We start from the raw sequence: 57,671 nt of genomic DNA, 5'->3' as shown, positions 1-57,671 counted from the left end.
CTTTATTTCGCGCAAGGCTATGAACATTGATGGACTTGGTGATGAAACCATCGAAACTTTTTACAAACATGGTCTCGTAAGGCACATCAGTGATTTATACACGCTACATGAAAAAGCAGATCAGCTTAAAACCTTAGACCGTTTTGGGGAACGATCAATCGAAAACATGCTCAAGGGCATTGAAAAATCGAAGGAAATGCCTTTTGAAAAAGTGCTTTTTGGCCTGGGCATCCGATATGTTGGCGAAACAGTTGCACGTAAAACTGCTGCCGGGGTAAAAAATATTGATAATCTATTGAAGGCTACTGTAGAGGAATTAATTGCTATTGATGAAATCGGACAGCGTATTGCGGAGAGTATTGTTGAGTATTTTGGAAAATCTGAGCATTTAAGGCAGGTAGAATTATTAAAATTAGCCGGATTGCAGTTTGAAATTGAAGAAAAAGTAATTACGCTTGATAGCGACCGACTTATTGGAAAAACATTCGTAATTTCGGGCGTTTTTGAAAACTTTAGCCGCGATGAGCTTAAAGATATGATTGAGGCCAATGGAGGCAAGATGCTGAGCAGTATTTCGGGCAAACTGAACTACCTTGTTGCAGGCGATAATATGGGCCCATCTAAATTGGAAAAAGCGAATAAACTAAACGTTCCGATCATCAGCGACGCCGAGCTTTTAGAAATGATAAAATAACTTAACCACAAAGGCACTAAGACCATAAAGTTTTAGTTTTTGTTGGCAAGTATAAATAAAACATCCCTACAATTATTAATCATTTAGGATCCTGCTTTATCAGGATTTATTATTGAAAAATAGGGATGAATGAAGAACAGATTGCAAAGGCGATTGTAAATGCGGCTTACCGCGTACATGTAGAATTAGGACCAGGTTTGTTAGAATCTGCATATGAAACGTGCTTGATTTATGAATTAAAAAGTGCAGGAATGCATGTTTTTACCACAATTAAAACTTCCTGTAATATACAAGGGCATTAAACTTAATTGTAACTGCAGAATTGACATCTTGGTAGAGCAAAATTTGTGGTAGAAATTAAATCAGTTAGTTTTTTAAATGAAGTACATCTGGCACAAACCATTACCTATTAAAATTAGCAGATTGTAAACTTGGTTTACTGATCAATTTTAATGTGGCAAAAATAAAAGACGGAATTAAGCGGGTAATAAATGGCTATTTATAACCTAAAAATAAAAGCCTTGGTGCCCTTTGTGGCTTCGTGGTAAAAACAAAAAGTAAATTATATAATGAACAAATTTCAGGGTACTGGTGTAGCGTTGGTTACGCCTTTCAACACAGATGGATCAGTTGATTATAATGGCTTAAAAAACCTGATTAATCATTTGGTAGAAGGAGGGATAGATTACCTCGTTTCTTTAGGTACAACCGGCGAAACCGCTACAATGACCAAGGACGAGAAGAAGAAGGTGTGGGCCTATACTGCTGAAATTAACAATAACAGATTACCATTGGTTGCAGGTATTGGTGGCAATAATACTTTAGCTGTAGCTGAGGATATTAAATCTTTTGATACAACCGGGTATAGCGCAATTTTATCCGTTAGCCCTTATTACAATAAACCCACCCAGGAAGGGATTTATCAGCATTATAAATATTTAGCTGAAATTTCGCCATTGGATTTGATCCTCTACAATGTTCCCGGGCGTACAATGAGCAATATGAGTCCGGAAACGACTTGCAGACTGGCGCACGATTTTAAAAACATTATTGCAACTAAAGAAGCATCGGGAAGCTTTGATCAGTTTAACCAGATTATGAGAGATAAACCTGATGATTTTCTTTTAATCTCTGGGGATGATCCGGTGACTTTACCGATGATCGCTTTAGGCGCTGCAGGTATTATTTCAGTAATTGGAAACGCCCTCCCTAAACAATTCTCCGATATGGTTAGATTTTGTTTGGCTGGCGATTACAAGGCTGCCTTACCGGCACATTTAAGTTTAATAGAATTTACGCGTCTGGCTTTTGCAGAAGGAAATCCTGCCGGGATAAAAGCGGCACTAAAACATTTAGGTATTTGTGATGATACTGTTAGGTTGCCGTTAGTAAAAGCTTCATCATCTTTAGAAAAATTAATTATTGCTGAAGTTGATAAATTACTTCAAATGGCTTAATCGCATAATTAAGTAATAAAAAGGCTTCCAGATTCAAAATTTGGAAGCCTTTTAAGTTTGGTAAAAACTATTTAAATAACATCGGCGTAAATTCTGATAAGTAATCCCGCCAATTCGACCAGGTATGCCCGCCCTCACTTTCTTTATAATCATATTTGAAGCTCATTCCATCAAGCTTCTTTCTAAACTCATTCACATTTTTATATAGGAAATCTGTTTTACCTATTGCAATCCAATATAAGTTGTAGTCATTTTTCTTTTGCGCTTCGAGTTTCAAATCCAAATCTCTGTAGATAGGGCTTGCTGCACTAGCCGGTGGCAATATCGCTGGAGAAAATAAACCGACATAACCAAAAGTTTTAGGATAATTGGCCGATATATACAGGGAATGAAATCCTCCCATTGATAATCCCGCAATGGCCCGATCATGCTGCGTTTTACCGGTACGATAGTTTTTCTCTGTAAAATCGATAATTTCTTTAAAGTAGGATTCCATATCACCATTAAAAACATCAGGCGTCATCATAATTGGTTTATAAAGTCCTTTTGAAGATTCTCCCGGTGCAGCGGTGTTACTGGTGTGGCCATTAGTCATCACCACAATCATCGGCCTGGCTTTGCCAGCAGCGATGAGGTTATCTAAAATCTGAGAAGCTCTACCGAGTTGCATCCAGGCTTCTTCATCCCCTCCCACACCATGTAAGAGATATAAAACTGGATAATTCACTTTTGAAGCTTCATAACCTGGCGGTGTATAAATAGTGAGTCTACGACTGGTTTTAAGCCCAGCGGATTGATACCAACGTTTTGCGACCGTCCCATGCGGTACATCTTTAACCATATATAAATCGGCCTTGCCATTTCCTACTAAAAATACATTGACAACAGATGATACATCTCTAATCAGGTAAACATTGTTTGGATCCCGGATCTTCAAACCATCAACAATAAAACTGTAACTGTAAAGTTCCGAGGGTAAAACTGCAGAAGTATATGACCAAACACTATCTGTTCCCAATTTCATTTCCTGCGTGGTTGGAGTGTTTGGCTTCGAAACCAAAAAATCTCCCTGTATTTCTACCTTCTTTGCATTTGGTGCTTTAAGCCTGAAAGTAAAAGTACCGTCAGGATTCGTTTGCGGCGATATAATTTCTCTCTGACGGCCAAAATTTAGATTTTCCTGGGCATACATTATTTGCGTGCAACCAAGCAGCATGAGTAAAATTAGTTTTTTCATGGTATGGAATAAGGTAATCGTAATGATTTAATTTGTCTATTAAAAAACAATGGCCTCTTCGCATAAAGAGGCCATTCGGTATCATATTTATGAAAATCGCTTAAGCTTTATTTTTGGTTTCCTGAACTTCTAAACGAATGGCCTGAGCTAAGTTTTTCAGATCTTGCATACCTTTACGTACGCGGGTTCCTGCTGCGCTATTGCCTTTGTTATAAAATTTGTCTGCATCAGCTTCTAAAGCTGCCACTAAACTTTTTACTTCTTCGAATTTTTTCATTTTGATTACTCCTTTGGTTCTTAAGGTTTTTAGTTTTAATTATCTAATTTAAAGGGTTAAAGGAAATAAAAAAACTTTTGGAACAATAAAAAATAGCTTACTAAACCGTTTTTTTCCACATATAGTGGGTTTATAAACATATAAACCATAAAAACGAAAACAAACAACTGAAACACAAGCCATTGCAAAAACACCGCCCCAAAAAAAAAGCCCTTTAAACATATTTAAAGGGCTTTGTAAAATTTCTATTGGTTTTAAGCAGTAGCGAAAAGATTCTCTTTATAGTATCCGTTTGCTAACTTTTCTGCAACTTCGCTAAAAGCATCCAAAGTACGTTGTACATCTTCAAGCGTGTGTACGGCTGTTGGGATTAAACGTAATTCGATCATTCCTTTAGGAATTACCGGATACACCACGATGGAGCAGAAGATGCCATAGTTCTCGCGCAGGTCGAATGTAAGTGCTGTGGCATCAGAGAGCTCGCCTTTTAAGAAAACCGGGGTAACTACCGAATCAGTAACACCTAGGTCGAAACCACGCTCACGTAATCCCGTCTGAAGGGTTGTAGCAATTTCCCAAAGTTTATCTTTTAACTCCGGGCGACTTTTCAATAACTCCAAACGTTTTAATAATCCAATTACCATTGGCATTGGCAAGGCTTTGGCAAAAGTTTGTGAACGCATATTGTACCTCAAGAAATTGGTGATTTCTTCAGTAGATGCCACGAAAGCACCAATGCCAGCCATTGATTTGGCAAAGGTACCAAAATACACATCAATCCCGTCAATACAGTCCTGAGCTTCGTGTGTACCGGCTCCTGTTTTACCCATGGTACCAAAACCATGTGCATCATCAACCAGGATGCGGAATTCGAATTCCTTTTTAAGATCTACAATTTCTTTTAATTTACCCTGCGCACCACTCATGCCAAAAACACCTTCGGTAATTAATAAAATACCTCCGCCAGATTCCTGTGTTAATTTTGTAGCACGCTCTAATTGTTTACGTGCGCTTTCTATATCGTTATGTTTATATACAAAACGTTTTCCCATATGCAGGCGCAAACCATCAATAATACAGGCATGCGATTCAGCATCGTAAACAATTACATCATTACGATCAACCAGGGTATCAATAATGGATACCATACCTTGATAACCATAATTCAATAAAAATGCATCTGGTTTACCAACAAAACCGGCCAATTCCTGTTCCAACTGCTCATGAAACTTAGAGTTACCACTCATCATGCGGGCACCCATAGGGTAAGCCATACCGTATTGAGCTGCAGCTTCTTCATCTGCCTTTCGTACTTCCGGATGATTGGCTAAACCTAAGTAGTTGTTTAAACTCCAAACCAAATGCTCTTTTCCTTTAAATTGCATATGCGGTGCAATTTCCCCTTCTAATTTAGGAAAGGAGAAATACCCATGAGACCATTTCTGGTGTTGACCAATTGGCCCCATGTGCTTTGCTATTTTATCAAATATATCCAATGTATTACCTGTTTTTTTATTATAAAATTTTGCGAATTTAAGCTTTATTCAGCTTAAAATCAACTTGGCGATCTTTAAGGTACCAATTAAGTTTTTTAACGTGCTAATTGTATGCCAAAAAAAGCCCCGATGTTACAACGGGGCTTTAAATTATGTTTGGTTGGTTTTAATCAACGTTATCATGCAGAAAAGAATTATTGGGTCTAATTTCCGTACCGCCATCCTGGTCGCTGCTTAAAGTAAACCTACTTACCTGCGATTCAGAAGAATGCTGAACCTGTTGTAACTGCATTTGCTTGCGTTTATAAGCAGGTTCATTTTCCAGTTCCTGTAAACCATTGGTTGTACGCAATTTCATGCTTAAATCTTTTAAACGTAAAATACGTTCTTTTGATTTTTTCAATTGCTCTTCCATTGATTCATCACTTTTGTCATCGTCCAATCCAACAACCGGCATTTCGATTTCTGGTTCAGGCTGCGGCATAGGGGCTGCTTTTGCTTGCGTTTCGAATACAAAATTAGTTTCTGCCAATTTAACTTCGAACTCAAATCCGTTTTCTTTTGCTTCTTCTACCTGAGGCTCTTCTTCAATTAAAGTATGCCGAATCACATTGCTTTCTGGATCCTGAACTTTTTGAGGTTCTGATTTACTAAACATACCACCAAAAAGATCTGCTTGCGAAACTTCTTCCTTAGTTTTTAAAACAGGTTCATAAGATGGTGCTGCTTTAGGCTGAATGAAAGAATTTACCGGTTCAACCGGACGAACAAGTGGTGCTTCTTCTGGCGTTAAAAGTGATATTTTCTTTTTATTTTTTTCTTCTTTTACGCGTTCTTCTGAAGTTTGAAAACCTGTTGCAATGATGGTTACTGAAAGTTTATCACCTAAAGATTCATCTGTACAATTACCCCAGATTAAATCTGCTGATAAACCAGCCTTTTCCTGGATATAGTCGGTAATGATTGAAACCTCATCCATCGTTACTTCGCGTAAACCAGAACTGATATTCAATAAAATATAACGTGCTCCTTCAATTTCATTATCTTTTAATAATGGAGAAGCTAAAGCGCCTTCTACTGCCTGTAATGCACGGTCATCGCCCTCTGCGGCAAAACTACCCATAATGGCTACACCACTATCTTTCATTACGGTACGCACATCCTTAAAATCGACGTTGATATAACCCGGAACCGTAATAATTTCTGCAATGCCTTTTGCAGCCGTTGTTAAAATATCATCGGCCTGGCCAAAGGCAGAACCCAGTGTTAAGTTTCCAAAGATTTCCCGCAAGCGATCGTTAGAGATAACCAGGTAAGAGTCTACATATTTTTTCAACTCCTCCATTCCCTCGTCGGCCTGCAGCCTACGTCTTTTTCCTTCGAAAGAAAATGGTGTAGTAATGATGGCTACAGTTAAAATGTCAAGTTCTTTAGCTGCTTGCGCAATAATTGGTGAAGCGCCTGTTCCGGTACCACCACCCATACCTGCTGTAATAAAAAGCATTTTGGTGGTATTACCTAACATAGCCTTAATATCATCGATATTTTCTATGGCTGAGTTTTTACCAACTTCCGGAATAGAACCAGCTCCCATTCCTTCTGTTAAGCTCGCACCTAATTGTACCTTGTTAGGTATGGGGCTAGATTCCAACGCCTGGGCATCTGTATTACAAATAATAAAATCTACACCAGTAATACCAGACAGGTACATATGGTTCACTGCGTTGCCGCCACCACCTCCAACACCAATAACCTTGATGATTGAAGATTTATCTTTTAACATTTCGAACTGCATATCTTTATGAATCAGTTGTTTAAAAATTTTTAAATTCTGTTCATTACTCCATGTAATATTAACACTTTTTCAACAGACGTTTTCCACAAGTGTTAAGAATGTGGAAAACTCTTTCTTTGTGGAAAAATAACTAGCTTTTCAGGTAATCTTCATCACTCACATTCATATCATCTTGAATGAAAGTTCTTGTTTTTGCCAATAGCTTATCGAACAAACCTGGCCCACGTTTTTCTTTCTCTTTCGCAGTTTTTGGTTTTTCTATAAAAACACCTGGTTGTTTCATTTCCTCCATCAACTCTTCAGCTTTTTGGATTCCTTTAATCAGCAAACCTACACTGGTTGCGTACATTGGGCTTTTCAGATCATCATAAATGGCTTTCGGCATATCTTCATATTTAGATAAATGCTCGTTCGGGTAACCGATACGGCAATCTAAACCCGTTACGTATTCAACCGCTTGAGATAAATGTTTTAATAAAGCGCCGCCGCCGGTAATCACGATACCACCGATCAGCTTTTTCTCATATCCGGAAGACTTAATTTCGTAATACACATGTTCAATAATTTCTTCCATACGCGCCTGAATAACATAAGCCAGGTTTTTAACCGAAATTTCTTTTGGTTCGCGGCCACGTAAACCAGGTACGCAGATAATTTCATTTTCTTTATTCTCTTCAGCCAATGCCGAACCAAAACGCGTTTTCAGCAACTCAGCCTGATTACGCATGACAGAACAGCCCTCTCTAATATCTTCAGTAACACTATTACCACCAAAAGGAATAACTGCAGTGTGACGGATAATACCTTCGTGAAAAATAGCAATATCAGTAGTACCACCACCAATATCAACCAATGCAATACCAGCTTCTTTTTCTTCCTCGCTCAACACCGATTCAGATGAAGCCAATGGCTCAAGAATTAAGTCCTGAGTTTGCAACCCTGCATTGTTTACACATTTTATAATATTTTTTACCGCCGTAACCTGACCAGAAATGATATGGAAATTCGCTTCAAGGCGAACTCCTGCCATGCCGATCGGATCTTTGATTCCCGGTTCGTTATCAATGGTAAACTCTTGCGGCAATACATGGATAATCTCCTCACCCGGAGGCATTACCAGTTTAAACATATCATCAATTAACTTATCGATATCCTTTTTACCGATTTCGTTGTTTAATTCTCTTCTTGTTAAAATCCCTCTGTGCTGTAAGCTTTTAATATGCTGACCAGCGATACCCACATTTACCACCTGTATTTCTACATTGGATTGTCCGCTTGCCACTTCAACAGCCTGAGCAATTCCCTGAACTGTTTTTTGAATATTAGAAACTACCCCACGCGTTACCCCCCGCCGATTCTGCCTTGCCTATTCCTAAGATTTCTATCTTACCGTGTTGCGTTCTACGGCCAACGATAACACAAATTTTTGTAGTACCGATATCCAATCCTACTACGATGGGCGACTGACTGGTAAATTTTGCCTTGTCCATATTTGTTAATTTTGCTGAGTTTTATACTGTTTTTCCAGGGCTCTGATTTCTCTCTCTCTTGCATCTTTTTCCTTTTTCAATTGAGCCTCAGATTTTGCCGGCTTTGGCTGTGTTGCTACCGTTTGCTTCGGTTTTTCTTTTTTATCCGCCGGTTTTGTTGCCTTTGGTTTTATGACCAACGCAACCGCCGGCTTTTTTACTTCTGTTTTTACTGGTGTTGCTTTTTTCGGTTCTACTTTTTTCGGTTCAGTTTTTTTAACTTCAACCTTTTTGGGATTAACCTTCTGAACTTCAGTTTTTTTTGGTTCTTCTTTATGTTGCTCAGGCTCAGGACGATCATCCATTGCCGCAACAATTGTACTTCTGACTAATGAGTCGGTTACACTTCGTTGTATCCTCAAACTATCTGCTGCAGAAATTGTTTTAGCTTTTTTCCCTAATTCTGTCGAATCTCTTTTTTCGCAAACAATCTGGTTGGTATACTTAATATTGATCGTTCTATAAGTATCCCATCCTACTTGTGGCATTGCTTTTTTATAGAACAATAACAGGTTATTCATTTTCTTTTCAAGAGAATCGGCGTTACCTAAAATAATGCGCTGATTACCAACTCTTGGTATCAGTTCGATATCGTTTTTTTGATCAACCACAACCTGCTCTATTTGCGAATCCCAGAGTGTGTCTTTTTTAATGAATTGTGCAGTTTTATATAAATCTCTCGCCAGTTTTGTATGTAAAGTATCTATCTTGCTGCCAAAAACTTCAGTAATGTGTCCTGTTGCCACCAATACATTAGCAGTGAAGTTCGATGAAATAGGCATTTTCAATCCATCATTATCAATATAGAAATCTTGCCCGTTCTCGTTCAATATGCGAAGGATAGGCTGGCGCTGTTTTACTTCAATATGCAGGACTCCATCCATATCTACATACACTTTAGCAAAACCGATATAGGGGTTAGACTGCAATTTTCTCTCAATATTATGAATATTGATATTTTCGAGGTTACGACCTAAAAGCACACCCTGATCTTCTTTCAAAATCGCGTCGATCTCTTCGCGCTCTATGAAATTATCTGCCCCAGGAATGAGGATCTTAACATCTTTGCATTTGACCGTCTGTTTCTTTACGTTGATAAAACTCAAAAGCACTACTACTCCTGCCAGGCTGATCAGCCAGGCAAATCCAGTAAAAATTGCGCCCCAGTTTATCCGTTTAAGCATTGTTCAAAGTGTTTTTAAGGGGTTCGATAATGGTGTCGATATCGCCCGCGCCTACTGTTAAAATTAATTCAGGTTTTGTATCTCTAACCTGTTGAATCACGAAATCTTTCTCACATATTTGTTTATTTGACAGTGTGATTTTATCCAATAAAAACTGTGCATTTATTCCTTCAATCGGCAATTCTCTTGCAGGATAAATTTCTAATAACATCAGCGCGTCCGCAGTGCTTAAAACCTTTGCAAATTCATCTGCAAAATCCCGTGTCCTGGTGAACAGGTGCGGTTGAAAAATTACTGTTAATTTCTTGTCGGGATACAGCTGCCTCACGGCATCAAAACAAGCCCTCAGCTCTTCAGGATGATGTGCATAATCATCGATGTAAATTTGATTGCCATTATTTACAATGTATTCAAAGCGGCGTTTAACGCCTTTAAAATTTGCAATAGCCTGCTTTATTTTATCCGCATCAATGCCTAATTGTAAAGCAATAGCAATAGCGACCGTTGTATTTTCAACATTGTGCCTACCGGGTAACATCAAACCGATGTCTTTAATACTATGGGAATTGTCCGTATAATCGAAAAGAAATTTTGAGCCTACTACCCTTAAATTCTCCGCCTTAGCTGTCGCGGATGAACTTGCTCCATAGCTGATGCTTTTTTCAAGCGGTAATCCTTCATGCGCATAGAGTAAACCTTCTGCTTTAAGCTGGGCTGCAAACAAACGGAAAGATTCTTCGATATGGCTTTTATCCCCGTAAATATCTAAATGATCGGCATCCATCGAAGTAACTACAGCTACATCAGGATGTAGAGTAAGGAATGAACGATCGTATTCATCAGCCTCTACCACTACCACATTGTTTCGTCCAAAAAGCACATTACTGTTATAGTTGCTGGTAATGCCGCCTAAAAAAGCTGTGCAATCGTAACCGGTATCTTTTAAAATATGTGCAACAATAGATGATGTTGTGGTTTTACCGTGTGTACCTGCTATGGCAATGCAGAACATTCCTTTACTGATAATCCCTAAAACTTCTGAACGTTTTTTTAGCGTAAAACCTTTTCCTATAAAGTAGTTTAAAATCTTCGAATCTTTTGGAACTGCTGGTGTGTAAACAACAAGGGTATCGTCCTGGTGATCCAAAAATTCATTTGGCAATGCAGCGGGTTCGTCAAGGAAAGTAATCGAAATCCCTTCCTGTGTTAAGGCTTCAGTCAGTTTGGTGTGGGTTTTATCGTAACCACAAACCACCTGTCCGCGTTTAGCAAAATAACGGGCAAGCGCACTCATGCCGATACCACCGATACCCACAAAGAAAACCCTATTTATTTTACTTAATTCCATTTTTTTTAGTTAAAAGCAGAAAGACAAAGCTTAAAGCTGCCTTTCTACTGTTCCTTTTTTGTTTTCTATCGCTTTTAAGATTACTTTGTACCTCGCAATGACGACCTTCCTTTCGTTTGGTCTTTTAGCATTAGACTGTTATCTTTAAGCTTACTTAATTAATTTCAATACCTCTCCAGCAATGATCTCATCCGCTTTTGGCAATGCCATCTTCGCCAGATTCTGGGCTAATGTTTCGCTCTGTTCTTTATTTTTTAGCAATGCCAACGATTCTTTTACAAGCGTATCTTCCGCAGCACGATCATTAATTAGGATGGCTGCTCCATTTTTGACCAGGGCCATCGCATTTTTCGTTTGATGATCTTCAGCAACATTCGGCGAAGGCACCAGAATCACCGGCTTTTTAATCAAACAAAGTTCCGCAATGGTTCCCGCCCCAGCCCGGCTGATAATGACATCGGCAGCGGCATAAGCCAGATCCATTTTGTTTAAAAACTCCAGGATCCGAACATTTGGGTGGTATTCCAGGCCCAACCTTTCTATAATCCCTTTGTAGTAATACTTACCGGTTTGCCAGATCACCTGTACATCTTGTGCAATAATTTCAGGTAAGTGCTTTTCAATTGCCTTATTCAGTGTTCCTGCACCCAAACTTCCACCGGTAACCATAATGGTTTTTTTTAATGGATCTAGTTTTAATAATTCGGCTCCTGCATGGTGTTTGCCTTTAATATCAATTACTTCCTGGCGCACAGGATTTCCTGTTTTCAAAATCCGATCAGATGGAAAAAACTGATCCATGTCATCGAAAGCGACACAGATTTTTGAAGCCTTTTTACCTAACCATTTATTGGTGATCCCTGCATAAGAATTCTGTTCCTGAATGAGGTAGGGAACTCCCTTTAAAGAAGCTGCATACAAAAGCGGTCCAGAAGCATAACCGCCAACGCCCACTACGGCATTAGGTTTAAAATCATTAATAATCTGCATGGCTTTACGCACACTACCGATTACTTTTAACGGAAGTGCCAGATTCTTAACAAGCGAGCCGCGTTGTAAGCCACTGATATTTAATCCGATAATTTTATATCCGGCTGCAGGAACTTTTTCCATTTCCATGCGGCCTACGGCGCCCACAAATAAGATTTCACAGGTTGGCACCATGCGTTTAAGCGCATTGGCTATGGCTACGGCGGGAAAAATATGCCCGCCAGTGCCACCACCTGATATGATAATTTTTGGGGAATTATTCATTTTAATTTTTTATCTATTTTCTTAACCGCAAAGTGCACTAAGTTTACTTTTACTACTGAGAACATTAAGCTTATTTTTGAATCACAAATCTTTCTTAGTGTTTCTCTGTGCCTTACTCTCTGTTTTTTCTGTAGTTAATTTATTTTAACATCTTTTAATAATGATCAACTATGCCATTGCTGGTATTTCACCAATTATTACTTTATTTTTCACTTTATCTTTATCTTCTTTTGTTGTGACACGGGCATTTTCCTCTACATCACGGCTTACGCTCAGAATAATACCAAAAGCCACACTCGTAAAAATCATGGAGGTACCCCCCATACTGACCAGTGGCAACGGAACTCCGGTTACCGGACCCAAACCAACGGCTACGGCCATATTTGCAAAGGCCTGAATGGTCAGACTGAAACTCAATCCGGCGGCCAGCAGGGCACCAAATGCTTTGGGCGCCCGCGTGACGATTTTAATACATCGGTATAAAAGCACCAGGTATAGTATCATGATAACAATTCCTCCCACAGTTCCCCATTCTTCAATAATAATGGCGAAAATAAAATCGGAATACGGGTGTGGTAGGAAATTGCGTTGTGTACTATTACCTGGTCCTTTACCAAAAACACCACCAGTAGCCAAGGCAATTTTTGCCTGATCTGCCTGGAAAGTTTTATCTGAATGCTGCATTTCGGGATGCATAAACGTATTGATCCGCGACATGTAGGTTTTTCTCCTTGGTCCCAAAAAGAAAACGAATAACAACAGGACAAAACCGCCTGCACAAACAATCGCGATCTGTTTAATACTGATCCTACCGATAATTAACAGCAATATACTTACACCAAAAAGCATTAACGCAGTAGATAAATTGGCCAGTGCGATTAAAACAAAAACCACACAAACCGACCCCATAATGGGTATAAATGATTCTTTAACGTCTTTAATATTTTCCTGCTTTTTGGTGAGCATCCGGGCCAAAAAGGTAATCAATGCCAGCTTGGCCAAATCGGAAGTTTGAAAGGTTAATCCGATAACCGGAATTTTAACCCACCTTGAAGCATCGTTTAAGTTGGTACCAAATATTAAGGTGTAGAACAGCAAAGGAATGGTTACAATCATCAGCACCTTCGAAATACCTGCATAATAGCGATAATCAAGCAGGTGGGCGATATAAATCATACCTATACCCAGCAGCACGAAAATAAGGTGTTTGGTAAGCAACAATTTTTCTACAGCCTCTCCTTTTTTATAGGCCAGGGTACCTGTTGCGCTATATACTGCCATTACAGATATAAGCGAAAGCAGGATGATGATCAGCCAGATCCATCTATCTCCTTTTGTTTTATTAAGTAGTGCCTGCAACATATATTGAGCCTCCTTCTATAATTCTCTAACTGCCGCCTTAAACTGGTTACCGCGGTCTTCGTAATTTTTAAACAAATCAAAACTTGCACATGCAGGTGATAGCAACACAGCATCGCCACGTTTGGCCAAATGGAAAGCAATCTGTGTAGCTTCTTCTGCAGAAAAAGTATTTACAATGATCTCTACATCATCCTCAAAAGCATCATGAATACGCTTATTGTCTTTACCCAGGCATACAATCGCCTTTACTTTACTTTTAACCAGATCCTTAAGCATGCCATAATCATTACCTTTATCAACACCACCCATAATCAGCACTACATCGCTCGTCATACTTTCTAAAGCGTACCAGGTGGAGTTTACATTGGTAGCTTTACTATCGTTAATGAAATCAATTCCCGAAATTTTGGCTACATGCTCTAACCTGTGCTCAATATTCTTGAAATTACCCATGCTCTCGCGGATGGACTCATTTCTTAATTCTAAAACTTTAGACACAATGCCTGAGGCCATAGAATTGTAAATGTTGTGCTTGCCCTGTAAGGCTAATTCTGAAATAGACATGGTTAGTTGGTTATTAGGTTCTGTAACGATATGTAAAGTATTCTCTTCTAAATAAGCACCTTTCTCAAGTGGTTTAACAATTGAAAAAGGATAGGTTCTGGCAAGAGGTTTAGTAATGGCCATGGCTTTCAGGCTCTCCTCATCGTCTGCACAATAAATGAAAACATCATCTGCAGTTTGGTTTTGAATGATGCGCATTTTAGATGCTGCATAATTTTCCAGTTTATAATCATAGCGATCTAAATGATCGGGCGTGATATTCAATAAAACAGCAATATCTGCCTTAAACTGAAACATATCATCAAGCATAAAGCTTGAAATTTCCAGCACATAATATTCATAGTCTTCGGCAGCCACCTGTGCGGCAAAACTCTGCCCGATGTTACCGGCTAAACCTACATTCAGGCCCGCATTTTTCAAGATATGATAGGTTAACAGGCTTGTGGTTGATTTACCATTGGAACCTGTAATGCAAATGGTTTTGGCCTTGGTATATCTTTTGGCAAACTCAATTTCCGAAATCACAGGAATACCTTGAGCTACCAGTTTTTTAACAATTGGCGCTGTTGGCGGGATACCCGGACTTTTGATCACTTCAGTTGCATTCAAAATCAATTCTTCGGTATGCTTTTCTGATTCAAAGGGTACGCCAAGCTTTTCTAACGCAGCTTTGTATTGATCATTTATAACACCAAAATCTGAAACAAATACCTCGAAGCCTTTGGCTTGCGCCAGCTTTGCTGCACCTACCCCACTTTCACCGGCACCAAGAATAACCACACGGCCTTGCCCGGTCATTGCTGACTCAGTATTGCTTGATGTGATGTTATTCGTGTTCATTGTTATTTTAGTATTAAGTAGTGAGTATCTAGTATCAAGACAGGAATATCACCACATTTTATTTATATTATTTACTATTCTTATTTTTCTTCACTATTTCAGCATCTGGCTATTAACCCTCTACCCTAAACCTTTTTACCCTCTACCTTTAACCTCACCTACCTTAATTTCAATGTTACGATGGTCATAATTGCCAGCATGATTCCGATAATCCAAAAACGGGTTACAATCTTGGCTTCGTGATATCCTTTTTTCTGGTAATGGTGATGCAAAGGCGACATCAGGAAAATCCTACGGCCTTCTCCAAATTTCTTCTTGGTATATTTGAAGTATGAAACCTGCATAATTACCGAAACCAATTCTACCAGGAATATTCCACATAAAATCGGGATCAAAAGCTCCTTACGGATCATCAGAGCAAAAGCTGCAATTATACCCCCAATGGCCAAACTTCCGGTATCGCCCATAAAAATCTGAGCGGGATAAGAGTTGTACCAAAGGAAGCCCACACATGCGCCAACAAATGCTCCTGCAAAAATCATCAGCTCTGCCGAATTTGGGATGTACATGATGTTCAGGTAATCGGCCATGATCGTATTACCCGATACATAAGCCAAAATCCCTAAGGTAATGCCAATTACGGCCGAGGTACCAGTGGCAAGCCCATCAATACCATCGGTAATATTGGCTCCATTTGAAACTGCAGTGATGATAAATACGGTAAAAATAAGGAATATGATAAATGCATATTTCTGATAATCGCCGCCTAAAAACTTTAATACCTTGGCATAATCGAACTCGTTATTCTTATAAAAAGGCATATTGGTTTTGGTTGATTTTACATCTTGCGTATAGTAAAACGTTTCGCCTTTCTGGCGCAATACCATCGGAACTGTAGAGGTACTTTTAACATTATCCTGAACGGTTTCCCTCACCACAATATTAGGATGAAAATACATGGTAGTGCCTACAATTAAGCCCAGGCCCACCTGACCAACCACTTTAAAACGCCCCGCTAATCCCTCCTTATTTTTCTTGAAAACTTTGATGTAATCATCCAAAAAGCCAATTGCGCCCATCCATATGGTGGTAATTACCATCAGAACAACATAAATATTGCCAATATTGGCGAAAAGTAATGTTGGGATCAGAATACCCAGCAAAATGATAATCCCACCCATAGTTGGTGTACCTTGTTTCTGCATCTGGCCTTCTAAACCCAAATTTCTAACTGTTTCCCCTACCTGTTTTTTATGCAAAAAATCGATGAGTCTCCGGCCATATACCGTAGTGATGACCAGCGATAAAATAATGGATATGGAAGCGCGGAAAGTGATGTACTGAAACAACCTCAACCCAGGGATATCATAATGCTTATGCAGGTATTCGAATAATAAATATAACATTAGCTGATTGGTTTTAATTGTTCAAGTAAAATTTCTTTATCATCAAAATGGTTCCTTACGCCACTAATTTCCTGGTATTTCTCATGTCCTTTACCCGCAACCAGAATAATATCTCCTGGCTGTGCTAAATGACAAGCTGTTTTGATTGCTTCTTTTCTGTCTAAAATGGATAATGTTTTACGCTTATTTGTGGGTGAAACCCCAACTTCCATGTCATTGATGATGGCCTGTGCATCTTCCGTACGTGGATTATCAGATGTGAGAATCACTTTGTCGCTCCAATCGCAGGCAACCTGGGCCATAATTGGTCTTTTGGTTTTGTCGCGATCTCCACCACAACCAATTACCGTAATTACCTGCTCGGTTCCTTTGCGTATATTGGCAATGGTACTCAATACATTCTGAACGGCATCTGGGGTATGTGCATAATCTACAATACCAATAATCTTATCGGCAGAAGTGATATAATCAAACCTTCCTTCTGCACCTGATAAACGGCTCAACATCGTCAGCACCCTTAATTTATCCTGCTCCAACAAAATCGCAGTCCCGTAAACAGCCAATAGGTTATAAGCATTAAAAGAACCCACCAATTTGAAGTAAACATCCTCGTTATCGATATCCAAATGCAAACCACTAAACTGGTTTTCAATAATTTTTGCCTTAAAATCAGCCATCTGCTTTAGCGCATAGGTCTTTTTATGGGCTTTGGTATTTTGCAGCATCACCATACCGTTTTTATCATCGATATTAGTCAATGCAAATGCCGTTTTAGGTAGCCTATCAAAAAATGCTTTTTTGGCTTTCAGATAAGCATCAAAAGTTTTATGAAAATCTAGATGATCATGCGTTAAATTCGAAAATACTCCGCCAGAGAAAGTTAACCCCTCTATCCGGTGCTGTGATACGGCATGTGAACTCACTTCCATGAAACAATAATCGCAGCCTGCGTTTACCATATCCCTTAAAAGCTGGTTTAAGTCAATTGGGTTTGGTGTAGTGTGGGTAGCAGGCACTACAGTATCATTGATGTAATTTTCTACGGTCGATAAAAGTCCTGTTTTATAACCCAGATCTTTAAATAATTTAAAAAGAATGGTCGCAATGGTAGTTTTTCCGTTTGTTCCGGTAATGCCGATCAGTTTTAAATCTGCTGATGGATTACCGAAATAATTACCGGCCATAATCCCTAAGGCAACCGACGTGTTCTCAACTTTAACATAAGTAACCGTAAAATTGTGAATTTCCGGCAAATTTTCACAGATAATTACGCCTGCGCCTTGTTGGACAGTTTGCTCAATAAACTGGTGTCCATCAACCAGGGTACCTATTACTGCAAAAAAGATATCATCTTTACCTACCTTACGCGAATCGAAATTCAGCGCATTGATCTGCCTATCGGTTTTACCAACCAATTCTTTAATCGTTACACCGTAAAGTAAATCTTGTAATTGCATTTTTTTATTCTTTTTAGTATCAAGTATCTAGAACCAAGTATTAAGAACTTAAGTTATACAACCCTACGCCTTAAACCTTTCTACCTTCCACCTCAATTCAACTCTATCTGTACGCCTAATCCTTTGCCCACTTTGGTACCTGCAGCTATCGACTGACTAACCACCTTGCCAGCCCCGAAAACTCTTGTTTTTAAACCAGCATTACCTAAAAGATACAAAGCATCTTTCAGCCCCATCCCTGTTACGTTTGGCATTACACCTTTACGCTCGCTGTTTTCCTGAAAAATTGTACCAGCACTAGTATCTATAATGTTGTAATACTCTGATTTTGAAGCAAAAAGCGGTTTAAATCCGAATGCTCTATACACTTTTTGGGTTGCTTTACTTTGCCCAGCTTTTGTAGGCGGTGTTCCGGTATTGCCAACCAGGCGGGTAGGCACATCATTATACATCTGCATGTCGCTGGCGTAAATCCGATCGGCAATTTCCCTAAACACCGGACCCGAAACCGTAGCGCCATAATAAGCGCCCTTTGGATCATTGATAACTACGATCAATGAATACTTTGGCTTATCAGCCGGAAAATACCCTACAAAGGAAGCCTGATATTGCTTATTAGCTTTATATCCCTTATTCGCATCAGCCACCTGCGCAGTACCCGTTTTACCCGCAATCGGATATAATGGGTTATAAACTACCTGTTTTCCACTACCTTCTGTTACCACCCCTTCAAGCATTTTCTTGATTTTACTCAAGGTAACATCTGAACAGATTTTGTCATTAATTACCCTTGCCTTGAACTGCTCGATCGGATTCCCTAACCTTCTGATTTCTTTTACAAAAATCGGTTGCACCATCTTACCGTTATTAGCCACCGCATTATACAGGGTCAGCATTTTTAATGGGGTCAACTGCATTTCATAACCATAAGCCATTTGAGGAAGGGTCATGTTTTTATTCCAGCTTTTGTTTGTTTTAGGATTTTTAACCACCGGCCTTGCCTCACCAGGAATCTGTAGATCCATTTTTTGATTCAGATGCCAATCATACAAGTGATCAGTAAATTTTATCGGATCGTTACCATAATGCATGTTGATCAGTTTTGCAATTGCAGCATTGGAAGAAGTTTCAAAGGCTTTTTTTGCGGTAACCGTTTCAATTTTTGGATGTGAATCTGTGATCAATTTTCCTGGAATCTGGTAATAACCGGTTCCGATCATCGTATTGGTATCAATTAGTTTATCTTCTAAAAGCGCCATGTAAGAAGCAAGTTTAAAAGTCGATCCCGGATCCTGATTACCGGCAATGGCATAATTAAACTTCTCTTTATACACCCCTTCTTCTACTTTGGAGAAGTTGGCTACAGCCCTGATTTCGCCAGTTGCCACTTCCATTAAAATCACTGTACCGTGATCGGCCTGCGACTTAATCAGCTGCTTTTCTAATGCACTTTGGGCCAGATCCTGCATATTTACGTCAATAGTCGAGATAATATCGGCTCCATCTTTTGGTGCAACCTCTGCTTCTTCATTTACCGGGATATAAACACCTCCGGCAATGCGCTGCATTAATCTTTTTCCGGTCTCGCCATTGATATATTCTTTATACGCACCTTCTAAACCTACCCCGTTTGCCACATTTTCGTTTTTATAACCGATGGTACGGGCAGCTAGCGCCTGAAAAGGAAGAATCCGTTTATTCTGCTGCACGGCAATTAAGCCACCACTGTACTTACCAATATTATAAAGTGGAAAAGTCCTGATCGTTTTAAGATCGGCATAGCCTACTTTACGGTGGATCAATAAATAGCGCGCACTATCCTGGCGGCCCTTACGCAGGTAACGGGCATATTCTTTCGCCGTTTTATCCTGAAAAATCTGCGATAATTTATATCCCAGGGAATCTACCTTTTCATTAAATACCTTATCATCCACTATTCCGCCGGCAAACATATCCATACGCAATTCATATTCAGGTACCGAAGTAGCCAACAAACTACCATCGTTAGAATAAATATTTCCACGGGTTGCTTCTACATTTACATAACGCGTAGAAAGGCTATCTGCCATAGCTTTCCATTTCTTTCCCTGTACAAACTGCACCTGACCGAGGCGTAAAAACACCGCGAAAGCAAAAAGCACAATTAAGCCAAATGCCAGATATACACGAAGCAAGATGTTTGCTCTAATATTCATCGCTTTTAACAATTATTTTTTTTGGTGGTTCAATCAGTTCTTTTATACCAAGGGTATCTACCTTTTTAGCAACCTCTGTTAATTTACTTTTAAACATCAGGTCGGCTTTAAGGGATTTATACTCCCATCTTAGTTCTTTTACTTCTTTATTTAATTTATCAATACGACGCACATTGTTTACCGCAAAATGGCTATTAGCGATATAAACCATTCCTAAAAAAGCCAAAAAGCACAAATAAGGCAAAGCATCAGTTGCCGCCTCTTTACTCACTAATCCATCATTAAAAAGCTTGCTGATAAAAGAATTGCTATCCATTTTCTCATCAGCAGTTTTTGGCTTTTTGGGCGCAGCTTTTAACTCTGGTTCAGGCCCAGCTTCCTCTTCTTCTATCTCCTCTCTAAACCTGTTCATATTTTTTCTGCAACTCTAAGTTTCGCACTGCGGGCACGATTGTTTTGCGCAATCTCCTCATCAGTGGCCACAATCGCTTTACGCGTAATCACATTAAATGGCTTTTGTTGATTTCCGAAGAAATCTTTTTCTACCTCACCCTGAAATTTTCCTTTCGCCATGAAGTTTTTAACTGGTCGGTCTTCCAATGAATGATAAGACATCACCACCAAATGACCACCAGGCTTTAACACCTCGGCCGCTTGTTGTAAAAAATCTTCAAGCACCTGGATTTCTGCATTCACCTCTATCCTAAGTGCCTGAAAAACCTGCGCCAGGTATTTATTTTCTTTTCCCTTGGGGATATAGGCAGCTATAGCCGATTTCAAACTATTGATATCAGTAAATGGTTGCTCTAAACGCGCGGTAACAATAGCACGCGCCAAAGATTTCGCATTTTTAACTTCACCATAAATGCCGAATATTTTATGCAGCTTATCTTCAGAATAGGTATTCAATATTTCAGCAGCCGTTAAATTACGGTGCTGATCCATACGCATATCCAAATCAGCGTTATGACGGATGGAAAATCCACGTTCAGGCACATCAAACTGATGAGAAGAAACTCCCAAATCAGCCAAAATACCATCAACCTGCCTAAAGCCTTTTAAACGGAGGTTATTTTTTAAAAAGCCAAAATTTTGATCGATAAAAATAAAACGATTGTCAGCCGGAATATTGGCCTGCGCATCCGGATCCTGATCAAAAGCAATCAGCCTGCCTTTCGGACCAAGATGTTTTAAAATTTCTTTCGAATGACCGCCACCACCAAAGGTCACATCAACATAAACCCCATCAGGTTTAATATTTAAACCATCAATACAAGGCTGCAACATCACAGGCACATGGTAATTATTCTCCATCGCCACCTCCTTTCTTATCCCCCATTACCTTTTGAGCAAGACTGGCGAAATTAGCCGGCACATCATCAAAAATATCTTCGTATGATTTTTTATCCCAAACCTCAATACGATCTAACTGACAAGCCAATACCAGATCACTACCGATACCTGCGTAATCAACCAGCGATTTAGGTAAAAGCACACGACCAGCTGCGTCAAGCGAAAGCTCGGTTGCCCCACGCGTAAAGGCCCTCACAAAGGCCCTGTTTTCCTGATCGTAAATATTAAGCTTAGACAGATCGGCTACAACAGCGTCCCAAACTTTCTTTGGATAGATAACCAGATTTTTTTCGAAACCACGGTTGATAATCAACCCTTCTTTCTCAGATTCAGGCAATTGTTTCTTAAGCGCAGCAGGAACCATAAGGCGGCCCTTCGCGTCAAGTTTACAATCAAATTCTCCTAAAAGTTGGGTCATAGTGGTATCTACACTTTTTATCTAGTGTAAAAGTAAAGAGTTCTACCACTTTTTACCACTTTTTACCACAAAAAAGTTTTCCACATCTTTTTTGTTACAACGATGGCTGTCCAATATAATTATAATATACCTACTCACACAATGAAAAACTCATTAGTAACTGATAATAAGCATTTTAAAAACATACAAGTGAAAAGTGTCAAGTTGGCCCATTTTTTTTAAAAATTCAAGTCATTTAATGTAAATACCTCAAAAAGCGAATTAACGACCTACATATATTCTAATTATTTTTGGTCTAAGGACCAACACGTCGTTTAATTAAAAACAGCATTTGATCAAGTAAAGCGAATAAGAAATGAGCCGGCATAGCTGACACTTTTGCCCGAAACACGGTTAATTTATCTTATTTAGACTTATTAAATATAATTTGCACAATAATAATTAAAACGATTTCTTTGTAAAATAAACTTGCAAGCACTCATGCCCGCATAACTGCGCTCAACAATGGAATCAAAACCGCAACCAAAGAAATTAAATTGGTCAAAACATCAAAAGAGATGGTTTGGCAAATGGCATCTGTATATTGGCATTATTGCTGGCGCAATTGTCGCTTTTGTAGGCCTTACCGGTAGCATTCTTGTTTTTCAGGACGAGATTGACCGGGCTTTGAATCCGGAGCTATTTAAAGTGCAGGCGCAAAAGCAAAAATTGCAAGTGGAAGAAATTGTACCACTCATCAAGAAGAACTATCCTAAGCTAAGGATTGATTACCTGATGCTCAATAACTTCAAAAATCCTAATGAAGCTTATAGCGTACTGGATTTAAAAAGTAATGAGGAAACCTTTATTAACCCCTATACCGGAAAAATTGGTGGTAAAAGAATACATACCAGTTCTTTTATTCATATTGTTACCGAGCTGCACCGAACGTTGCTGATTCCGGTAGCCGGAAGGTACATTTGCGGACTTGCCTCACTCTGCCTCTTAATCCTGACCATTTCGGGACTGCGTTTATGGATTCCGAGGAAATGGAAGCAATTAAAATCAGTACTCACCGTAAGGTTTAATGGATCTTTTAAACGCCAAAATTACGATTGGCACAATTCGCTTGGTTTTTATTCCTCTCCAGTTGTAGCAATATTGAGTCTTACCGGTTTTTCTATTACTTTTTCTACACTTGTTATTCCATTACTGTTTTTACTTAGCGGAAAATCGCCTCAAGGCGTTGCCCAGCTTTTAGGTGCTAAATCGGCATGGCATGCACAGGCCGTACCCCTTCCGCTAACACAGCTGGTTACAGCAGTTAAAGAAAAAATGCCAAATGGTTATATTGGTGGAATAGCCTTCCCAGCGAATAAAACAGGAACTTACCGTTTGGATATCCTGAGCGGAAACCTACCTAAACAAGGAAAAAGAGAAATGTTGGTTGTTGATCAATATACAGGTAAAGTATTGTTGAACAGCCGCGAGGATTTTCCGAATGTTGGCAATGCTTATCTGGGCTGGTTAACACCCATCCATTACGGCAGTTTCGGCGGCCGGCCAACACAATTCATTGCACTTATTTCCGGTTTGATGCCTTTGGCTCTTTTTATTACCGGTTTTATCATTTGGTGGCCGCGTTATCGAAAACAAAAAAGGGGTAAAAAGCATAGCAGATCTCAAACAGCTCTAAAGGAGTCAACAGATACTCCATTAGTTGAAAAAGAATTAAGATCTGCAAAAATGGAAATGCAACTTCCTAAACCAGGTAAATATTTTCTGATTAATTTCAAATCGGGATTTAAATATGCCTTGATCATTCTTCCGATCAGTTTTTTGATGGGTGCACTCTATGGGCTGCCTTCGGGAATCATTATTCAGCCAGCTATTTTTGTGGTGGCTTTTAGTTGTGTGATGGTTTGTTTAAATTTCATTTGCGCCTTGCTATCTGAAATGTTCAATATTTTATTTTTACTTCCATTTAAAAAGGGCAGCCATAAGATAACGCGATATTTTGCACTTTCAACCGCATTTTTAGTCTGTTATTTAGTTGTTTATATTGCACTATTAAACACCGGGTTGGAAGTTTTTTAAACTAAATGGAACATCCTTTTTTTTACAAAGAAAATATCATTTAAACAAAAAGGCCTTGCAAAATCGTTTGCAAGGCCTTTTAACAGGTTGTTATCTTTTATCCATTAATGGCTTTAACGCCCGGCAATTCCTTACCTTCCATATATTCTAATAAAGCACCACCACCGGTAGAAACATAACTCACTTCATCTTCCATACCGAATTTTGCAATCGCTGCAGCCGAATCGCCACCGCCAATTAGTGAGAATGCACCATTATCTTTAGTTGCAGCCACTACTGCATCGGCAACAGCTTTGGTACCTACCTGGAAGCTTTCCATTTCGAAAACACCCATTGGTCCATTCCATAATAAAGTTTTGGAGTTTTTAATTACCTCCTGAAATAGTTCGGCTGTTTTAGGACCGATATCCAATCCCATCCAATCGGCCGGAATATGACCTGCTGCAACATCTTGTTTAGCGGCATCGTTGGCAAATTTATCTGCAATAACGGTATCAATTGGTAAAATCAGGTTTACGCCTTTAGCTTTCGCTTTTTCGATCAGTTCCAAAGAAAGCGCTTGTTTATCAGCCTCTAACAATGAAGTACCGATTTCTCCACCTTGTGCTTTCGCAAATGTATAGGCCATACCGCCACCAATAATCAGGTTATCAACTTTTTCCAACAATTTCTCGATCAAAAGAATTTTATCAGATACTTTAGCACCACCCATAATTGCTGTGAAAGGTCTTTCGGCATGGTTCAGAATTTTCTCTGCATTTTCTACTTCCGAAGCCATCAAATAACCAAAGTATTTAGCATCTGGGAAAAACTGCGCGATAATTGAAGTTGAAGCATGTGCGCGGTGAGCAGTACCAAAGGCATCATTAACATATACATCACCTAGTTTTGATAACTTTTCTGCAAAAGCTACATCACCTTTTTCTTCTTCCTTGTAAAAACGGAGGTTTTCCAACAATAAAACTTCACCTGATTTTAAATCAGCAGCCTGTTTCACTGCGCCTTCACCAATACAATCGTCGGCAAACTTAACGCCAACACCAACAAGAGCGGATAAATCAGATAAGATATGTTTTAACGAGTATTTATCGGTAGGGCCGTCTTTGGGGCGACCTAAGTGAGACATCAAAATAACCGAACCGCCATCTTTTAAAATCTTGCTGATGGTAGGTAATGCAGCCCTGATTCTTTTATCGTCGGTAATTTTAAATTCATCATCCAAAGGCACATTAAAATCTACCCTGATTAATGCTTTTTTATCTTTAAAGTCAAACTGGTCAATGGTGTTCATGTTTATTATTTTTGATTTAAGTTTAATTTCATTTCGTAATGGAAACCGATGCCAGGGATATCAAATTCTGGTGATTCGGTGGTGAAGCCGATTTTTTTATAAAAATTTGCTGCTGTGGAGCGGGCATTGCACCATAAATAATCGGTTTTATATTCTTTTAAGTATTCTATAGCAAAGTTAACCAGTGCTGCGCCATAGCCCCTACCACCCTCATCGGGATGGGTAGCCATCCCACGTAACTGGTAACCTTCCCCTTCTTCTGGAAAAAAATCATTGCGCATAAATGTAGCAATAGATTTAATTTCGCCATCCTTTAAAAAACCCAGGTGAAAGGTATCGTAGGCCAGGTCGCCTTCAAAAACACAAGCATCGTGTGGTTTACCATTACGTAAAACCAGGCTTCTTAAAGGTAGAACTTCTTCTGGAAGAATAAATTTGACCATATTTTTTTTATGATTGGCTGTATCAAAAAAATTGCTGTTGAATACACGCAAACGTTTACAAAGTTAATAAAGCAATTGAAACACGCTAATGTTAATGGCTAGAAAGTGCTGCAATTTTGATTTGCCACCTTTAATCAGCTTGTACGGCTGGTGTAACCATAAAATATAAATCGCATCAAACAGACATCCGATTTACTTGTTGATTAATAAAGCCAGAGTAGAATGAGTAATTTTAACCTTGGACAGCTTAAACTGGTTTTTGTTTAAAGCGAACAATCCAGCCCGGGACATTTCAGTTTTTTATTAAAATTACCAGATTCAGGCCACCTCAAATTGAATTGAAAACTTAATATAGACAAGTGAAAGAAGAAAATATAAAAACAGTAGCCAGGGTATTACTTGGCGCAGGTTTAATAACTGCGGGAGTTGGCCATTTAACTTTTGCGCGCAAACCGTTCCAGGCTCAGGTGCCAAATTGGGTCCCTTTAAAAAAAGATGATACTGTTGTATATTCGGGCTTTGTTGAAATTGCCCTGGGTACCGCTTTGCTATTAGCGCCCAAAAAACATCAAGCTTTGATTGGCAAAATTGCCGCGGGCTTATTTGTTAGCGTTTTCCCAGGAAATATTGCCCAATATACCCACAAACGCAACGCATTTGGTCTTAATACAGATAGTAAACGTTTTTTACGTCTATTTTTTCAACCCGTGCTGGTTTATTGGGCATTAAAATCAACCCAAAAGCCACTAATTATTTTGCAGAAAGCGAATTGATTTTTTTCACCACATCAATTAAACGACTGCTATAGCCATATTCATTATCGTACCAACCCACTACTTTAACCAGATCACCAACGATTGAAGTTAATAGCGAATCGAATATGCAAGAGTGTGGATTATCAATAATATCGATAGAAACAATGGGATCTTCAGTATATTGAATAAGACCTTTCAATTCATTGTTGGCAGCATATTTAAAAGCTGAATTAATTTCCTTGATGGTGGTCTTCTTTTTCAGCAGACAGGTGAAATCAGTTAAAGATCCATTTAATACCGGAACCCTGATTCCCGCGCCTCCTAAACGGCCATCCAATTCGGGGAAAATATGGGTAATTGCTTTTGCTGCCCCCGTTGTAGTGGGAATGATGGACGATGATGCTGCCCTTGCCCTACGCAGGTCTTTATGGTTGGCATCATGCAGATTCTGATCACCTGTCATGGAATGGATCGTTGTAATATAACCTTCCTCCACGCCCCAGTTATCATTCAGAATTTTAATCATTGGGGCAATGTTATTGGTTGTACAGCTTGCATTTGATAACACAGTACCGGTTAAATCAATATGATCGTCGTTTACACCCAACACCACCATCGGAATATCATCGGCAGCCGGGGCAGAAATCAATACCTGTTTTGCACCCGATGCAATATGCTTCTCGGCCGATAACCTCGTCAGGTTCCGGCCTGTACAATCAATTACCAAATCAACACGCAATGCCGACCATGGCAGTTCATCAGCTGCTGCGATAGCGAAAACCGGAATTGAAATACCATCAATCACCAGTGCATCGGTTTTAACCGAAACATTACCTGCAAAAACACCATGAACGCTATCATACTTAAACAAATGCGCCATTGTTCTGGCGTCTGCAAGATCGTTAATGGCCACTACATCAAAGCCTTCAGCCAGTGCCAAGCGTAAAAATGTTCTTCCTATTCTACCAAAACCATTTATTGCCAGCCTCATGATTATAAAAAATTAGAGCGCAAAATTAGTATTAATTTACCATTATGAAAGTAGGGATGCCAGAAGATGGAGATGCGATGATAAAAATACAGCCAGATGCTTAAATGGCAGTTTGATTAACGAACCGTACGACAATTATTTCAGCCAAAAAAACTATAATTGCGCTATAAAGCTAAACAACATGAATGTTATCCTCGCTTCTACTTCTACCGTGTATGGCGGTAATTACCTCGAATACCTGAAAGATGAGCTGATTAAGCTCTTTGCCGGATTAAATGAAATTATATTTATACCTTTTGCTAGGCCAGGAGGCATTTCGCATGAAGAATATACGAGCAAAGCCTGCATTTTTTTCTCCACCTTAAATATTAAGGTTAAAGGCTTGCATGAATTTAATAACCCTATCAGCGCTATCCGCGCAGCCAAAGGATTTTTTACAGGCGGGGGAAATACCTTTCTGCTGGTCAAAACACTCCATGAATTGGGGTTAATGACGCATCTAAGTGAGAGCATCAAATCGGGCAAACCTTACTTAGGCTGCAGTGCCGGAAGTAATATTGGTGGTCTTAATATGAAAACCACCAACGATATGCCTATTGTATACCCTTCTTCTTTTGAATGTATGGGTTTGGTTCCTTTTAACATCAATCCACATTACCTCGACCCCATTCCGGAATTGAAGCATAATGGCGAAACAAGGGAAACCAGGATTATGGAATTTCTAACACAAAACAACATTAAGGTTATAGGCTTACGCGAGGGTAACTGGATCAGGATATCAGGTGATCATATCACAACTGAAGGCAGTGAAAACACGAGGATTTTTGAAGCAGGAAAAGCCCCATACGAATGCCCACCCGGTAGTTCGTTATTGTAATTATTAAATAACGTTACCGCCTTTTTTTATAAGACTTAAATAGCTACAAGTTTATGATCAACCCAGCATCATAAACTTATAGCTATTATCCTTACCTCAATATTAGGAAAGATAGTCTGTAAGGCAGTACTTCGTTAGGCTACCCCAGCCTTGTTTTTTTTTCGTGAACGAAGGTAGATCACCAATCCCCCAAAAGCCACAATCAATATAATAGGGATAATCAAAGTAGCACGCAGAATTTCGGGACCTGCCAGATTTTTGGCATTGGCCAGTGCCAATGCATATTCAGAATTTTCAGGTGCTTTCAGATAGGCATCAAATGAGGCACCAGCAGGTAGATGTTTAACAATCAGGCTATCGTAAAAACTACCCATAAACATGGTGTAAATAGAAACTGCAAACATCCCAGCGCCTCCCATTAAATTCAAACCAAGTGCTCCGGATTTAGGAACGTTTTCTGCAACAAAACCAATCATGGTTGGCCAGAAATAACAAACGCCTATCCCAAAAACGATTGCTGCAAAGAAAACCGAATTCCCGGTAAAGGTACTTAACAGGTAAAGCCCTGCTGCAGCAAATATTGCAGACAAAAGCAATACGCCCTGAGGAGCAAGACGGTGTACTACAGGTTCGGCAAAACCCCTCCCAATTACCATAATGCCCGTTGTGAGGGTAAGCAATAAAATGGCATTATCGGTTACGTTTTTCAACAATAAACCTATCCATTGACCCGTAAATAACTCCGTGATGGCGGTACCAAACATGCAGATGAACATGAAGATAAATAATGGAGAAAGTACTGCTTTATACATATCTGAACTGGAATAACCGGATGATACCCTTTCGGTAACCGGAAAATCTAACTTCGAAAAGAGGTAGCCATAAATTAAAGTAGGGATAATCATCATGGCCACCTGCACTTTCCAGCCTAATCCAAGCTGAACAAATAACGTAACCAACAAAGTACCGATTACAATACCCCCAGGAAACCATAAATGAAAGTGGTTTAGTTTAGTTGTTTTGTTCTCCGGGTATAAAGCGGCAACCAATGGGTTACAGGCAGCCTCTACGGTGCCATTGGCAATGCCGATGAGCAAAGTAGATAAAAACAGACTCCAATAGCCCTGTGCAAAAATGGTCAGGATGATACCAGCCAGGTGAAAAATAAAGGCCATAACCAGTAAACGCTTCATACCGATCACATCAACTACAAATCCTCCAACCACAATAGCCAAAGGAAACCCCCAAAAGGCAGCAGCTGTAATCGTACCCAATTGAGCGGTACTTAATTGAAAATCTATTCCCAACTGGTTCATGATCCCGGCACGGATACCAAAGGAAAGAGAAGTAACGAGTAATGCAAGGCAACTTGCCCAGAATAATTTTGTGGTCTTAATGTTAAGCATAAGCTCAGATTTAGTTTATAATTGGTTTTTAGTTTCAGAATAAAAAAAGATTTCAGGCATGATGAAAGTTCCTCTTCGAACTGCTAAGGTATATTTCATTCTTAATAGGAATCCAGTCAGATAAATTCTTTAAAACTTTGGCGAAAATATTTGGCCGGAGAATATGCCGAATTTTAAACCAGCGTGCTAATTTAATGAGTTGGTGCTCCTCCATTTTCATTGGAATATTTGGTTTTATAACAAGCAAAAAGCAATGTTATGAGTAGATGATGATCGTTAAAGCTATAATAATAAACAATTGAATCGATTAATGCAATGATTGATTAGAAACTTTGTTCGGATTAGCGGTCTGATAGATGAGTGCGATTGTATTACAAAGTGATAATTTGATTTTCTCCCTGTTAATCTATAACTTGAGGCGAAATCTTATTCAGACAATAATCATACTATGAAAAGATACCTTTTTATTATTCTTTTAGCCATCTCTTTTTCTGTTCAGGCGCAGTCTAATACTGTAAATTATAAATATATCATTGTACCCGAGAAATTTAGTTTTCTAAAGCAAATGAATCAGTATGGCTTAAACACCCTTACGAAAGCTTTATTTGAGGATAAAGGTTTTACCGTCTATTTTGATAATACCGAAATTCCACAAGAAATTGCTGCCGACAGATGCAAGGCGCTGGTAGTAGAGCTCCAGGAAAAAAACAGCATGTTTGTAACCAATCTTACCCTTTTACTTAAAGATTGTAAAGGCGCTGTAGTTATAAAGAGCAAGGAAGGTAAAAGCAGAGAGAAAGAATATGAGATTGCTTATAATGATGCCTTAAGAGACGCTTTTACATCCTTTAATCATTTTAATTATGTAGCAGATCAACCAACAATGACAACCAACACGGTAACCCTGCCAACCAGTACCACCACCCCGCCTAAAACTGTACCTTCCAATCAAATTGCGGCCACTAAGGCAGAACAAAAAGAAGCATTATTATATGCACAGCCCATTAGTAATGGTTACCAACTTATAGACGCGACACCCAAAATTGTAATGACCTTACTAAAAACTTCTATGGAGGATTGTTACATCTCGAATAACGGCAATGCTAACGGCATCGTTATCAAAAAAAATGGCATTTGGTTTTTTGAGTACTACAAAAACAATGTTCTTGTTTCTGAAAATTTATCAATTAAGTTTTAGTATCCACAGCAATAAATATGTATAAAATTTAGTGCTTTTAGTAAGAGCATGTTCAATCAGCCGTATTTGTCATTTGTATCACGAGTACGAATGACAGTTAATAAAAACTCACTTTAATATCTTCGTGCAAGTGCTTAAAAATTAGCTTCGCTGATCAGGATGTGGTTCACGCATGGCCGAAAGCAATCGAATCACTATGATGAATTAGTGTATTCGGAAACCTTGATACAGCGGTTCCTTCATTAAAATTCAAATTCAGGTTACCTGTTGATATCGCTCTGGAAAATTATAGCGGTAAAAACTTACCAACAGAATCATTACATAAATCCATTAAAATATAAACACTTTTTCGCCTGATTTTTAAGCCCGTTCGTCGAGAATTAAGCTGTGTTGGTATAATTGACGATTTTCTGCTGCAACGTTTTGTATATCCCTACGTCTTATCTACAAAACAACAACAAATATTAATAAATATATAAAAAACAGCATTATGAAAACCTCTATCAAAACCCTAACAAAATCAGTATTAGCAGCTATCTTTTTTAGTTCTGCAATTTTCTCAACAAGTGTAATCGCAGGCGAGAAACAGCCAATCAAAATTTCAACGCCTAAAAACATACAACAGGTTGTTGTAAGCGGCAACGTGGAAATTACTTTGGTACAGGGAGACAAAGAAAGTGTAAGCTACAACGAAGATAACGCTGGCAAAGTAAAAGTGATTCAAGATGGACATGCATTAAAAATCAGTTCAGCTGACGGAAATTTAGCTAAAGTTACCGTTTATGTAAAAAACATTTTTAGAGTACAAGCTTCTGAAAATGCAGTGGTTAAAACTGCAGGTAAATTAAATGCAAAATATCTTCAATTATTCTTGAGCGGAGAAGCTGTTGCAGCAATAGACTCAAATACCGAAGGTTTATATACAGTAATTGAAGATCTGGCAGATTTAAAATTAAGCGGCGCTACTCAAGAACACATTTTGGTAATGGGCAGTACACCAAAACTTAATTTAGATAGATTTGCTGCTTTGAAAACACAAATGAGCGCTCCGGTAAGTGCAACTCAAACGGCCTCATTATCAAAATAAGCGATAAAATTAATGTAGTTCAAGAGCGGTGAAATTTTTTCATCGCTCTTTTTGTTTACACTGCGCCTGGCAAAACCAACTTAAAAAAAACGGATACTCTCCAAAATAGAAACAAACTTTCTGCGTATTTTCTTTGATAAACTAGTCCTTTACATTAAATTTGATAAATCGTTTTACTACTTTGCACAAGCTAAAAGATATAGATGATTAATGATGCAGCCGCTCACATCAAAAACCAACATTGTTTTTAAAAAATATCGTTTTAGCTACCTCAAATTGAAAATCCTGACATGAAAAAATATACATATCCTGTACTTAGTGCAATATTTTCTCTGATTACCTGTGTCAATCTTACGCATGCACAACCAAAAAAACAGCCCATAGACTATGTTAACCCTTACATTGGCAACATCAGCCATTTACTCGTACCCACCTACCCCACCGTTCATTTACCGAACAGCTTATTAAGGGTTTATCCGGAACGCGATAATTTTACCAGTAATACGATACAAGGCCTACCGGTTGTAGTTACCAGTCACCGGGGTAGCTCGGCCTTTAATTTAAGTCCTTTTCAGGGTGATCTCAAAAATGCAGGTCATGTCATTTCTTATGGCTACGACAATGAAGTGATTAAGCCTTATTACTATGGGGTCGATCTAGATGATAATGGAATTAATGTACAGTTTGCTCCATCTCATCAATCAGGGATATATACACTTCACTTCTCGCAAACCAATGTTCCGGCTTATCTGATTTTAAACACTAAAAACGGCGAATTAAATGTAAGCCAAAATGCGGTAAGCGGTTTTCAAAAGCTAGATAACAACACTAAGGTTTACCTTTATTTAGAAACAGATCTAAAACCTGTTGAATCAGGTAGGCACAGTGGAAATAATATCAATTCGGGACAACAATCAACTTCCGGCCGAAATGCTCATCTTATTTTAAAATTCCCTGCTCAAACCCGTCAGCTTAGTACACGTTACGGTATTTCATTTATTAGCGTGGAACAGGCAAAGAACAATCTCCGTCGCGAAATCAAGGATTACAACCTGAAACAGGTGGCGCAGGCCGGAAGAAATATCTGGAATACCACGCTTGGGAAGATCCTGGTAACGGGTACGGATGAAACAGCCAAAACCGTGTTTTACACTTCCCTTTATCGTACATACGAAAGGATGATCAGTTTATCTGAAGATGGAAAATATTTTAGTGCTTTCGATGGAAAAGTGCATAATGATAACGGCGTACCATTTTTTACCGACGACTGGATTTGGGATACCTATCGGGCAACACATCCGCTCCGTGTGATTATTGAACCAAAAATGGAAAGTAACATGATTAATTCTTACCTGCGGATGGCTCAACAGATGAACGACCATTGGATGCCAACTTTTCCGGAAGTAACCGGCGATAGCCGAAGGATGAACAGCAATCATGGTGTGGCGACTATCATCGATGCCTATAACAAAGGCTTGAGAAGTTTTAATCTTGAAGAAGCCTACCAGTATTGCAAAGCAGCTATTACAGAAAAAACCCTGGCACCATGGTCGTCAAAAAAGGCAGGTGTTTTAGATCAGTTTTTTAAAGATAAGGGCTACTTTCCTGCTTTACCTGAAGGTGAAAAAGAAACTGCAGCAGAGGTTCATGGTTTCGAAAAACGCCAACCCATAGCAGTAACGCTTGGTACGGTTTATGATGAATGGTGCCTGGGCAATATCGCGCAGCAGCTGGGTAAAACCGAAGAGGCAAAACATTTTTTAGATAAAAGTACCAGCTACCATACGGTTTTCAATCCCGAAACCAGGTTTTTTCATCCTAAGGATGCGGAAGGCAAATTTATTAAACCGTTGGATTACCGTTTTTCAGGAGGACTTGGTGCCAGAGAAACTTACGATGAAAATAACGGCTGGCTCTACCGATGGGACGTATTGCATAACCTCGGCGATCTGGTGAATATGATGGGTGGCCAGCAGGCCTTTGTTGACGAACTGGAAAAAATGTATAACACCCCGCTTGGAAAAAGCAGGTTTGATTTTTATTCGCAATTACCCGACCATACCGGCAATGTTGGTCAGTTTTCTATGGGTAATGAACCTGCCATGCATATTCCCTATCTGTATAATTATGCGGGACAGCCCTGGAGAACACAAAAACGGGTAAGGAATTTACTAACCCAGTGGTTCCGTAATGATCTGATGGGGATTCCTGGCGATGAAGACGGCGGTGGGCTTACTTCTTTTGTAATATTCTCGCAGATGGGTTTTTACCCGATAACCCCTGGCTTGCCCATGTACGTGATTGGCAGTCCCACTTTTGCTAATGTTAAACTAGATTTGGGAAACAACAAAAAATTTGAATTGAACTGTATAAACTATTCTCCTGAAAATAAATACATTCAATCTGCTAAACTGAACGGTGTGGTATGGAATAAATCGTGGTTTACTCACGAGGATTTAATGAAAGGGGGCAAATTAGAATTGGTAATGGGTAAACAGCCAAACAAACTTTGGGCAGCGGATGAAACTTCGCTCCCACCTTCATTTAAAATGCCTGCGAGATAAGGTCGATCATTTAGGCATATCTTCCACAGCTTACCCAATGTCCTTTTGCCATTGGGTAAGCTAATTACCGTATGCTTATAAAAAACGCTTTATCAGCTCTTCCCATTCCTGCTCCAATGATAATTCTGGCAATTTTTCTCCAGCTTTAGCATACCAATAATTGGCATTCCAGATATCGCCTTCTTTGCGGTGCAGGTACGCGTGGATACGGGCAGAAGCCAAATCGTCTAAATGATCAACCTGATTATGGGCCCTACCCCAGTCTCCTTTTGCATCATACCATAGCGCCCGCAGCTGAACTGACAAATGGCCATCCGGACTGACTTTTTCTAATGTTTTTTTAAATTCAGCTATATTCTTCATTAAATTCTGATTTGTTTTAACATTATACAAAATAAAAGTAAAACTTGATAATCGTTAACTCAATTCTTTAATTTAATATCTTATAATTTACTCACCTGGCTTTATTAAATAAAAGCCTAAATAACAAACACTTACAACCAAACACTTGCTTTAGAATGTCCGGTTTTTGAAAGCTGCCTCAGAATTTATAAAAACCATCTGCTCATTAAACCTGTTGTAAAAATGGGCAATTCATGAACAGCCCACTTAAAAAAAGCAATTATGGATTCAGGAACTATTGTATATAGCAATTTAGAAGAGCTCTCAAAAAGTAATTATCAATTAAGTGATGGCGAAACCGACATTAAAGGATGGCCTGTAAGAAATGAAGCCGGCGATTCTGTTGGAAAGGTACGCGACCTCCTATTTGATCCCGAGCAAAATGCAATTCGTTACATCATTGTTGAACTTGTGAACGTGAGCGAAGATTTGGAAGAAAAGGCAATACTGATCCCTATTGGACTGGCGAATTTAGGTGAAGACAAAAAAGAGGTCATTTTACCTGATATTCATCTTGATCAGTTTAGGGCCATGCCAAGATATATTATCGGTGAGGTCACTCCTCAAATGGAAAATCAGATCCGCAATGTGATCGGTAGTCCGGCGGCACTGCGACTGGAAGATGAAATTGTAGAGATCGACCGGGCAAACTTTTATCGTCACCACCATTTTGATCGGAATAATTTTCCTGATCAGCATCCTCGCAATCAGGATGCTGATCCGCTAATTTAATAAACAATTAGATTGTAAATGATGCAAACGCATCACAAATAAACTTACCAAAAAGAAACGGGAACATTAGATCAGAAAGTTCCCGTTTTTATTTTACTCAAACTTTCTATTGCCTGATAAATGTTCGGATATTTTATAATAAATATGTTGGTTCATCTCCTTTATCTTATTCCGAATGTAATTCAATTTAGGCAGACAGCTAAATCTAAAATGTGTTTTTTATCTTTATGGCATGAATCAATTTTTCCTTTCCGGGCTGTACATTTACCCCATTAAATCACTGGGAGGCATCAGTTTACAACAGGCAAAGCTTGAGGAAAGCGGTTTACAATACGATAGAAGATGGATGCTTGTTGATGAGGATGGTATATTTGTAACGCAAAGAAAGTATTTCGAACTGGCACTTTTGCAGGTAAGTATCTCGAATGATCAACTAATTGTTTTCCATAAAACATTGCCTGGGTTGAGCATATCCTTTTCCACGGATGAAGATACCGGAGAGCAGATTTCAGTTGTGATCTGGAACGATACGGTTACCGCACTTGAAGTAAATAAAACGTTAAGCGATTGGTTTTCTAATTTCTTAAAGTTTAGGGTTAAATTGGTCAGGATGCCTTCAACTGGAAAGCGACTGATTGACCGGAATTATGCCCAAAATGATGAAATAGTAAGTTTTGCTGATGGATACCCTTGTTTGCTCATTGGCCAATCCTCGCTTGATGGACTGAATGAAAAACTCCGAGAACCAATTTTAATGGACCGTTTTCGTCCTAATTTTGTTTTTACCGGAGGTGAGTCTCATATTGAGGACCGTTTTAAGGACTTCTACATGGGCGAAGTTTTATTTTCGGCAGTAAAGCCATGCTCGCGGTGTGTACTTATTACGATTGATCAGCAAACTGGAGAGAAAGGACAAGAACCTTTAAGAACACTGGCCAGTTACCGCACGGTGGGCAAAAAAATCATGTTCGGGCAGAATTTACTGCATCAACAAACCGGGACTATCCGTGTAGGTGACGAACTGAAGGTGATGAGATGGAAGAAGTAAGTAAGTAAAAATGTAAAATGTAAAAATGGAAGATGGATAATGGAGTAGACGCTTAAAGAATTCGAACTACCTTAATCTAATAGTCTTAAAGTTTTTAATTATTCAATATTTTCTGATTGACCCAATCACTTTAAATCTGCGAAGTCTTGGCCATGAATCCAACTGCTTTATCTACATGCGCAAACTTTTCATCACATTCAACGTTTAAAAACTACTTTCCAACTGGGTATTGGAAACTAATGATTTAATATGGAATGAAGGAAGCAATCATTTTAGCCGCCGGTAGAAAAGATTATCGAAAACTAATTACAGTTTGGGAAAGCTCGGTTAGGGCCACACACCATTTTCTTTCTGAAAAAGACATTATCACCTATCGTACGTTGATTTTAAATGAGTATTTTGATCAGGTACAGTTATACGCAATTACGGTTGCGGAAAAGGTGATGGGTTTTATCGGTATTAACGAAGAATCAATCCAGATGCTTTTTATCCACCCTGATGCAAGGGGAAAAGGACTTGGCAAAAAACTGATTGATTTCGCGAAACAAGAACATGGCACCTACATGGTAGATGTAAATGAGCAGAATGAACAGGCAGTAGGTTTTTATGAAAAACTTGGTTTTGTAACCTTTGAACGGAGTGATGTAGATGGGGCCGGAAAACCGTTCCCTATACTTTCTATGACCTTAAAGACATAAAAATTAAATGACAGTTAGCTGATCACCCTTTATCTAATTATGCTCGAAAACATCACAGGAAAATTATTAATGGCTATAGCAGTTGGTGCTGCATTTGGACTATTTTATACACTTCTGCTGCATATGCATGGCGTTGCCAAAATCAAATACAAGCCTGTAGCACTTAGCATTGGGACACTTATTTTTCTTCTTGGGCTACATAGCTTCGAAGCCGCAGGTATAGCTTGTTTTATTATTGGTATTGGCGTTTTTGTGCTTGCCATTGCCTTAATGGCAAGAGGCGCGGCCGATTCGCTTAAAACGATTTCCGCTAAATTCTCTTCAGGTAACAAACCACAAAATACCGAAGTTCAGCGATTAAATAAACTTAGTTTAAGCAATTATGCCGGTGTAATATTTCATCTTGTAGTTATCGTTTTAATTTCGCTATCAATCTTTACCTATTCAAATGATACAATTCTTAATCAGGAAAAAATGGATCGGTTGATCGGTGACGCTATTTTTCAGTTTACGAGTACCATCGTGCTGATCCTGTTAGGTATATTTAATCCTTTTGTATCCCCATCTGCAAAGCTATTGGCAATCGCTGGACGTGTCAACAGCATTAAATACCCTAAACTATACCGCTTACTGTCAAATAAAAAGTTCTGGGTAATTTTTAAAGCCCTAATTTGCCTCGGCATTATCCTTTACTTCACTTCAGAGGGATATTTTAGCTTATTGGCATGGGATAATGCCACGCCCTACATGAATGTTTACGTGTTCCTTATTGGCTTTTTTATCACAGTTAACTTGGTACAGATGGTCAGAATGCCAGAATATTTCTATCAGAAAAACCTGTTCAGGATTACGCTATTGCTACGTTCGGCCTTTATCAGTATTTTTTTAAGTGCAATACTGGTTTTTTCAACCCTGTTTATTTCTTCAATTTTAGGCATTGATATCAATCGATTGAAAGTGAGTTCGGAAGCCATCATTTTCCTCGGGTATAATATGATTATGTGTTATAATGAGTTTAGGCTGGCAAGGGTATAATAACTTTCTTTTTTTATACAAATGGGAGTTGATTACGCCATAAATAGAAAGTCAAATATTCATCAGATGGCAACATCTGACGGCACAGAAATCAATATTTTAATTCAAAAAAAGAAAAATCTGCTTCCTGATTATCACTTCCACTAAAATGAAGACCAATACGTGGGCTCCTGTCCCATTGCGGTAAAAAATTAAGGGTAATTTTTTCCTTAACCGGAACATTTTTCCATGTTCCGTTAACTTCCCTATAAAATACCATTAGGCTCAAATCATCAGCAGCTTTCATTTTAAGCTCAACCGGAACCGTTGTGGTTATTTTTATTTTTGATAACACCGTTCTCGTTTTATTTTCCACTTTCCAATAAACGACCTCATTTCCAGCTATCCCAATACCTATTGCCGCACCTAAATCGCCATAATATACCAAACCTTTCAACGCGTTATTAGTATTGGTTACAGTTGTAGTTGCTTCAAAAATTGCCGACACAGGCCTAACGGTTAATGCTATACCAGTAAGGTTATTATTGTTAGTACTACCGGTTAAATGAAGTTGGCCATTTTTCTGATTAATTGTCGGCGATGAATTCCTGAAATCCCATTGCCATCTTTTATCAATTTTGGGTTTGGTAAATGTTATTTTTAAATCCTGGTTAAGCTTTGGGCCTAACTGTTCTTTAAGTACTGGCCAACCACCCTTCTGAGGCCAGCTTAGTCGCGCCAACATTCCCTGCCTGCCTGAGAAAACATTTGTTTTTTTATTGTAAGCATGATAGAGGTAATAATCCTTTCCATCTGCTGATTTTACGAAGGTGCCATGACCCGAACATTTCCAGTATTCATTTTCCATTAAGAGCGGATTGGCAGCATAAAGTTGGTATGGCCCGGCAAAGGAGGTTGATCTGGCCACCCTAACGTTATAATCGCATTGTGCACCACAGCAATTCCCTGCAGAATAGAAAATATAATAATAACCATCTTTTTTCAGGATGCTCTGCCCTTCCAAACCGATATTTGCATCATCTTTTAGTAACGAGAAAGGCTCTCCCTCTACTTTTAGTCCGTTTTGAGCGAGCTTGTAAGCTAAAATCTCAATCGGACGCTGATCCAAACCATAAGCTTTAAAAGTAATGTAACGAGTAGTGCCGTCAAGGTAAACAAAAGCATCAATAGCTTCTTTTCCATAATCAATAATAATACCCTGATCAACAAAGCCTCTATCGGGATATTTCGAAGTGGCTACCCCAATGCACGATACATTGTCCTTTTTTCTTCTCGCAGTGTAGTATATAAAATAGGTTTGATTATGATAATCATATTCCGGTGCCCAAAATGAACCTGAAGTCCATGCTGGTGCCTGTTCAAAAACATAACCTATTTGTTTCCAGTTCAGCAGATCTTTTGAACTATAAATAGGGAAGTGTGGTGCCCATTCTGATGAAGTACCTACTGCGTAATACTGGTTGTTAGCCCGAACAATGGAAGGATCGGCAAAATCTCCGGCAATTACTGGTTCGATTACAGTTTGTGCAGATAACAGATTCGTAATTAGGAGAAGATTAGCGATTACTGCTAAGGTGGCATACCGCGAAAACTTTACTTTTTTTCTCATTAATAGATTTATGCAAGTTAAAATCTTCATTTCGAGGTGTTATTTATTGTGTAAAATCAATAGGAGTGACAGCAGCTTTCAAGATTATAAACCTTCTCGCGAAATCGTCATTGCGAGAAGGCTTTTTCAGCCGACGAGGCAATCTTCTAGCAATAATCGCTATATGAAAGATTGCCAGCCTGTTGCCGGCAGGCTTCGTCGTTCCTCCTCGCAATGACGACCATACTAGTTAATTCTTTCAGCTATAACGAAGCGCAACAGAGCTGAGATGACAGTTATGAAAATTTTATTTCTGTACCGCCACGTTAATTTTGTATAAGTTATCGTGTAGCGCTTTCATCTGTATTTCTGAGAATTTGATGTCTTTTCTATCGTAGGTCATCAATCCGTTGGTTTCTACTTCAACATCAGTAGTTTGGGTGTATACCCCGGCAGAAAGTCCTAAAGGAATTAACTCTGTCAAACGTTTTCCAAACTCTGCGTACTTGTTAAACAGGTCTGTTTTGTTTTTAAAACTCTGATAACCCCAGTTATTCTTCTGTTGCCAAACATGGCCATCAATAGGCAGTCCGAGTCCACCAAATTCACCCAATACCAGGGCATAATCTTTTCCAAAATAATCAGGACTTGGCATAGCGGGGTGCGGATAATTGTGCAGATCGATGATATCGCCAACCGGATGGAAGTTACCACCACTGGCTGTATTGACCAACCTTGATGGATCTTTTTCTTTGGTCCATTTGGCAATTTCTACCGTTTTAAACTGGCCCCAGGCTTCGTTGAAAGGTGTCCACACTACTATTGAAGGCACATTGTATAGGGCTTCGATAATGGCATTCCATTCTTTTCTGTAATAACCTTCTGATTCGGCAGTTCTGTTTTGATCCGAGCCATGGTCTAACACACCCGGACGGTTTTCCCAGCCATTACCCAAATCGCCGCTTGGCATATCCTGCCAAACCAACATACCGGCTTTATCACAATAGTAATACCAGCGGGCTGGTTCTACCTTGATGTGTTTTCTGATCATATTAAAACCCATTTCTTTGGTTTTATCGATATCGAATTTCAAGGCGGCATCTGTTGGTGCGGTATACAAACCATCTGGCCACCAGCCCTGATCAAGCGGACCATACTGAAATACAAACTCATTGTTTAACAGCATGCGCTGGATACCATTCTGATCTTTGCCCATTGAACTCTTGCGCATGGCGAAATAACTTTTCACCTCATCTACCTTTTTATTTTTGGCCATCAGCTCTACTTTTAAATCGTATAAAAATGGACTTTTTGGACTCCATAACTTTGGATTGGCTATTTTTAAAGTGATTGCGCCATTACCATCAGCGACCTGCTCAGCCACTTTTGTTGCGCCATCCCATGCCGAAACCTTAACCTGGTCTGCCCCTGACCCAATTATAGATGGAATAACCATTACTGCTTGCTGGTCGATATCGGGTGTAATTTTTAGGTGTTGTATATGTGATTTGTTAACTGCTTCTATCCACACCGTTTGCCAGATACCCGTCACGGGTGTATACCAAATGCCTTCTGGTTTTTTCACCTGTTTTCCTCTTGGCTGAGGGCCTTCATCCGTAGGATCCCAAACTTGTACAGTTAGCGTTTGGTTACCGCCTTTATTCAAAAATGGGGTAATATTAAAGCTGAAAGGATCAAAACCACCTTCATGTTTACCTACTTCCTTGCCATTGATACTAACGGTCGATCTCCAATCAACCGCACCAAAGTGAAGTAAAATTTCTTTTCCCTTCATGTTCGCAGGAACCGTGAACACGGTTTTATACCACAAAAGGCTATCCTTACCAACGGTTTTGCCTACACCAGAAAGTGCAGACTCTACAGCAAAAGGAACCAAAATTTTCCCTTGATTAATGGCCGGACGTTGTGATTTTTCCGAAATGGCATAATTCCAAAGTCCATTTAGGTTTTTCCAGTTATCACTGCGCTCAAGCTGAGGACGTGGATATTCTGGCAATACATTTTTGGGGTTAACTTCCTGTGCCCATGGTGAAGAGATTTTCCCTTTTACCATCGACCATGATTTGTTTTGCTGCTGTGCAGATAGGGAAAGTGATAGCCCCAGCAGTGATAAGATAATTGATACTTTTTTATTCATTTGTTTACAATTTGTGTGTTTAGGTTGGGATTGCGATGTAGTTATTGTAAGCAGAAGATATTTCCCTGAGGATTTACTTATTTCGTAAAATCAATATAAATCACATCTTTGAATTAATAGGCTACGAGGAGTCGTCATTCCCAACCTGGATTGGGAATCTTAATGCAATAGGGTTTAAAATTCCCGCCTAAGCGGGAATGACGACCGGTACCGAAAACTAGCAATCGCGCATTTAAAGGGCTTTTTTTAACTAAGCGTCTTCAACTCCGCTCAGCCTAACAATAATTTATTTATTATTAAGTTTTTTAATCAGGTTAACTTCATCCTGTCGGTATGGCGTACCATCAGGCTGAAAAATTTCGTGAAACCATTCAATCGGTTCAGATCCATCGGCAAGCGGTGTATCCCAGGCATATTTGGTATTGGTTTTACCGGCAGCGAAGCCCCAATTTATGGCGCCAACATTTTCTTCTTTTAACATTGGCAAAATGTTAGCGAAACGGCTGTTCCGCGATCTCGCCATATATTCCGTACAAATTAATGGTCGGCCGCTAGCTTTTAGCAGATCAATGGTTCTTTGGTGCCATTCTGGTGCCTCGTAGTTATGGTAGGTTACAATATCCGAATTGGCCAACTGTATTTCGTTAAGCTTTTCAAAACCCCAGCTCCACAAGCCAATGGAAATCGGTTGATCTGGGTTAACAGATCTTGCCCAGCCGATGGTTTTAGTTAGCAAAGGTATCGTAGCTTCTAACTTCCCACTGTTTCCAGGTTCGTTATATAAATCCCAAAGCAAAATTCTTTTATCATGGGCAAAATGGTTCAGCACATCTTTTACATATTTTTCAAGTTCCGGAAAATTAGCTTCTTCCTTAAAAGCCGGATCGCCGGGATCCTGTAACCAACCAGAATTGTGAATGCCTGTTTTTGGTGCTGGCTGTTTGCCAATGGCTGAAGTTTTATTCCAGCAGTCATCAAAAAAAACAAACATCGGTTTAATGCCATGTTTTTGAGTAATGGTTAAAAATTGATCCATTCTCTTTTTAAAACCCGCTGGATCCTGGCTCCAGGCTTTACTGAACAGGAATACACGTAAGGTATTAAAGCCGATTCCTTCGGCCCATCCCAATTCTTTATCGATTAGATCAGGAGAAAAAGTATCAGCCTGCCACATTTCTAATTGGTTAATGGCATTGGAAGGAATATAATTTGCGCCTGTTAACCATTTATGTTCTTTGTACCAGGCATTGGCTTTTTCTACGGGCCAAACCTTAGCAGGTTCGGTACTTTTTTTTGCTTTTTGCGCAAAACCAGTGTTGAGGCTTAGGCTCAGTATGGCAAATAGTGCATAGTTTTTTAAATTCATATCGGTATTTATCTGGTTATTTTTTGTTTCAATTTGATGGTGATGTTAAGCTCAACCCTACTTTTACCGGAGTTCCAAAATTTGGTGTACCATCGCTATTCCAGGAGAACTTTTGGGCCCGGGGCGAACGGAAACCTCCGCAGCCCTGGCCCGGTTTATCATTGGCGTGATATAGGATCCAATCTTCTCTGCCATCAGGCGATTTAAAAAATGAATTATGCCCTGGTGCATAAATGCCATCTTTTGGCGACTGCTGAAAGACAGGTTCATTAAATTTTGTCCAGGAAGCCGGATCGAGCAGGTTGCTCCTTGCTGAAGCAGATAGCATACCCAAGGCATAAAAATCAGTCCAGCAACCACTTGCCGAATAAATGATGAAAACTTTGTTTCCATGCACCAAAAACTGCGGACCTTCGTTTACATCAACATGTTCTCCCCCGCCTAAATCGCCGTTTTTTTCCCAGTCGAATTTTGGAGTAGAAATTTTTACGCGTTGCCCATCTACCATCCAGGGATTTTTAAGTTTAGCAATAAAAATCTCCTGTTTCCCATTTTTGTCTCCCTCCCATCCCGACCAGATCATGTACAACTGGCCTTTAAAATCAATTACATCACCATCTATGGCCCATTTATCGGTTGAGTCGCTAATTTTGCCTTTAAATATCCACTCGCCTTTCATCGGGTCGGCAGAGGCATTTTCCAACACATACATGCGGTGGTTTTCGTTTCTTCCGTCATCTGCAGCAAAATAGGCATACCATTTTCCTCTTAAAAACATTACCTCAGGCGCCCAGATCTCTTTACTGTATAGGGTTCCGGCTGGCGCTTTCCAGATGGTTTTGCGCTCGGCATCTTTTAAACCATCCAGGGTTTTGGTTTTCCAGAGATCTATCCTATTACCAGCAGTATGGGTGTAATAGTAATAACCATCTTTATAATAACTATAAGGATCAGCACCAGATGGCAACAAGGGATTGGTAAATGTTTGTGCATTTAACCCTTCAATTACTAAAAGGCAAAACAAAAACAATAAGTTTATTTTTAATGTATTCATTTTTATAACTTTACACTAGCTGTTTTTTACCCACAGATTGCAGCATTTTTCTTAATCTATTAAAATTAATTTCTTTTATTAAAGGACCTTCTTTTGATTCAATATCTTTACAAGATCATTCTATCCCAAGACTTAAAAAGCGAAAGCTTTCAGGATCGATCTGCAGACGATAATCTCCACTTTTTTCACTTACAAAAGCAGCTTTTATAATAGCTGTAGCTCTTGGCGATACTTTTTGATTGTTATAATGCGTATGAAATACATATTGTAATACCCCATTTTTATCAGTAAAAAAATCGCCATGGCCAGTACCATTTATTTTCAATATTTTTTTACTGATGATCGGGTTGCCTGTATATTTTATCCACGGTCCTGTAGGCGAGCTTGAAGTAGCGTAACCCACCGCATAATCGGGATTCCGGAAATCGTTTGCCGAATAAAAAAGATAGTAAAGATTGTTCTTTTTAAGAACTGTTGGCCCTTCTGTTACCGGCCAATCTGCGTTCGCCGTATTCTCCCAGGGTTCAGTTCCTGCCAAACAGGCATGTGTTGTTTCCGGTATGATATCCGAAAAATCAGCTTTCATTTCTGCTACAAAAATCCGGTTACCCTGATCAAGTTTAACATGATAGAGGTAATTTTTTCCATCAGTATCCGTAAATACAAAGGGGTCAATCTGTTTCCCTAATCCTGAAATGGCTTTCAATTTTTTCTGTTTAAATGGACCCAACGGACTTTTACTCTTGGCAATGGCAATCTGCTCATCAGCGGTATAAGCCATATAATAAGTATTTCCCCTTTTAAATACCTGTGGTGCCCAAAAACCCTTGCTCCCGAAAGCATCACCCGTTTTTAATGCAAAACCATTATTTTCTGACTTTCTTTTCCAGGTTTTAAGATCTTTTGAAACATAAACCAAAAATCCCTGATCACTGCTGGTACCATATAAATAATAGCTGCCTTTATCTACGAAAACAGTTGGATCGGCAAGGTATAGGGTATCATTTAGCTGTTGGGCAACTAGTTCTTTACTGATAAAACATAGCGAGAAACAGAAAAAAATGGCGTAAATATATTTCATTTATTAAAATTAAATTACTGATAATAAATAAATTAAAAAATATCTTATCATTCTAAGGTATCGTCATTGCGAGGAGGCTTTTCAGCCTACGAAGCAATCTTTGTTGCTGAATTGTTGCCATGAAAGATTGCTTCTCCGAACTGTCGGGACCAGCTGTCGTTCTTTCTCGCAATGACGAGCATTCTAATAGAATCACTATCCTGCTCTTAAAAACTTAATTTGCTTACAGGCGTAAAAATCAAATCGTCAACACCGGCAATTTTAACCCCTATCCTTGCAAAAACATAATTTTGCGTAGGCGTAACGTCTGGGATCGTTACACTCATGTTCAGGTTATTGAGGTCGGCGATGGCTGCACCGCTGATCTGCTGGGTAGCGATGTTATTACTGCCGTCTACAAACTGTGTTTTGTTAATGTAAAGCGATACATTTTCAATATCCTTAGCATCAGCATTGGTAATGATTTTCTCGAGCTTACAAAAAGCATTTACTTTGCCTGCTGCAGCGGTGAGCGTTGCTCCTCGGATCATATAATATGGCATTACCTCGATATCCATGGTTTTGCTACCGCTGATGTTTACCGAAATGGTATCCTGTTTACCAGCAGCGTTCTTTTTCCATAAAAAAGGTCCCTGATTTGGTGAAAAAACCAGTTTATAATCTCCATTGAATAATTTGGCAGAATAGGTTCCGTCCTGGCTCACATTCACATTTATTGCAGAGTAGTTCCCAAAACCTGATTGCCAGAGTTCGAAATTCACCTGACCATATTGAACACTGATGGGTTCTCCCTTATATACGATCCGACCGTTAAAATCGGCTTCGGGTGCATCATAATTATCTTTTTTACACGAAGCAAAAAGTACGGCAATAAGTGCTCCTATCATGAAATAAAATCTAATTTTCATATCTATATCTGCTTATTGGTTAGGGTTTCTTACAATTTTAGGGTTTCCGTTAAGCACATCCTGTCCAATAGATGAGTAATAATTACCGATACGGAAACGGTGTGCAGCGGTTACGCGGCTTGGCTTAATCACTTTAAAAATATATTTCAGATGATTGGCGTTGCCGGGATTATAATATTTGTAGGGCCACAAGCCAAATACCTGCGTACTGGTACGGGTGGCGCTACCAATATTAGTCGCATTAATAAAATCGCCTGCCGACATGTTACTGCCGTTCCAAACTTTATCTGCCAGTCTCCAGCGTTTCATGTCCCACAGTTCATGTCCTTCAAAAGCGAATTCTACTTTACGCTCATGTACAATACGGTCGAAAGTAATTTGCGCAGGTGTTAAGGCTGTGGTTAAACCAGCACGGTCTCTTACCTGTTTGATGTAGTTGGCTGCTGTAGCGGCATCACCCAGTTCGAAGGCTGCTTCGGCTGCGTTTAACAACACCTCGGCATAACGGTAGCGGATCCACCAAACATCGCTACGGGTACCGATCTGACCTGATCCTGTTGCCGGATCTAAATATTTGCGGACATAAAAACCTGATTGTGCGCTGAATTCCAATCCATCAACCGGACCATCTCTTCCCACTACCTGTACCGATGCCGGATTATCTGGCAGCACATCACTTTTGCTCTGCCCGAAATTATCTCCGGTAATGATGGTACCGTTAGCCAATTGATAACCTGCCCAGATATCAACCGTTTTACCTTTAAACTGTGTTCCCGGAAGAATCACCGTTCCGGCCAAACGTGCATCACGGCCTGCAAAAATATCGGTGATATTGGTATAATATACCGGATTGCCATTGGCATCAACCGAAGCCATAGAAGCATAGGTATTATCCAGTTTTTCGAAAGACTGAACGAGATTTAATGAAGGGTTTAAACGCCCGCCCTGTGCCTCTTCGGCAGAAGAACGTGGTTGATTATCAATGGTAAAACCATGAACTTTATTTGTTTTTAATTTAAAATCTTTTGCAAAAATCACTTCCGGATTGCTGCCTTTATCAGTGAAAAGCGCGGCAAAATTTTCGGATAAATTAGGGTTCTTTTTATAAAGTGAATATTTACCACCGTCGATAATCTCTTTTGCCGCAGCTAATGCTTTGGTAAAATAACCGTTGGACTGGCTTGATGATATACCCACCTCACCACCAGGCAAGGTTAATTGCGAATTGCTGTATTTAGCAATTGAACCGGCATACAATGCTGCTCTTGATTCCATGGCCAATGCCGCAGCTTTTGTGGCTCTGCTCTGTACAGATGGATTATCTGGCAATATGTTTTTAACAGCTTCCAATTCAGCAATCACAAAATCATAGATTTCGGTTTCTTTTGCCCTTGGAAACTGAAGATAGCTTGGGTCGCCGCTGTAATCGTAATCTAAAACGGTTGTGATCAATGGCACACCACCCATCCTTTTTACCATTTCGAAATACACTCCTGCCCTGATAAAACGTGCTTCGGCCAGGAAACGATCGCGGTCTTCTGCTTTTAAAGCGGTAGATTCCTGACCACGTTTAATAAACATGTTTAAGTCGCGGATATAACCATAAGTACCCATATCCCAGTATCTCCAGGCATCGTAACCGTACTCTAAGTTCTGGTGTCGAAAATAATCACCGCTGGCAGATGCAAAACCTTCGTCAAAATCTGTAAAAGTCCACCAGGCTTCAATGGTCTGGTAATCCGGATAACGGTCGTAAAGATCGCCAACAACGGTTAATACCAGATTAGGATCTTTCCACACCGCATCGATGGGCAGCGTACTGGTGGGTTGTTTATCTAAAAATGCTGAATCTTTTTTACACGACTGCGCAAAACTTAAAAAGGCAATGGCAGCAAATGCATATATAATTTTTTTCATCTGATTAGTCGTTTTCATGTTACAGCGTTAATTTAAGTCCGATGTTAAAAAACTTGTTCTGTGGGTATTGCAATCCGTTATCATCTGCAATTTCAGGGTCTACACCATAATCGCTCAGGTTATCGATAGAAAACAGGTTGTATCCGTTTACATAGACCCGGGCATTCTGGATCTTGATTTTTTCGGCCCATCTTTTTGGTATGGTATAACCGATTTCAAGCGTACGGGCGCGTAGATACCTTACATTATGCAGCCAGAAGGTAGAGTTTTTATTATAGTTGCTGTGTCCGCCATCATTAAAACGCAATGCAGGGTATTTGCCTGGGATCCATGCGCTGTTCAGGTCGTATGGATTGCTACGGTGCCAGCTGTCATCAGCAAAATTCTGCAATAAGGCTCCTGTATTCTGGAATGCCCAACGCTGTTCCCAGTTCTGGTTCCAGGAGTACATCGCTCCGCCTGAAAAATCTGCAGTAAAATCGAAGTTTTTGTAAGAACCACCAATGGTGAAACCAAAGCCGATATTTGGCTGGCCCGTTGTGGTATATCCGATTGGCCTTTGATCCAGATCATTGATGACACCGTCGCCGTTCTGATCCTTGTAAATTAAATCGCCTGGCAATAAAGAGCGGTTTCCCTGTCCATCGATGTTTACTTTATAATTATTGATCTCGTCAATGTTCTGAAACTGTCCGGTTACTTCATATCCCCAAAAAATATCGGTATAACGCTGATTGTAGCTGTTTCTGTAATTGTCCCATGAGTTGCCATAACGAGGCTTATACTGATCTAAAAATTTTCTCCGGCTGATGGAGATATTTCCACCCACGTTGTAGTTGAATTCTCCGATCTTATCCCGGTAATTTAAAGCAAATTCGGCTCCGAACTGCGCATCACTTTCCAGGTTTTCTGCTGCCAGTGGATACCCCAGTTCGATTGGTACCAATACATCATTTTTAACCTGCTTTAAGCCGGTACGTTTTCTGTAGAAATAATCTGCAGTTCCACTAAGTTTACTGTTGAACAATGAAAAATCCAGACCAATATCTGTAATTTTGCTCTTAAACCAGGTAAGGTTATTGATTACCGGCCCTTTATCTCTCGAGGTGGTAATATTTTTTCCATCCAAAATCACAGTGCCCTGATTGTAGCGGTATCCCGGAATGTAGGCAAAAGGATCGATACCCAGATCATCATCACCTAGTACACCGTATGAGGCACGAAGTTTTAAATCATTTAAGATTGTGCTTTCACCTAATAGCGATTTCATAAATTCCTCCTGGGTAATTCTCCAACCGATGGATGCAGAAGGGAAATAACCTACACGTCTGTCGGGAGCAAACTTCCATGAGGCATCTCTACGACCAGAAAGTTCCAGGTAATATTTGTTGTCATAATTATAGTTTAACCTGGCTACGTAACCAATACGGGCCTCTTCTTCCTGAATGTCTGCAAAATCCTGACCGTCCATATCAGCGAACTGCAAAACAGGCAAAATATTGGTTTGTGGTACGGCATGCTGGAAAGTATAGGTTCTAAAACGATCTAAACGCTCCGCTACCAAAACACCTCCAATAGTGTGTTTGCCAAAAGTACGGTTATAGTTGGCCTGTACCTGATAGGTATTGGTGTATATCTTTTCGTTTCTGCGTTCCCTGTAAGGATTAGAGCTTCCTACTTTTTCTTCGTAAATACCAGTTTCCGGATGGTAAGTATAAACATTGTAGGTATACTCATGGCCATTAATTACGTTATCGGCGATATAATAAGAATACAACCCTTTAATTTCCAACCCTTTAATAGGGGTATCATAACTTGCTGATAAATTGGTCTGCAATACCCTCCAATCTGATTTCCAGTAACCGGTTAAGGCTTTACTTTGTACGGCAAATTGTTCGGTATTGTGCCCGATATCATTAGGATAATTTGGGTTGCCATTGGCATAGGCTTGCTCCGTTGGTCTGTTTCGTAATAAGGCAAAACGGGCAGCCCAGTAATCATCTCCACCTGGTACACCAGGTTGATCGCGGCTTTCTATACGGCCATTAATGAGCATACCCACTTTAAAACGGTCGGTTATTTTAGCCTCGATATTACTCTGGATATTGGTTCTTTTAAAATCGAATTCCCTTTCCTTTCCATATACCCCTTTCTGATCTAGGTGTGTGCCCGAAAAGTAATAATTTACCTTATCGCTGCCACCAGAAGCACTTAAATTAATAGAAGATTGTGGCGCATTGGGCGCTATGATGATATCTTTCCAATTCTGGCTCTGATAACCATATTCTGTTCCCGCCTTCCATTTTTCCAGTTCGGCCGGGGTAATATCAGTTTTGCCGTTTTGATTCAACTCTGCGGTAGCCTTTCCTAACATCCATTGGTAAGCATCGGTTGTTTCCGGGAAACGTACCCAGTTCTGCCATCCGGTATAAGCATCAACACTAAAGGTATTGCGTGTACTGTTTTTACCTCTTTTAGTTGTCACCAAAATTACCCCATTGGCGGCCCTGCTACCATAAATGGCGGCCGAAGCATCTTTTAGTACACTAATGGTTTCGATATCATTGGGAGAAATATTATTAAACTGACCGGCATCCTGCTGAATCCCGTCTATAACATACAACGGATTGCCCATGTTACGGATCTGGATGTTGGCACTCGATCCTGGTCTGCCATCAGGCATCCTGAAAGATACGCCGGGCAGTTTACCGGCAAGGCCTGTACTCACGGTTGAGCCTCCATGTACTTTTTCGAGGTCTTTACTGCTGATGGAGGAAATGGCCCCGGTTATGGCTTCCTTTTTCTGTGTGTTGTAACCCACTACCACCACTTCTGAAAGATCGTTATCGGAAGGTTTAAGTTTAACATTAAGCTGCGAACGGCCTGCCAGTGCAATTTCCTGATTGGCATAACCTACATAAATGAAAATCAGGGTTGCATTTTTATCGGCCACCTGAATTTTAAACTTCCCGTCAGCATCCGTTGTTGCCCCCGTGCTGGTGCCTTTAATTTTAATGCTGGCGCCCACAACTGTTTCACCCTTCTCGTCGGTCACTGTACCGGTAACCGTACTTTGTTCCTGTGCAATCAGCTGAAATGAAAATAAGAATAACGTAAGTGAGGTTAAAATAGCAGAGCGGATTTTGCTTTTCAGAAAGAACTTTTGAAGCAAGTACCGATCTGGGCTTACAAAGCCTTCATAGGAAAATAAACTTCTTTTCATATTTGGTTAGAGATTTGGTTATTACTGGAAGTAAATGGTTTTAGTTTCCATTTAATTCTTTTCAAAGATTCGGTTTTTAGCTTTTAAGAGGGATATACATTTGTATCAATCTTTCTTCATTTTGTCTCGATTTGTGTTTAAGGAGCCGGTTTAGCCACGGAGGCTCAGCAACACAGAAATGCCGCTCAGTGCGTTGTCCTGACTTCAGTTCAGGATCTTAATGGCAATGGATTAGCATGATAGATTAAGAAAAAAGTTAATGTATAATATGGAATCGTCATTCCCAACCTGATCGGGATTCGAGATGCAATAAGCTTTAAGATTCTCGCCTTCGACTATCGTGTGGACACATTTACATCAAGCATTGTTTATTTTTAGGACATATTCAAGACGATCGTCATGCTGAATTTATTTCAACATCTTTTTTATTATTAAAAACAAAGAATCCCAAAACTACATTTCGCTCTTTTTCAGGCTAACCTAAACAAAAATTAAAAACTTTCCTTTAACATCTATCAGTAGTCTTTAGATCAGACCTCACAGGTTTAATTCGGCTTTGTATATTCATTTTAATGCCTGATTTAGGGCTGTGTCGTTTAAAAACCTGTGAAGTCTTTACGCTACTCTGGGTTTTTGCGTTAGGGATTGGAAGGGTTCAGTGCCGATCCTTCATCGGTACCGTAGCAAAGCGAAGCCTTGAAAAGCCCGCCCCTTGCGCAGCATGGTGAAACGCCCAAATTAGTTGGCAGTTGGCAGTTATCAATTTGCGGGTACAAACTGATTCGTCTCAATCTTGCTACATATCTGCTCAAATTTAAATTAGCCTGAAAGCGAAACATTTCTTTAATATATTTGAAGCTACTGACCAAGATCTCTTGAAAAAACTCATCATCCTTTTACATCTGTTCTTTTCGGCCAAGCTGCTTTTGGCACAGCCTTATTATTTCAGGCATTACCAGGTTGAAAACGGTCTTTCTAATAATACGGCCTTTTGCAGCGTGCAGGACGGAAACGGCTTTATGTGGCTTGGTACGAAAGATGGCTTAAACCGTTTTGATGGCTATACTTTTAAAACCTATCGCCACGATACTGAAAAGGCAGGCAGCTTGGGCAATGACCTAATTTCGGCACTCCATTATGATCAGGGAAAAACGCTTTGGGTAGGTACTAATAATGGTGTTTACCAGTATAATCCGGACAAAGAAAACTTTACCATGATTGCCGACACTAAAGGAATGAGGATTACAGACTTAGCTAGCGATCAACAGGGAAATTTATGGATACTGTCTTCATTTAAAATATATGTATATCAAAAGCGTACCAGGAAAATACAGGCGTTTGCACATCATGCACCATTTGATGCTTCGCTTGTAACGGTTTTAAAAGATGGCAGTGTATGGATCAGTACCGGAAAGGGAACGCTGGAAAAGTATAATCCCAAAACGAATAATTTTCAGCAGTTTAATATTAATGGAAAAAATGCTAAAGCAGAATACGGATGGGTATCCAGAATTGCAGAAACTGAAGATGGGAATTTATTAGTCGGCACCACCAATCAAGGTGTTAAACTTTTCAACCCTGTTACCTTAACATCAAAAAACATACTGATGTTAAACGACGACAAAACGCCAATCTTTGTTCGCGACATTAAAAAAAGAGGCACACACGAGTTTTGGATTGCGACAGAATCGGGCATTTACATTTATAATGACGAGAGTGGAGCAATCATCCACCTCAAAAAGCAATACAATAACGATTATTCTTTAAGCGATAATGCGGTTTATAGCATTTGTATTGACCGTGAAGGTGGTGTTTGGGCAGGCACCTACTTTGGAGGCGTAAATTATTACTCGAGCCATACTTCATTGTTTACCAAATACTTTCCGCAAAATGGTACAAATTCAATCAGTGGAAGCGATGTACGGGAAATTACGAAAGATCGGGCTGGTAATTTATGGATTGGTACGGAAGATGCCGGACTAAATAAATTGAACATCAAAACAGGCGTATTTAAACACTTTTTACCAGATGGAAAACCCGGGAGCATTGCTTATTCCAATATTCATGGCTTATTGGTTGATGGCGACAGACTCTGGATTGGCACTTTTGAACATGGCTTGGATGTTTTAGACCTAAAAACAGAAAAGGTAATTAGACATTATCAGGCAGGTGCCGGAAATACCCTACGCACCAATTTTATTGTTACTTTTTGTAAAACACGATCGGGTGATATCCTGGTTGGAACCATTAATGGCATTTACCGCTACAACCGTAAAAGCGACAATTTTGATCCTATTGCAGGCCTTCCTTTTATTTTTTATGATTCGGTTATGGAAGATAGTAAGGGCAATATCTGGGCGGGCAGTTTTAACGATGGCGTATTTCAGTTTAATTTATCCAAACCTGGTTATGTAAACTACAGGAATGTCCGAAGGATCCAAAAAGTTTAAGCCATAACTCAGTAAATAGCATTTTCGAAGATAGCCAAAAGCACATCTGGATAACTACTGATGGCGGAGGACTTTGCAGGTTCAATCAGCAAACACATCAATTCAAACGCTATGGAATAAAAAATGGTTTTCCCAGCAATTACCTGTTCCGCATTGAAGAAGATGCCCTAAATAAATTCTGGATTAGCAGTACCAGGGGGCTTATCCATTTTGATCCTGCTACGGGTTTGAGCAAAACCTACTCAAAGGCTAACGGGTTACTCACCGATCAGTTCAACTACAGTTCTGCCTATCAGAATGAAAATGGCCAAATCTTTTTTGGGAGTGTTAAAGGGTTGATCAGCTTTAATCCGGCTAGTTTAAAGGCCACAACCTATGCGCCGCCGGTATTTCTGACCGGGTTTCAAATCAATGGTTCAGAAACTGGTTCAAACCGAAAAGATCCGCTTGCAAATAAATCCATCGTTTATGCTGATACCATCGAACTTAACCATAATCAATCCTCTTTCAGTATCGATTTTGCAGCCTTAAGCTACTTATCGCCCGAAATGACAGAATATGCTTATAAAATGACGGGGCTTTATAAAAACTGGGAATATTTAAAAACCAACCGTAAGGTTTATTTTACCAAACTTGCGCCAGGCAATTACATTTTTGAGGTGAAAGCATTGGTTGAAGGGAGTAAAAACTGGAGCACAAAAAATGCTAAACTGCTAATTAAAATATACCCTCCTTTTTACCTTAGTCCCCTGGCCTATTTGCTTTATCTGATCGCGATTGGCGGAATTATTTTCCTGCTGGTGCGAAGTTATCACCAAAAAAATCGCGGTAAAAAACAGCAGGCGGATGGAAGTTTTTGAGCATGAAAAACAGAAGGAAGTTTATCAGGCCAAGATCGAATTTTTCACCAATGTTGCCCACGAGATCAGAACACCGCTCACGTTAATTATCGGACCGATGGAAAAACTGATTAAACAGGCTGATGCTATACCCGCAATAGAAAAAAACTTGCGGATTATGGGTCGAAACACTGATCGTTTGCTCAAATTAACCAACCAATTGTTGGATTTCAGAAAAACCGAAACCAGCGAATTCTCATTAAATTTTGTAAAAGCCGATATTTCTGAAATTTTAAAAGATATATTTATACAGTTCCAGCCGGCTGCAGAACAGCAAAACATCCTATATAACCTTCATTTATCCGAGAAAAATCTACATGCTTATATCGATATTGAGGCTTTTTATAAAATCATCAGCAATCTGGTTAGCAATGCGCTTAAATATGGAAAAACCACGGTTGAGATCAACTTATCGCTGCAGTATGATGATACCTTTATGGTGAAGGTTAAAAATGATGGAATAGGATTCCTATGGAAATAAAGGAAAAGATATTTGAACCTTTTTTTAGGGGCAAAGAAACAGCAATAAAGGCAGGAACAGGGATAGGTCTATCGATTTCTAAATCGCTTGCGCAGCTGCATCGAGGGGAGCTTTATTTAGATTTAATGAAGATGATTTTAATACATTTGTATTGGAACTGCCGATCCATCAACGGATAGAATTTAACCTGAATGGAAAATGGAAGAAATTGTAGATACGTTTGCCACAAAAAATACTGATATGGAAAGGGCTGTAGTATTATTGGTTGATGACAATGAAGATATTCTGGATTTCATTTCGGATGATCTGGAAGAAAAATATCATGTGTTGCAGGCCAAAGACGGCAAAGAAGCCTTTTCAACACTACAACGTGAAGCCGTTCAGCTCATTATTAGCGATGTAATGATGCCCGAAATGGACGGCTTTGAGTTTTGTGCCAAAGTAAAATCTACCCTTGAGTTTAGCCATATCCCTGTGATCTTACTTACGGCAAAAATTCGCTGCAGTCTAAAATTGACAGGTTTAGAATTAGGAGCTGATGCCTATGTAGAAAAGCCCTTTTCGCCAGAGTTTTTACAGGTGCAGATTTCCAGTCTGCTTAAGAACAGAAACAAGATTAAAGAATATTTTTCAAGTTCACCCCCTCCTTCACCTGAAAAGCATGGCCTATTCGAAAGCCGATGAGTTATTTTTAGAAAAATTACAAGATACCATTAATCAAAACATCAGCAATCAGGATCTTGATGTAGAACACCTGGCAGAGAAGATGAACATGAGCCGGCCAACCCTTTACCGGAAAATTAAATCCATTTCCAACCTAAGCCCGAATGAACTGATTAATTTAGCGAGGTTGAAAAAGGCTGCTGAACTCTTAAATGAAGGATTGTTAAAAATTTATGAAATCTCTGAAATGGTCGGTTATAGCTCGCAATCACATTTCGGACGGAATTTTGCCAAGCAGTTCGGTATGTCACCTACTGATTATCTAAACAGCAGGAATACAGAAAAAAAATAAGCCTTAAAATCAGACAGTTAACTATTGTGATTTTCCTTTATTTTTTTGTAAATTGTTATAACTAAATATAGATGTTATGAACATGCTTAAGAAATCGAAAACTGGGGCGATCAACACCACCCAAAATGGCTTGATTTTTTCAGAATCTTGTTAGGTCTCGTATTAATGTGGAAAGGCATTGATTTTTATATCAATATGCAAGCTTTTAGTAACTTAATGAGAGGTGCCTTTTTGGGTACGGCAATCAGCATCAGCTTGCTGGCACACTTTATTATCGTTATACATATTATTGGTTGGTTTAGCCATAACATTGGGTACGTATACCCGCACATTTTGCCTGATTAATCTGCCGATACTGATCGGTGCCGTATTCTTCATCAATACTTCCGCAGGGATTTTAAGCCCTATTCCGAATTCTGGATTTCGATTTCAGTACTGGCCGGATTAATCTGTTTTGCCGTTGAAGGAAATGGGTATTTATCGGTGGAAAGACAGAAAATTCACCCTAAGGAAGCAATTTAGTTTGAATTGCAACACCTATTTTGACTATTAACAGCGTAAAATGCCCGTATTTATAAGCTATCTCATTTTTTTTACTCACCCTAACTAAATGATTAGCAAGGCTTAAAATATTAATTAAAATATTTGACTGGAAAAGGTTTGCAGATTAGCGCCAAATTCCTACTTTTGCAGCGGAGAGCTGGCAGAGTGGTCGAATGCGGCAGTCTTGAAAACTGTTGACTGTAACAGGTCCGGGGGTTCGAATCCCTCGCTCTCCGCGGAAATGGAAAAATGGGTCTTATTAAGACCCATTTTTTTTATGTCTAAGAAACATGGCTAATTTTCTATCGAAAGGTATAAAAAAAAGATATACGGCTCAATGGAAGAATAGGTTCAAATCCCTTCCTCTCTGCACAAATACTTAAAAGAGATTTCTTCAATTTGCGCTAAATGCTTGATATCCTGCAATTTTAGAAGAATTACAGGTTTTCTCTTTTTATTCGATATGCCGAAATTTTTAAAATTGTCACAATTTATATGGCGAATTCATGGCTACGCTTT

Annotated in this window: 47 protein-coding genes, 1 tRNA gene and 2 pseudogenes (1 of these 50 running past the window's edge); 20 read left to right on the top strand and 30 right to left on the bottom strand. The window is 39.4% G+C overall.

What is annotated here, in order from left to right:
• The 4 genes from ligA to dapA form a co-directional block, all read left to right on the top strand.
• On the top strand, positions 1-694 hold the 3' portion of the coding sequence (gene ligA, locus PGN18_RS19250) for an NAD-dependent DNA ligase LigA (protein ID WP_335321208.1). The gene continues 1,319 nt to the left of window position 1, outside the view; the window shows 694 of its 2,013 coding nt (coding positions 1,320-2,013); its start codon lies off the left edge, out of view; its stop codon occupies positions 692-694.
• Between the two features lie 125 nt (positions 695-819).
• Positions 820-996, top strand: a complete 177-nt coding sequence (locus PGN18_RS19245; protein WP_335321207.1) for a GxxExxY protein — start codon at positions 820-822, stop codon at positions 994-996.
• Positions 997-1,133: 137 nt separating this feature from the next.
• Positions 1,134-1,199: a hypothetical protein gene (locus PGN18_RS19240; protein ID WP_335321236.1), complete on the top strand. Its 66-nt coding sequence runs from the start codon at positions 1,134-1,136 to the stop codon at positions 1,197-1,199.
• Between the two features lie 64 nt (positions 1,200-1,263).
• Positions 1,264-2,151, top strand: a complete 888-nt coding sequence (gene dapA, locus PGN18_RS19235) for a 4-hydroxy-tetrahydrodipicolinate synthase (protein WP_335321206.1) — start codon at positions 1,264-1,266, stop codon at positions 2,149-2,151.
• 67 nt (positions 2,152-2,218) lie between these two features.
• Here dapA and PGN18_RS19230 read toward each other — a convergent pair whose 3' ends face one another.
• The 16 genes and pseudogenes from PGN18_RS19230 to mraZ all read right to left on the bottom strand — a co-directional run bounded on the left by PGN18_RS19230 (position 2,219) and on the right by mraZ (position 21,866).
• Entirely contained in the window at positions 2,219-3,388 is a 1,170-nt protein-coding gene (locus PGN18_RS19230; RefSeq protein WP_335321205.1) for an alpha/beta hydrolase-fold protein, read from the bottom strand.
• Between the two features lie 100 nt (positions 3,389-3,488).
• Positions 3,489-3,665 carry a histone H1 gene (locus tag PGN18_RS19225; protein WP_090982499.1) on the bottom strand — a complete coding sequence of 59 codons (177 nt, stop codon included), beginning with the start codon at positions 3,663-3,665 and terminating at the stop codon, positions 3,489-3,491.
• A gap of 254 nt (positions 3,666-3,919) precedes the next feature.
• The gene (locus tag PGN18_RS19220; protein WP_335321204.1) at positions 3,920-5,161 is read right to left on the bottom strand and encodes an aminotransferase class I/II-fold pyridoxal phosphate-dependent enzyme; all 1,242 of its coding nucleotides are present in this window, start codon (positions 5,159-5,161) and stop codon (positions 3,920-3,922) included.
• A 166-nt stretch (positions 5,162-5,327) separates the two neighbouring features.
• On the bottom strand, positions 5,328-6,956 hold the full coding sequence (gene ftsZ, locus PGN18_RS19215; RefSeq protein ID WP_335321203.1) for a cell division protein FtsZ: 1,629 nt from the start codon (positions 6,954-6,956) through the stop codon (positions 5,328-5,330).
• A 130-nt stretch (positions 6,957-7,086) separates the two neighbouring features.
• A pseudogene (gene ftsA / locus PGN18_RS19210) lies at positions 7,087-8,446 on the bottom strand (cell division protein FtsA).
• 5 nt (positions 8,447-8,451) lie between these two features.
• Positions 8,452-9,669 carry a cell division protein FtsQ gene (locus PGN18_RS19205; protein WP_335321202.1) on the bottom strand — a complete coding sequence of 406 codons (1,218 nt, stop codon included), beginning with the start codon at positions 9,667-9,669 and terminating at the stop codon, positions 8,452-8,454.
• Complete coding sequence (murC, locus tag PGN18_RS19200; protein ID WP_335321201.1) at positions 9,662-11,017, bottom strand: UDP-N-acetylmuramate--L-alanine ligase; 1,356 nt, start codon at positions 11,015-11,017, stop codon at positions 9,662-9,664. The genes PGN18_RS19205 and murC overlap by 8 nt, the downstream gene beginning before the upstream one ends.
• Before the next feature lie 150 nt (positions 11,018-11,167).
• Positions 11,168-12,271, bottom strand: coding sequence for an undecaprenyldiphospho-muramoylpentapeptide beta-N-acetylglucosaminyltransferase (gene murG, locus PGN18_RS19195; protein ID WP_335321200.1), 1,104 nt, complete (start codon positions 12,269-12,271; stop codon positions 11,168-11,170).
• A gap of 168 nt (positions 12,272-12,439) precedes the next feature.
• Positions 12,440-13,633 carry an FtsW/RodA/SpoVE family cell cycle protein gene (locus PGN18_RS19190; RefSeq protein ID WP_335321199.1) on the bottom strand — a complete coding sequence of 398 codons (1,194 nt, stop codon included), beginning with the start codon at positions 13,631-13,633 and terminating at the stop codon, positions 12,440-12,442.
• Positions 13,634-13,648: 15 nt separating this feature from the next.
• Complete coding sequence (gene murD / locus PGN18_RS19185; protein ID WP_335321198.1) at positions 13,649-15,037, bottom strand: UDP-N-acetylmuramoyl-L-alanine--D-glutamate ligase; 1,389 nt, start codon at positions 15,035-15,037, stop codon at positions 13,649-13,651.
• Positions 15,038-15,195: 158 nt separating this feature from the next.
• A complete protein-coding gene (mraY, locus tag PGN18_RS19180; protein WP_335321197.1) occupies positions 15,196-16,443 on the bottom strand; it encodes a phospho-N-acetylmuramoyl-pentapeptide-transferase in 1,248 nt (415 codons plus the stop codon).
• Positions 16,443-17,900 carry a UDP-N-acetylmuramoyl-L-alanyl-D-glutamate--2,6-diaminopimelate ligase gene (locus tag PGN18_RS19175; protein WP_335321196.1) on the bottom strand — a complete coding sequence of 486 codons (1,458 nt, stop codon included), beginning with the start codon at positions 17,898-17,900 and terminating at the stop codon, positions 16,443-16,445. The genes mraY and PGN18_RS19175 overlap by 1 nt, the downstream gene beginning before the upstream one ends.
• Positions 17,901-17,992: 92 nt before the next feature.
• Positions 17,993-20,095, bottom strand: coding sequence for a penicillin-binding protein (locus PGN18_RS19170; RefSeq protein WP_335321195.1), 2,103 nt, complete (start codon positions 20,093-20,095; stop codon positions 17,993-17,995).
• Positions 20,085-20,507 (bottom strand): FtsL-like putative cell division protein, encoded by a 423-nt coding sequence (locus PGN18_RS19165; RefSeq protein ID WP_335321194.1) that lies wholly within the window; start codon positions 20,505-20,507, stop codon positions 20,085-20,087. The genes PGN18_RS19170 and PGN18_RS19165 overlap by 11 nt, the downstream gene beginning before the upstream one ends.
• Positions 20,504-21,409 carry a 16S rRNA (cytosine(1402)-N(4))-methyltransferase RsmH gene (rsmH, locus tag PGN18_RS19160; RefSeq protein WP_335321193.1) on the bottom strand — a complete coding sequence of 302 codons (906 nt, stop codon included), beginning with the start codon at positions 21,407-21,409 and terminating at the stop codon, positions 20,504-20,506. Before rsmH ends, PGN18_RS19165 begins: the two co-directional genes overlap by 4 nt.
• Positions 21,399-21,866 (bottom strand): division/cell wall cluster transcriptional repressor MraZ, encoded by a 468-nt coding sequence (mraZ, locus tag PGN18_RS19155; protein ID WP_265849525.1) that lies wholly within the window; start codon positions 21,864-21,866, stop codon positions 21,399-21,401. Before mraZ ends, rsmH begins: the two co-directional genes overlap by 11 nt.
• Before the next feature lie 504 nt (positions 21,867-22,370).
• On the opposite strand from mraZ, the gene PGN18_RS19150 reads away from it, so the two are divergent.
• On the top strand, positions 22,371-23,942 hold the full coding sequence (locus PGN18_RS19150) for a PepSY-associated TM helix domain-containing protein (protein ID WP_335321192.1): 1,572 nt from the start codon (positions 22,371-22,373) through the stop codon (positions 23,940-23,942).
• A 97-nt stretch (positions 23,943-24,039) separates the two neighbouring features.
• On the opposite strand, the gene PGN18_RS19145 is transcribed toward PGN18_RS19150, so the two are convergent.
• Positions 24,040-25,233 carry a phosphoglycerate kinase gene (locus PGN18_RS19145; RefSeq protein ID WP_335321191.1) on the bottom strand — a complete coding sequence of 398 codons (1,194 nt, stop codon included), beginning with the start codon at positions 25,231-25,233 and terminating at the stop codon, positions 24,040-24,042.
• A 5-nt stretch (positions 25,234-25,238) separates the two neighbouring features.
• Positions 25,239-25,676, bottom strand: coding sequence for a GNAT family N-acetyltransferase (locus tag PGN18_RS19140; RefSeq protein ID WP_335321190.1), 438 nt, complete (start codon positions 25,674-25,676; stop codon positions 25,239-25,241).
• Between the two features lie 359 nt (positions 25,677-26,035).
• On the opposite strand from PGN18_RS19140, the gene PGN18_RS19135 reads away from it, so the two are divergent.
• Entirely contained in the window at positions 26,036-26,449 is a 414-nt protein-coding gene (locus PGN18_RS19135) for a DoxX family protein (protein WP_335321189.1), read from the top strand.
• Here the strand turns inward: PGN18_RS19135 and gap are convergent.
• The gene (gene gap, locus PGN18_RS19130; protein ID WP_335321188.1) at positions 26,427-27,422 is read right to left on the bottom strand and encodes a type I glyceraldehyde-3-phosphate dehydrogenase; all 996 of its coding nucleotides are present in this window, start codon (positions 27,420-27,422) and stop codon (positions 26,427-26,429) included. The genes PGN18_RS19135 and gap overlap by 23 nt on opposite strands.
• Positions 27,423-27,603: 181 nt before the next feature.
• Here gap and pepE point away from each other — a divergent pair, with 181 nt between their 5' ends.
• Complete coding sequence (gene pepE / locus PGN18_RS19125) at positions 27,604-28,299, top strand: dipeptidase PepE (protein WP_335321187.1); 696 nt, start codon at positions 27,604-27,606, stop codon at positions 28,297-28,299.
• A 134-nt stretch (positions 28,300-28,433) separates the two neighbouring features.
• Here pepE and PGN18_RS19120 read toward each other — a convergent pair whose 3' ends face one another.
• A complete protein-coding gene (locus tag PGN18_RS19120) occupies positions 28,434-29,705 on the bottom strand; it encodes an MFS transporter (protein ID WP_335321186.1) in 1,272 nt (423 codons plus the stop codon).
• 448 nt (positions 29,706-30,153) lie between these two features.
• Between PGN18_RS19120 and PGN18_RS19115 the strand changes: the two genes are divergently transcribed.
• The 3 genes from PGN18_RS19115 to PGN18_RS19105 all read left to right on the top strand — a co-directional run bounded on the left by PGN18_RS19115 (position 30,154) and on the right by PGN18_RS19105 (position 34,554).
• Complete coding sequence (locus PGN18_RS19115; protein WP_335321185.1) at positions 30,154-30,903, top strand: hypothetical protein; 750 nt, start codon at positions 30,154-30,156, stop codon at positions 30,901-30,903.
• 490 nt (positions 30,904-31,393) lie between these two features.
• On the top strand, positions 31,394-31,990 hold the full coding sequence (locus PGN18_RS19110; protein ID WP_335321184.1) for a GIN domain-containing protein: 597 nt from the start codon (positions 31,394-31,396) through the stop codon (positions 31,988-31,990).
• A gap of 290 nt (positions 31,991-32,280) precedes the next feature.
• Positions 32,281-34,554, top strand: coding sequence for a GH92 family glycosyl hydrolase (locus PGN18_RS19105; RefSeq protein ID WP_335321183.1), 2,274 nt, complete (start codon positions 32,281-32,283; stop codon positions 34,552-34,554).
• Between the two features lie 75 nt (positions 34,555-34,629).
• On the opposite strand, the gene PGN18_RS19100 is transcribed toward PGN18_RS19105, so the two are convergent.
• The gene (locus PGN18_RS19100) at positions 34,630-34,917 is read right to left on the bottom strand and encodes a hypothetical protein (protein ID WP_335321182.1); all 288 of its coding nucleotides are present in this window, start codon (positions 34,915-34,917) and stop codon (positions 34,630-34,632) included.
• 261 nt (positions 34,918-35,178) lie between these two features.
• Here PGN18_RS19100 and PGN18_RS19095 point away from each other — a divergent pair, with 261 nt between their 5' ends.
• From PGN18_RS19095 to PGN18_RS19080, 4 genes are all read left to right on the top strand, one after another.
• On the top strand, positions 35,179-35,688 hold the full coding sequence (locus PGN18_RS19095) for a PRC-barrel domain-containing protein (RefSeq protein ID WP_335321181.1): 510 nt from the start codon (positions 35,179-35,181) through the stop codon (positions 35,686-35,688).
• 232 nt (positions 35,689-35,920) lie between these two features.
• Positions 35,921-36,736 carry an MOSC domain-containing protein gene (locus tag PGN18_RS19090; protein WP_335321180.1) on the top strand — a complete coding sequence of 272 codons (816 nt, stop codon included), beginning with the start codon at positions 35,921-35,923 and terminating at the stop codon, positions 36,734-36,736.
• Positions 36,737-36,990: 254 nt separating this feature from the next.
• Positions 36,991-37,434, top strand: coding sequence for a GNAT family N-acetyltransferase (locus PGN18_RS19085; protein ID WP_335321179.1), 444 nt, complete (start codon positions 36,991-36,993; stop codon positions 37,432-37,434).
• A 39-nt stretch (positions 37,435-37,473) separates the two neighbouring features.
• Positions 37,474-38,469, top strand: coding sequence for a hypothetical protein (locus tag PGN18_RS19080; RefSeq protein WP_335321178.1), 996 nt, complete (start codon positions 37,474-37,476; stop codon positions 38,467-38,469).
• A 91-nt stretch (positions 38,470-38,560) separates the two neighbouring features.
• Here PGN18_RS19080 and PGN18_RS19075 read toward each other — a convergent pair whose 3' ends face one another.
• The 8 genes from PGN18_RS19075 to PGN18_RS19040 form a co-directional block, all read right to left on the bottom strand.
• Positions 38,561-40,078, bottom strand: a complete 1,518-nt coding sequence (locus PGN18_RS19075; RefSeq protein WP_335321177.1) for a glycoside hydrolase family 43 protein — start codon at positions 40,076-40,078, stop codon at positions 38,561-38,563.
• 286 nt (positions 40,079-40,364) lie between these two features.
• Complete coding sequence (locus PGN18_RS19070) at positions 40,365-42,215, bottom strand: glycoside hydrolase family 2 protein (protein ID WP_335321176.1); 1,851 nt, start codon at positions 42,213-42,215, stop codon at positions 40,365-40,367.
• A 286-nt stretch (positions 42,216-42,501) separates the two neighbouring features.
• The gene (locus PGN18_RS19065) at positions 42,502-43,581 is read right to left on the bottom strand and encodes a 1,4-beta-xylanase (protein ID WP_335321175.1); all 1,080 of its coding nucleotides are present in this window, start codon (positions 43,579-43,581) and stop codon (positions 42,502-42,504) included.
• 28 nt (positions 43,582-43,609) lie between these two features.
• Positions 43,610-44,635 carry a glycoside hydrolase family 43 protein gene (locus tag PGN18_RS19060; protein ID WP_335321174.1) on the bottom strand — a complete coding sequence of 342 codons (1,026 nt, stop codon included), beginning with the start codon at positions 44,633-44,635 and terminating at the stop codon, positions 43,610-43,612.
• Positions 44,636-44,750: 115 nt separating this feature from the next.
• Positions 44,751-45,716 carry a glycoside hydrolase family 43 protein gene (locus tag PGN18_RS19055; protein ID WP_335321173.1) on the bottom strand — a complete coding sequence of 322 codons (966 nt, stop codon included), beginning with the start codon at positions 45,714-45,716 and terminating at the stop codon, positions 44,751-44,753.
• A 206-nt stretch (positions 45,717-45,922) separates the two neighbouring features.
• Complete coding sequence (locus tag PGN18_RS19050; RefSeq protein WP_335321172.1) at positions 45,923-46,624, bottom strand: DUF3823 domain-containing protein; 702 nt, start codon at positions 46,622-46,624, stop codon at positions 45,923-45,925.
• A gap of 12 nt (positions 46,625-46,636) precedes the next feature.
• Positions 46,637-48,541, bottom strand: coding sequence for a RagB/SusD family nutrient uptake outer membrane protein (locus PGN18_RS19045; RefSeq protein ID WP_335321171.1), 1,905 nt, complete (start codon positions 48,539-48,541; stop codon positions 46,637-46,639).
• Between the two features lie 19 nt (positions 48,542-48,560).
• A complete protein-coding gene (locus PGN18_RS19040; RefSeq protein ID WP_335321170.1) occupies positions 48,561-51,764 on the bottom strand; it encodes a SusC/RagA family TonB-linked outer membrane protein in 3,204 nt (1,067 codons plus the stop codon).
• An 875-nt stretch (positions 51,765-52,639) separates the two neighbouring features.
• Between PGN18_RS19040 and PGN18_RS19035 the strand changes: the two genes are divergently transcribed.
• The 5 genes and pseudogenes from PGN18_RS19035 (at position 52,640) to PGN18_RS19015 (ending at position 56,609) form a co-directional block, all read left to right on the top strand.
• Positions 52,640-54,214, top strand: a complete 1,575-nt coding sequence (locus tag PGN18_RS19035) for a ligand-binding sensor domain-containing protein (RefSeq protein WP_335321169.1) — start codon at positions 52,640-52,642, stop codon at positions 54,212-54,214.
• Positions 54,215-54,441: 227 nt separating this feature from the next.
• The gene (locus PGN18_RS19030) at positions 54,442-55,074 is read left to right on the top strand and encodes a triple tyrosine motif-containing protein (protein WP_335321168.1); all 633 of its coding nucleotides are present in this window, start codon (positions 54,442-54,444) and stop codon (positions 55,072-55,074) included.
• A pseudogene (locus PGN18_RS19025) lies at positions 55,061-55,773 on the top strand (sensor histidine kinase). The gene PGN18_RS19030 and the pseudogene PGN18_RS19025 overlap by 14 nt, the downstream one beginning before the upstream one ends.
• Before the next feature lie 19 nt (positions 55,774-55,792).
• Positions 55,793-56,278 carry a response regulator transcription factor gene (locus PGN18_RS19020; protein WP_335321166.1) on the top strand — a complete coding sequence of 162 codons (486 nt, stop codon included), beginning with the start codon at positions 55,793-55,795 and terminating at the stop codon, positions 56,276-56,278.
• Entirely contained in the window at positions 56,256-56,609 is a 354-nt protein-coding gene (locus tag PGN18_RS19015) for a helix-turn-helix domain-containing protein (RefSeq protein WP_335321165.1), read from the top strand. Before PGN18_RS19020 ends, PGN18_RS19015 begins: the two co-directional genes overlap by 23 nt.
• Before the next feature lie 213 nt (positions 56,610-56,822).
• Here PGN18_RS19015 and PGN18_RS19010 read toward each other — a convergent pair whose 3' ends face one another.
• Positions 56,823-56,990 (bottom strand): hypothetical protein, encoded by a 168-nt coding sequence (locus tag PGN18_RS19010; protein ID WP_335321164.1) that lies wholly within the window; start codon positions 56,988-56,990, stop codon positions 56,823-56,825.
• Between the two features lie 313 nt (positions 56,991-57,303).
• Between PGN18_RS19010 and PGN18_RS19005 the strand changes: the two genes are divergently transcribed.
• Positions 57,304-57,388, top strand: a tRNA-Ser gene (locus PGN18_RS19005).
• Positions 57,389-57,671 lie beyond the last annotated feature (283 nt).

Origin of the sequence: Pedobacter terrae, from assembly GCF_036946585.1 — a bacterium.
GTDB lineage: Bacteria > Bacteroidota > Bacteroidia > Sphingobacteriales > Sphingobacteriaceae > Pedobacter > Pedobacter terrae_C.
This window is presented reverse-complemented; position numbering and strand designations above follow the sequence as displayed.

What these genes read in the sequence shown, in the direction of transcription:
- PGN18_RS19245 (WP_335321207.1), top strand. Translation starts at nt 820, where the DNA reads ATGAATGAAGAACAGATTGCAAAGGCGATTGTAAATGCGGCTTACCGC.
- dapA (WP_335321206.1), top strand. Translation starts at nt 1,264, where the DNA reads ATGAACAAATTTCAGGGTACTGGTGTAGCGTTGGTTACGCCTTTCAAC.
- PGN18_RS19230 (WP_335321205.1), bottom strand. Translation starts at nt 3,388, where the DNA reads ATGAAAAAACTAATTTTACTCATGCTGCTTGGTTGCACGCAAATAATG.
- PGN18_RS19225 (WP_090982499.1), bottom strand. Translation starts at nt 3,665, where the DNA reads ATGAAAAAATTCGAAGAAGTAAAAAGTTTAGTGGCAGCTTTAGAAGCT.
- ftsZ (WP_335321203.1), bottom strand. Translation starts at nt 6,956, where the DNA reads ATGCAGTTCGAAATGTTAAAAGATAAATCTTCAATCATCAAGGTTATT.
- PGN18_RS19205 (WP_335321202.1), bottom strand. Translation starts at nt 9,669, where the DNA reads ATGCTTAAACGGATAAACTGGGGCGCAATTTTTACTGGATTTGCCTGG.
- murC (WP_335321201.1), bottom strand. Translation starts at nt 11,017, where the DNA reads ATGGAATTAAGTAAAATAAATAGGGTTTTCTTTGTGGGTATCGGTGGT.
- murG (WP_335321200.1), bottom strand. Translation starts at nt 12,271, where the DNA reads ATGAATAATTCCCCAAAAATTATCATATCAGGTGGTGGCACTGGCGGG.
- PGN18_RS19190 (WP_335321199.1), bottom strand. Translation starts at nt 13,633, where the DNA reads ATGTTGCAGGCACTACTTAATAAAACAAAAGGAGATAGATGGATCTGG.
- murD (WP_335321198.1), bottom strand. Translation starts at nt 15,037, where the DNA reads ATGAACACGAATAACATCACATCAAGCAATACTGAGTCAGCAATGACC.
- mraY (WP_335321197.1), bottom strand. Translation starts at nt 16,443, where the DNA reads ATGTTATATTTATTATTCGAATACCTGCATAAGCATTATGATATCCCT.
- PGN18_RS19175 (WP_335321196.1), bottom strand. Translation starts at nt 17,900, where the DNA reads ATGCAATTACAAGATTTACTTTACGGTGTAACGATTAAAGAATTGGTT.
- PGN18_RS19170 (WP_335321195.1), bottom strand. Translation starts at nt 20,095, where the DNA reads ATGAATATTAGAGCAAACATCTTGCTTCGTGTATATCTGGCATTTGGC.
- PGN18_RS19165 (WP_335321194.1), bottom strand. Translation starts at nt 20,507, where the DNA reads ATGAACAGGTTTAGAGAGGAGATAGAAGAAGAGGAAGCTGGGCCTGAA.
- rsmH (WP_335321193.1), bottom strand. Translation starts at nt 21,409, where the DNA reads ATGGAGAATAATTACCATGTGCCTGTGATGTTGCAGCCTTGTATTGAT.
- mraZ (WP_265849525.1), bottom strand. Translation starts at nt 21,866, where the DNA reads ATGACCCAACTTTTAGGAGAATTTGATTGTAAACTTGACGCGAAGGGC.
- PGN18_RS19150 (WP_335321192.1), top strand. Translation starts at nt 22,371, where the DNA reads ATGGAATCAAAACCGCAACCAAAGAAATTAAATTGGTCAAAACATCAA.
- PGN18_RS19145 (WP_335321191.1), bottom strand. Translation starts at nt 25,233, where the DNA reads ATGAACACCATTGACCAGTTTGACTTTAAAGATAAAAAAGCATTAATC.
- PGN18_RS19140 (WP_335321190.1), bottom strand. Translation starts at nt 25,676, where the DNA reads ATGGTCAAATTTATTCTTCCAGAAGAAGTTCTACCTTTAAGAAGCCTG.
- gap (WP_335321188.1), bottom strand. Translation starts at nt 27,422, where the DNA reads ATGAGGCTGGCAATAAATGGTTTTGGTAGAATAGGAAGAACATTTTTA.
- pepE (WP_335321187.1), top strand. Translation starts at nt 27,604, where the DNA reads ATGAATGTTATCCTCGCTTCTACTTCTACCGTGTATGGCGGTAATTAC.
- PGN18_RS19120 (WP_335321186.1), bottom strand. Translation starts at nt 29,705, where the DNA reads ATGCTTAACATTAAGACCACAAAATTATTCTGGGCAAGTTGCCTTGCA.
- PGN18_RS19115 (WP_335321185.1), top strand. Translation starts at nt 30,154, where the DNA reads ATGAAAAGATACCTTTTTATTATTCTTTTAGCCATCTCTTTTTCTGTT.
- PGN18_RS19110 (WP_335321184.1), top strand. Translation starts at nt 31,394, where the DNA reads ATGAAAACCTCTATCAAAACCCTAACAAAATCAGTATTAGCAGCTATC.
- PGN18_RS19105 (WP_335321183.1), top strand. Translation starts at nt 32,281, where the DNA reads ATGAAAAAATATACATATCCTGTACTTAGTGCAATATTTTCTCTGATT.
- PGN18_RS19100 (WP_335321182.1), bottom strand. Translation starts at nt 34,917, where the DNA reads ATGAAGAATATAGCTGAATTTAAAAAAACATTAGAAAAAGTCAGTCCG.
- PGN18_RS19095 (WP_335321181.1), top strand. Translation starts at nt 35,179, where the DNA reads ATGGATTCAGGAACTATTGTATATAGCAATTTAGAAGAGCTCTCAAAA.
- PGN18_RS19090 (WP_335321180.1), top strand. Translation starts at nt 35,921, where the DNA reads ATGAATCAATTTTTCCTTTCCGGGCTGTACATTTACCCCATTAAATCA.
- PGN18_RS19085 (WP_335321179.1), top strand. Translation starts at nt 36,991, where the DNA reads ATGAAGGAAGCAATCATTTTAGCCGCCGGTAGAAAAGATTATCGAAAA.
- PGN18_RS19080 (WP_335321178.1), top strand. Translation starts at nt 37,474, where the DNA reads ATGCTCGAAAACATCACAGGAAAATTATTAATGGCTATAGCAGTTGGT.
- PGN18_RS19075 (WP_335321177.1), bottom strand. Translation starts at nt 40,078, where the DNA reads ATGAGAAAAAAAGTAAAGTTTTCGCGGTATGCCACCTTAGCAGTAATC.
- PGN18_RS19070 (WP_335321176.1), bottom strand. Translation starts at nt 42,215, where the DNA reads ATGAATAAAAAAGTATCAATTATCTTATCACTGCTGGGGCTATCACTT.
- PGN18_RS19065 (WP_335321175.1), bottom strand. Translation starts at nt 43,581, where the DNA reads ATGAATTTAAAAAACTATGCACTATTTGCCATACTGAGCCTAAGCCTC.
- PGN18_RS19060 (WP_335321174.1), bottom strand. Translation starts at nt 44,635, where the DNA reads ATGAATACATTAAAAATAAACTTATTGTTTTTGTTTTGCCTTTTAGTA.
- PGN18_RS19055 (WP_335321173.1), bottom strand. Translation starts at nt 45,716, where the DNA reads ATGAAATATATTTACGCCATTTTTTTCTGTTTCTCGCTATGTTTTATC.
- PGN18_RS19050 (WP_335321172.1), bottom strand. Translation starts at nt 46,624, where the DNA reads ATGAAAATTAGATTTTATTTCATGATAGGAGCACTTATTGCCGTACTT.
- PGN18_RS19045 (WP_335321171.1), bottom strand. Translation starts at nt 48,541, where the DNA reads ATGAAAAAAATTATATATGCATTTGCTGCCATTGCCTTTTTAAGTTTT.
- PGN18_RS19040 (WP_335321170.1), bottom strand. Translation starts at nt 51,764, where the DNA reads ATGAAAAGAAGTTTATTTTCCTATGAAGGCTTTGTAAGCCCAGATCGG.
- PGN18_RS19020 (WP_335321166.1), top strand. Translation starts at nt 55,793, where the DNA reads ATGGAAGAAATTGTAGATACGTTTGCCACAAAAAATACTGATATGGAA.
- PGN18_RS19015 (WP_335321165.1), top strand. Translation starts at nt 56,256, where the DNA reads ATGGCCTATTCGAAAGCCGATGAGTTATTTTTAGAAAAATTACAAGAT.